This is a genomic window from Acinetobacter sp. YH12233, assembly GCF_013417725.1.
Taxonomy (GTDB): Bacteria; Pseudomonadota; Gammaproteobacteria; order Pseudomonadales; family Moraxellaceae; genus Acinetobacter.
In genome coordinates, this window is record NZ_VPDK01000009.1 from 1 (window position 1) to 57,671 (window position 57,671).

Sequence of the window (57,671 nt, forward strand, 5' to 3'; positions counted from 1 at the left end):
AGAATAACTTTCAACTTTTGCCAGTGTTGATCTGTCAGCATGGTACGAGGCATAGCGAATAGTAAAATTGGGTTTGGTGATTTGATTTTACTACTTCGCTATTTTTTTAAGCTAAAAGTGTCAACACGCCCTAAATAGAAGAAAATATTAAATTTTATATTTAAAGCGGAGTGCTTTATTTTTTATTAATTTTTTATAAGTTGTTTTAAACTAAAAGCTGTTCATAAAAAATCCCTGCACTAGTCAGGGATTTTTTATTAAGCATAATTCATGCTTGCTGAAACTTTAACTGTCTTAACTGACGTGCATGCTGCAAGGTGGTTTCATTAATTTCCACGCCACCCGTCATACGTGCAAGTTCCTGTACAATTTCACTTTCTTCCAAATTAATAATGGTACTGCTGGCCGGATCAGTCTGGCGTTTTTTCACTAATAAATGCTGGTCGGACTGTGCAGCCACCTGCGCCTGATGGGTAATACAAAGAATTTGTACATGCTGTGCCAGATCAGCCAATAAGCGACCCACGATTTCCGCAGTTCCGCCACTGATCCCGACGTCGATTTCATCAAAGACCAATACTTCAGCTTCGGTTTTTTCTGCATTCATCACCTGCATCACCAAGGCGATACGGGATAATTCACCGCCTGAAGCCACGCGTGCCAGAGGTTGTGCTGGTATGCCCTTGTTGGCAGTAAACAGAAGCTGAATAAAACTCAAACCTTCACTTGATGGATGTTCCAAAGGCTCAAATTTAAATTCAAAATGCGCTTCAGGTAGGGCAAGCTGTTTCACCTGTTCGGTCAGTTTTTTCGCCAGCGGTTCGGCTGCATCACGGCGAATCTGGTCCAGATGTTGAGCTTTGCTTAGAAACTCCTGATAAGAGACCTCGACCTGTTCAGCCAGAGTTTCTGGGTCTTCTAGCTGATGCAATTGTTCAAGTTCAGTCTGCCAGGCCTCATATTCTTCTTTCAGCAATTCTGGCTGGGTGCGGTATTTGCGTGCTAAACGGTGAAACACTTCCAGTTTGGAATTCAGTTCTTCCATACGTTCCGGATCAAAGCTTTGCCGATCCATAAACTGGCGTAAGGTCGCCGTCGCATCTTCGAGTTCGCTTTGGGCATTCAGTAAAGAGGTATAAATCTGGGAAAGCTGCTCGCTACGACCGGCATGCGATTCCATACGGCGTAAAATTGAAGCCAGTTCCTGCGAAATATTCTGTTCACCTTCATCCAGGCCATTCAGGCTATAGACACAATCCTGCATGATGGCTTCATGATGTGAAAGGCGGTCAAATTCCTGCTCAATTTCCTGATAATCCGTCTGGACGACTTCTTCCAGTTCTTCAAGTTGCAGCTCCAGAGTTTCCATACGTTGCTTACGGGTTGCTTGTGCATCCAGCGCGGCCTGATGCTGGCGAATATTTTTATGCCAGGTGCTATAAGCGTCACGTACTTCCTGAGCTGGTGCATAAAAATTGCTATAGCGATCCAGCCAGTGTTTGGGATAAGGTGGTTCTAGAAGTTGCTGCTGACTATGCTGGCTATAAAGCTGAACCAGTAGTCGGCCAATTTCTTTCAGTTCAGACAGACTACTGGGACGACCATTGATCCAGGCCTTACTGCGGCCAGTGGCAAAGATCACCCGGCGTAAATGAATCTCCCCCGACTCATCATCCAGTTCATGCTCTTTTAACCAGCTCGCTTCAGGGCTGTCTTCCTGATAACTAAAGGTTGCTGTTACATCCGCTTTTTCGGTGCCATAACGCACATAATTGGTATCGGTTCGCTCCCCCAGACAGGCAGACAGAGCATCCAGTAACAGGGATTTACCTGCACCGGTTTCACCAGTAAGAACGTTAAAACCTTTATCAATATCAATAGCAAGATGCTCGGCCAAAGCAAAATTGATCAGAGTTAAATGTGTCAGCATAAACGCATCCGGGCTGCGAAAAGTTTGAATGAAATAGCATGTCAGTTGCTTCAGTCTAGCAACGCGGCTGTTATTATAAATCAGGATAAATCGATTTCATTCTATCTTAAATTTCAGGGATTAATACACGCTTATTTGAATGTTGTGTCACAGGAACCAAGATCAGGCCACTGAAGTTACAAAAGATATTTTCATTTTTCTGACATGCTTGAAATTTAAATTAAATCAGGTCGGAATATATTTTGCTTATAAATGGCGGGAAAAATCACGGCATTTTCCAGGATCTGCCGAAATCATTCAAACAGGCTGGAATCAAGGCAAGCAGGGGCACCCAATAATTTCATTCAAGTCCGATAAACTTCGATTGATTAGTTGCGGGTGCACATTTAAACTACAGCAATCAAAATATTACAAAATGCTTTATCTGGAGAAATGGCATGTCAGCTCAGTTTGATCATGTATCAGTACTTAAAAAATCGAATGTGTATTTTGGCGGGTTATGCATCAGCCATGTGGTGCAATTTGAAGATGGCACTAAAAAAACCTTAGGGGTAATTTTACCTTCAGAAAATGCATTAACTTTTGAAACACATGTGCCTGAGCGTATGGAAATCATTTCAGGTGAATGCCGTGTGCAAATCGCTGACAGCGAAGAAAAAGAACTGTTCCGTGCTGGTCAGTCTTTCTATGTGCCAGGCAATAGCCGTTTCAAAATTGAAACTGATGATGTGCTGGACTATGTTTGCCATTTTGAAGGCTAAACAGACCTACAGATGAGCTGTAACCGATCAAGAAATTTTGTTCTGAATCGGTTAAACTAAGCTTAATACAGAATCCTGTGAAGTTGGCTTTGCAGGATTTTTCTTTTGCTGCCTATTTCCCAATTTATTTTCGAGGTCGTTCATGGCTAAACCTGAGTATTATTATGGCGTCCATTCAGTAGAATCACTGCTGGAGCTTGAGCCTGAACGTGTCTTGACTCTTTTTACCCTGAAAGGCCGTGATGATCAGCGCCTGAAACGTGTGCTGGAACTGGCTGAGCCTTTTGGCATTAGTGTCCAGCAGGCTAGTCGTGACAAGTTAGAAAAACTGGCAGGTTTGCCTTTTCACCAAGGCGTTGTGGCGGCAGTTCGTCCGCATCCAACCTTAAATGAAAAGGATCTGGAAGATCTATTGAAGCAAGATTCTCAAATACTTCTATTAGCACTCGATCAGGTAACTGATCCACATAACCTGGGTGCTTGTATTCGTACTGCCGCAGCGATGGGTGTAGCGGCTGTGATTGTGCCGCGTGACCGTTCAGCAAGCCTGACGCCAACTGCACGTAAAGTGGCAGCGGGTGGTGCAGAAAAAGTGAAGTTTATTCAGGTGACCAATCTGGCGCGTACTTTGGGTCAAATCAAAGATGAATTTAATGTACGTGTGGTTGGTACGATGCTGGATGAAAAAGCTTTACCTATCCAGAAATTTGATTTTACTGGTACAGGTGTATGCGTGGTGATGGGTGCGGAAGATACCGGTTTGCGTCCAATTACCCAAAGCCAATGTGATCAGACGGTTTATATTCCGATGGCAGGAAATCTGCAAAGTCTGAATGTGAGCGTGGCAACAGGGATGGCTCTTTATGAAGCCTGTCGTCAGCGTCAAGCTTAAGTCCTTTTTATTATTTACCTAAATACTGTTAAAGAAGAAGTCTATGTCTCCCCGAACGCAAGGTTATGCCTTTGTCTTAATTACCATGTGTATTTGGGGAGGTTTTACCTTAAGCACGCGCTTAAGTGCCCAGTGGGGGATTAGTGCCTGGGATCTGGTGGGATTACGTTTTCTATTGGCTTTTCTGATTCTGATGCCAGTCCTGATTTATAAAAAGGACACAGCCTTTTTGTGGAGTAAGGAATCCTTTCTCTTAGCCATGATTGGCGGGGTAGGGTATTGCCTGACTGCTTATACTGCTTTCCATTATGCACCTGCAGCTCATGCTGCCGTATTTCTAAATGGCTGTATTCCACTTTGTACCGCAGTGGCTGCTTTTGTGTTATTTAAACAGGGATTTGACCGACATACTTGGATCAGTATGGCGATTATGCTGCTTGCGATTGGCAGTATGAGTTGGCTGATGTTCCGAGAGTCCGGTGTGGCCTTGGGATTAGGCGATCTGCTATTTTTCATCAGTGCAATGTGGTGGGGTGTATTCACTGTACTGCTACGTCAATGGAAGCTATCTGCCTGGCATTCTATGGCCAGTGTAGCGATCTGGTCAGCCATCGTTTATGTGCCAATTTATCTGCTATTCTTCCCCAAACATCTGGATGCTGCTGAACCTTGGCAAATGGCTTCCCAGGTACTCTTTCACGGTGTTTTTGTGGTGATTGTAGCGACACTAACTTATGTGGAAGCGATTAAGCGTTTAGGTGCATTTAAAGCGGGTAGTATCGTGACTCTCGCACCATTTATTGCTGCCATACTGGCTGTGCCGCTTCTAGATGAACCTCTAAGTCTCGCGATTGTCTCTGGTTTAGTAGGTATGGCAATTGGTGCCATACAGCCTTGGCGTTGGTTGATGCATCAAGATAGCTTGAGTCAAAAACTGGAAGAACAAAAAAAGCAGTCCTAACAAGGCTGCTTTTTATTTTAGTTTTAAATAGGTTTGGATTAATTATTTTGAGCAGCCATTTGAAGATATTTTTCATGTAATGGCGTGAGATGGGCATAAAGATGTTCCAGCTCACCATCATTCAGTACAATATCATTAGCCATAGCACACTTTTGTTCACGTGGCATTTGTGCGGCAATGATCTTCTGAATTTGCTCCACATTTTGTCCATCACGCTGTGAAGCCCGTTGAATTTGCAGTTCAATAGCAGCATCAATTAATAACGTATGTTGTGTCAGTTCATGCTGATTTGTTTCAAACAATAAAGGAGAAACTAAAATCGCATAAGGACTTTGTGCTGCATGCAACTGTTGAATAATTGAAGTGCGAATAGCAGGGTGAGTGATATTTTCCAGCGTTTTGCGTGCTTCAGGAGACTGGAAAATATGTTCACGTAAAGCACGGCGATTCAATGAACCATCCTCAAGCAAAACCCAATCGCCGAAAGCTTGCTGAATCTGCTGTAGGGTTGGTTGACCGATATCAACGACTTCACGGGCGACAATATCCGCATCTACGACAGCAATCCCTTGAGCTTCAAACCATTGGCTGGCAGCAGACTTGCCACTACCAATTCCACCAGTTAAACCGAGTACAAATTTCACTTTACTGACCTAAATAGATTTTCATGATCTGCTCACCCCATAAAAAGGCAATCCAGCCGGCAATGGCAATATAAGGGCCAAAGGCAAAGGGCTGATTTTCTTTACGGACTTTAAGCAGGATAATCCCAATAATCGCGCCCACCAATGATGACAATAATACAATGAGTGGTAGGAGCATAGGCCCCATCCAGGCACCTAAGGCAGCTAGTAATTTGAAATCTCCATAGCCCATACCTTCCTTGCCGGTCACCAGCTTAAACAGATAGTACACCACCCATAAGCACAAGAAGCCAATGATATAGCCCCAGATGGCAGAATCAGGGGTAGTATAAATCGCATAACTATTAATGCCCAGGCCGAGTGCAGCCAGCGGCAGGGTATAGCGATCGGGTAATAACTGGGTATCGAAATCAATAAAGGTGAGGGCAATCAGGACATAGGTAAAAACCAGACCAAACAGCATCTGTATGGTAGGCCCAAATACTGCCACTACTATCAGCGCACAAGCAGCTGTGAGAAGTTCAATAAATGGATAGCGGATACTGATAGGATTTTGACAGTTACCACATTTACCACGTAATAAGATCCAGCTAATCACCGGAATATTCTGATACCAGCGAATAGGAGTCTGACATTTCGGGCAGGTGGAAACTGGTTTGCTTAAAGTAATTTTGCTTTCATCAATAATGGGCTGATCTGGATGCAAGAACAGCTGGCAATCTGTACGCCATTCCTGTTCCATCATTTTAGGGGTACGGTAAATGACAACGTTTAAAAAGCTACCAATACAGAGACTAAAAAGCCCAACTGCGAGATAAAGCGCAGTTGGGTTTTGACTGAAATATGAAATAAAATCTTGCATTAAACCACGGAGCCCATTTGGAAGATTGGAAGATACATGGCCACCACCAGGCCACCGACAAGGACACCGAGAATTGCCATAATCAAGGGTTCCATCATCGAGGTTAAACCGTCGACCGCATTGTCGACTTCGTTTTCATAATGGGTTGCAACTTTATCCAGCATGGCATCCAATGCACCAGATTCTTCACCAATTGCGACCATCTGTACGGCCATAGAAGGGAATTTATCGGTGACACGCATGGCAAATTGGAGCTGTTGACCGGTTGCTACGTCTTCCTTGATTCTTAATACTGCCTCTTCATAGACTACGTTATTGGTCGCACCAGCAGTCGATTCAAGCGCATCAATTAATGGCACACCGGCAGCAAAAGTGGTGGCGAGAGTGCGGCTATAACGGGCAATGATCGCTTTATAGACCAGATCACCAAAGATGGGTGCTTTGAGCGCGGCCTTATCCAGTAAATCACGGAATTTTTTGCTACGCTTTTTCGCTTCAAGGAAAGCAGTAATCACTACGCCAATTCCAATAATCAAAAGGAACCAATATTTTTGCATCCATTCGGACATATTGACTACCATTTTAGTAAATGCAGGTAAGTCTGCACCGAATGAAGAGAATAAGTCCTGGAATACAGGAACTACTTTCACCATCAGGATAATTGTGACGATCACAGCTACTACAATTACTGTGGCTGGGTATTTCATGGCTTTTTTAATTTTTTGCTTTAACAGCTCACTTTTTTCTTTATAAATCGCGACACGATCCAGCATGGTTTCCAGAGCACCAGATTGTTCGCCAGATTCAACTAAAGAACAGAATAGGTTGTCAAAATATTGTGGGTATTTTCGTAATGCTCCGGCAAAAGTATTCCCGCCTTCGACTTCACCTTTAATTCCAAGCACAACCTCGCGCATAGAAGGATTTTCCAAACCTTCCGCAACAATTTCAAAGCCCTGAACTAACGGTACCCCAGCTTTCATCATAGTGGCGAGCTGACGGGTGAAGATAGTGATATCCAGTGTAGAAACTTTTTTCTTCATCAAACCTTCGAGAATATTTTTTTTCTTTTCCCGGATGGTTTTGATCGTAATGCCTTGTTTGCGCAAGTTCACTTTTGCCAAGGCCATATTTCGTGCCGGCAATTCCCCCTTGATCTTGGCGCCTTTGCGATCAACCCCTTCATAACTGAAGATCGGTGTCATCTGGCCTTTTTTTACTGCTGCCATAGCTTTATCCTTATTTTATATTCAGCACGATCATTCGCTGGTTACACGATTGACTTCCTGTAAAGAAGTCACCCCCTGCATAACCTTCACTAACCCTGATCGGCGTAAATTGTTAAATCCTGCACGTGCGGAAGCTTCAGCAATTTCAATGGCATTGCCATCTTCCATAATAATTCTTGAAATCTCAGGTGTTACCTTCATAACTTCATAAATACCGACCCGGCCCTTATAACCTTCACGACATTCATTACAGCCGACTGGCTCATAAATCTGAAATTCAGGGCTTTGTAAATCTGCTTCGGTAAAGCCCATCTCCAGTAAGCTTTGCTTTGGAATGTCAGCCGGTTTTTTACATTGTGAACACAAGCGACGGGCCAGACGCTGCGCAATCACCAGATTGACTGAAGTCGCGATATTGAAAGAAGGTACGCCCATATTACGTAAACGGGTCAAAGTTTCCGGAGCACTGTTGGTGTGCAGAGTTGACATCACCATATGACCTGTTTGCGCTGCTTTGATTGCAATTTCAGCTGTTTCCAGATCACGGATCTCACCGACCATGACAATATCAGGATCCTGACGCAGAAAGGATTTTAAAGCAGCTGCAAACGTCAGGCCAACTTTATTATTGACGTTCACCTGATTAATCCCTTGCAGGTTAATCTCGACTGGGTCTTCCGCAGTAGAAATATTGGTATCTTCACGGTTTAAAATGTTTAAGCCCGTATAAAGGGATACTGTTTTACCGGAACCGGTAGGACCCGTAATCAGTAACATCCCTTGCGGTTTATCTAAGGCTTCCATGAATAACTCTTTCTGCTCAGGTTCATAACCTAAAGCATCAATTCCCAGCATGGCACTAGACGGATCTAAAATACGTAGAACCAGTTTTTCGCCAAACAGGGTAGGGAGCGAGTTAACACGGAAGTCGATAGCTTTGTTTTTTGAGAGCTTTAATTTAATACGACCGTCTTGAGGAACACGTTTCTCAGAAATGTCCATCTGCGACATAACTTTTAAACGTGACGCCAAACGGTTTGCTAGTTGTAGCGGCGGTGTTGCAATCTGACGTAAAACGCCATCGACACGATAGCGTACCCGATACATTTTTTCATAAGGTTCAAAATGTAAATCTGATGCCCCCATACGAATAGCATCAATCAGTAATTTATTAATATATTTAACAATCGGGGCTTCTTCACCCTTGTCTTTTTCATCTTCTTCTTTCGTTGGATCGGCTGTGTCGACATCAACATCCAGATCGAAATCATCATCAAAATCAAAAGTACTTTCTTCAGTAAAGTTTTGCTCGATCAGTTTCTCGAGTTTATTGTGTTCAACAATAACAGTTTCAATATTCAGTTTGGTTGCAAAGCGGATGGCATCCGTTGCTTCGATATTGGTCGGATTGCTCGTGGCGACATAAAGAATATTGGCGTTTTTATAAATTGGCAGAATTCGATGCTTGGTGATCAGCTTTTCATCAATATCTTCACGCAGGATTTGTCCCGGATCATAAGCACCAATATCAAATAGAGGCTCACCAAATTCTACTGAGATCGTTTCAGCAATGGTAGTAGGGGAAAGATTATGATGACTGACCAAATAGGCCACGATATCTGTTTTTTCCTGTTTGGCATTGGCTAAAGCAGTCCGCATATCTTCAGCTGATAATACCCCTTCATCGACCAGGCGACGAATAAACCCCGTAAATCTTGGTGACCCCTGCAATGCTGTCATGCTTCAAATGCCTATCAATTCAATTTTTTTAATTTGCTATTCTAAAATTATACGTTTGTTATACAAAAATACCATAGCTGAGAATGCTGCAATCTTCGTGATATTCAGTAAAAGCTTGATCTGGTCGGAAGAACCGGGCATTTTTTTCAGTGATAACAAAAAATAACCATTTTGAATAGTCTAAACTGAGAAATAGGATGAATAAAACTATTCTTTAAATTTTACAATTCCGTGTAGAATGTGCCCAATTCAAGATATGTCAGTGAAATAGGTTATTTATGTCGGTTTCGACGATTACCCCTTGGGTGGTGGGCAACTGGAAAATGAATCCAATGCAGGCAGATGCCCAAGCTTTGGTTCAGAATTTAAAAGACTTGCTTGAGTCTGCACCAGTTTCAACAGAGAAATGTCATTTGGGTGTGGCGCCGACAACCCTTGCCTTAACTCAAATTCAAACTGCATTTGCTTCAGCTAATCGTCCTGTATATACCGTAGCACAAGATGTATCACGTATTTCAGGGACAGGCGCTTATACTGGGGAAGTGAGTGCTGAATTATTGGCTGATAGCCAGATTCACTATGTATTGATTGGGCACTCTGAACGTCGTGAAATTTTTGCTGAAAGTTCACAGATTTTAAATACTAAAATCAAGAATGCCTTAAATGCCGGTTTAACCGTAATTTACTGTGTGGGCGAAAGTCTGGAACAGCGTGAAGCAGGGCAGGCAGAAGCGGTGGTTCTCCAACAGATTTGCGATATCGCGACTGTGGTAGAAGATGAACAGTGGAAAAATATTGTGATTGCTTATGAGCCAATCTGGGCCATTGGTACCGGTAAAACAGCTTCTCCAGAAGATGCGCAGGCCATGCATGCCCAGATCCGTCAGGGTTTGAGCCAGATTACAGGTTATGCTGCGACTATGGCGATTTTATATGGTGGTAGTGTAAAACCGGAAAATGCAGTAGAGTTAGCAGCCTGCCCTGACATTAACGGGGCATTGGTGGGTGGTGCATCACTCAATGCTGAGTCGTTCCATCAAATTGCTCAAGCATTTGCAAATACACAATAATTAGGAGTTCAGCATGCAAACTTTTGTGCTGGTAGTACATATTATCTTAGCGATTTTGATGATTGTCTTGATTTTAGTTCAGCATGGTAAAGGTGCGGATGCAGGTGCATCATTTGGCGGCGGCGGTGCGGCAACGATCTTTGGTGCCTCAGGTTCGGGTAATTTCATGACCCGTTTGACGGCAGTTTTTACCGCATTGTTCTTTGTGACCAGTATTACTTTGGCGATTCTTGCCAAGAAACAAACCACGAATGCGTACAGTTTATCGTCAATTCAATCAGCACCAACTGCGCCTGCGCAACCGGTTGAAACTTCACCAACTGCACCACAAACGACCGAATAATTTTAATTAAACCTTTCTTTTTTTCAGTGATGCGACTAGAATGCGTCACAGCTGCGGTGGTGGTGGAATTGGTAGACACGCTACCTTGAGGTGGTAGTGCTTTCGGGCGTGGGGGTTCAAGTCCCCCCTTCCGCACCAACTTATAATCCAGAATATAAGTTGGTGTATCCAGCTAAAAAAACTTCTGTTGATGCGGGATGGAGCAGTCTGGTAGCTCGTCGGGCTCATAACCCGAAGGTCGTTGGTTCAAATCCAGCTCCCGCTACCAATCAATCCTTTTTTAAAGACGCAAACTTTTAAAAGGCAGCTTAAATCTGATTTAAGTTGAGAAGAATTATTTGCATGTTGTTGCGGGGTGGAGCAGTCTGGTAGCTCGTCGGGCTCATAACCCGAAGGTCGTTGGTTCAAATCCAGCCCCCGCTACCAATCCTTTAAAGCTGCAAACTTTAAAGGCAGTTTAGTGTAAAATATTAAGCTGAATGTTATTTGTATGCTGATGCGGGATGGAGCAGTCTGGTAGCTCGTCGGGCTCATAACCCGAAGGTCGTTGGTTCAAATCCAGCTCCCGCTACCAATTTTTCAGTAACAGATAACAAATATGCAGAATGATGTGGTTGTGATTGAAAAGTTCGCATCTTTTGTATATAATTTTTGCACGTTGATGCGGGATGGAGCAGTCTGGTAGCTCGTCGGGCTCATAACCCGAAGGTCGTTGGTTCAAATCCAGCTCCCGCTACCAAGTTTCTTAAAAGAGGCTCACAACTATGGTGGGCCTTTTTGCACAGTGGGATTTGAAAAAAGTTCAAATTGTGCATTAATTGGGGCGATTTACGCCCTTTTTTATTGGCTATCGTGTAGTGTCGACAATATTTGGTCAAATCTCCATGTTTCACTACTACTATAGTTTGTATTGGTTTGTAGTGGTCAAATAGATCATAAAATCGCACCAGATGACGAGAGTAAATGAAGCTATCAAATAAAACTCAAGCACTTCAGGACTTGATTGCACCAGCAGTTGAAGCCTGTGATGTAAATCTGTGGGGGATTGAATTCCTGCCACAAGGCAAACGTTCATTATTACGGATCTATATCGACAAACCGGTCGATGAAAATGCAGCACCTGTTGTCAATGAAGATGGCGAAGAAGAGCAGGGTCGTGGTATTGGGGTTCAGGACTGTGTACGTGTCACACAGCAAGTCGGCGCGATCCTGGATGTACATGATCCAATCTCAGGTGAATATTCGCTTGAAGTGTCTTCACCAGGTTGGGATCGTCCATTCTTCCAGCTGGAGCAGATGGCTCATTATATCGGACAAACGGTTGCGCTGCGTTTGATCAGTGCCGTCGATAACCGTCGTAAATTCCAGGCAAAACTGGTTGCAGTCGACCTTGAAAATGAAATGATTCAAGTTGAAGTAGAAAAGCAACAGATTTTGGATATCGACAGTCACAATATCGATAAAGCAAACTTGGTCTATCAAGATTAATTCAATTAATAAGAATCTGAACGAATAGGTGACTTATGGCACGTGAAATTCTTACCGTCGTTGAAACGGTTAGTAACGAAAAAGGTGTAAGTCGTGAAGCAATTTTTGAAGCGCTAGAACAAGCTTTGGTTGCAGCGACTAAGAAGAAATTCTACGAGGGGACTCACTCGGAAGAAGCTCGTCTTCGTGTAGAAATTGACCGTAAAACTGGTGATTATCGTACTTTCCGTCAATGGGAAGTAGTGGCTGATGAAGATCATGAAATGCCTGCCTGTCAGGATGCGATCTCTGATGTTGATCCGGCACAATGGTCGATTGGCGATATCCGTGAACTGGAAGTAGAATCAATCGATTTCGGTCGTATTGCTGCCCAGATCGCGAAACAGGTGATTGTACAGAAGATCCGTGAAGCAGAACGTGCACTGGTTGCTGATGCTTATGAATCTAAAGTCGGTGAGCTGATCTATGGTGAAGTGAAAAAACAAACCAAAGATGGTTTTATCATTGACTTGGGTGACAACGCAGAAGCGTATCTGGCACGTGAAGAGATGATTCCGAAGGAAATCCTTCGTCCGAAACAACGCGTAAATGCGATTCTATATAGCGTTAACCGTGAAGGCCGTGGTGCACAATTGTTGTTGTCACGTGCTAAACCGGAAATGCTGATTGCATTGATGAAAAAAGAAATTCCTGAAATTTCTGAAGAAATCATTGAAATTAAGGCCGCAGCTCGTCAACCGGGTGTTCGTGCTAAAATTGCAGTGAAAACCAACGACCACCGTATTGACCCGGTGGGTGCTTGTATTGGTATGCGTGGTACACGTATCCAGGCTGTACAGCAAGAGCTCAATGGCGAGCGTATTGATGTGGTGGTTTGGTCGGATGATCCTGCGCAATATATCGCAAGTGCATTAGAACCAGCAGATGTATCTAGTATTGTCATCGATGAAGATGCACGTACTGCAGACATCATTTTCGCGACTAGTGATCAGCTAGCTCGCGCAATTGGTTCACAAGGTCAAAACGTTCGTCTGGCATCTGAACTGACTGGCTATAAGCTGGACATGATGCTGGAAGAAGAGTACTACGCACGTCAGCAAAGCGAAGCACAAAAATATCTGGACATGTTTGTTACACGTCTGGATATTGCTGAAGATTTGGCGATGGCGTTGGTAGAAATGGGCTTCACCTCGCTTGAAGAAATTGCTTACGTACCGCCAGAAACGTTTGATGAAATTGAACTGGATGCGGAACTGGTTGAACTACTGCAAAGCCGTGCGAAAGAAATTGCACTTGCTGATGCATTACAACAGCAAGAAAACGTACAAGCGCCAAGTGAAGAACTTGTTGCAATGGAAGGCATGACAGCAGAGATCGCGCAAGCTCTTGCAGCTCGTGGTGTGGTAACCGTAGATGACTTAGCTGACCAAGCGACTGATGATATCGAAGATATCGAAGGTCTCGGTGCTGAGAAGGCCGGTCAACTTATTATGAAAGCGCGCGAATCATGGTTTAACTAGGAGGTAGTATATGACGGACAAGTCGATTAAAGAGTTAGCACTCAGCGTGGGTCGCCATGTTGATAAGCTCCTAGAGCAGGTTCGTGAGGCAGGTTTACCACAGCGTAAAGCTGACGATATTATTACCACCGAACAACAAGATCGCTTAATGAATCATGTGAAAAAGACACAAGGTTCAGATGGCCATGCAGGACAAATCACGTTGAAACGTAAAACGACCAGTACTGCTAAAGTGGCAAGTACTTCAGGTAAGGCGAAAACGATTAATGTAGAAGTTCGCAAGAAACATACATTCGTTAAGCCAGACCCGGAACAAATTAAAGCAGAAGCTTTAGCGAAGGCTCAAGCTGAACAGCAAGCGAAAGCAGAAGCTGAACAGAAGCCAGCACCAGCTAAAAAACCTGCTGATGCACCTAAATCAGGTACAAACAATGCAAGCAAAGCCCTAGAAGCAATGCGTGCAGCTCAGAAACAAGAAACTGAGAAACAGGAAACACCTAAAGCAGCTGTTGTGGTAAAACGCAAATCAACTAACAAGCCGATTGTGAAAGCAGCGGTTAAACAAGTTGAAACAGCAGAACAGAAAAAAGCGCGTGAAGCTCAAGCCGCTCAATTAAAAGCAGCTGAAGAAGCAGCACGTCGTAAGGCAGCTGAAGAAGCACAACAACGTACCCTTGAGCAAATGCGCAAGATGGCATCGAAGTATTCTTCTGAAGATACCACTGCAACCATTCGTGTGATTGATGATTCTCCACTTGCTGCTGGTCTGGTTGGCCAGGCATATGAAGACTCATTTGCGAAAGAAGACCGCGAAATTAAACGTGGTACTAACACTTCAAATACACGTTCACCGAAGAAAGGTGGTCGTCGTGGTGAAGAGCAGTCTTTCCGTGATAACTCACACAAACGCGGTTTGAAATCTAGCCAAGCGAACAAGCATGGTTTTGAAAAACCAGTGAAAAAACAGGTTTATGACGTTGAAATCGGTGAAACGATTGTCGTTGCTGACCTGGCTGCGAAAATGGCAGTTAAGGTTCGTGAAGTCATCAAGTCACTGATGAAAATGGGTGAACTGGTTACTCAAAACCAGGCAATCGATCAGGAAATCGCGGCACTTGTGGTTGAAGAAATGGGCCATAACCCGGTACTGGTTTCTGAAACTGCAGTCGAAGATAACCTGCTTGAACAGGCTGAAGAAGCACGTGGTGCGCAAACTACTCGTGCGCCAGTTGTTACGATCATGGGTCACGTTGACCATGGTAAAACATCGCTTCTTGACCGTATCCGTCGTGCCAAAGTGGCGCAAGGCGAAGCAGGGGGTATTACCCAGCATATCGGTGCTTACCATGTAACCACGGATAAAGGTATTATCACATTCCTTGATACTCCGGGACACGCAGCGTTTACTGCAATGCGTTCACGTGGTGCCAAAGCGACTGATATCGTAGTTCTGGTTGTTGCAGCAGATGATGGCGTGATGCCACAAACTGCAGAAGCAATCGATCACGCACGTGCAGCGGGTACACCGATCATTGTTGCAATCAACAAGATGGATAAAGACTCAGCTGATCCAGATCGTGTATTGAACGAATTGACCACCAAAGAAATCGTACCTGAAGAATGGGGCGGCGACGTTCCTGTAGCGAAAGTATCTGCACATACTGGTGCCGGTATTGATGAACTTCTTGACCTGATTTTAATTCAGTCTGAATTGCTTGAATTGAAAGCGTCTGAAGAAGGTGCGGCACAAGGTGTTGTGATTGAAGCGCGTGTGGATAAAGGCCGCGGTGCAGTGACTTCTATTCTTGTACAAAACGGTACGCTGAAAGTGGGTGACCTGGTACTTGCTGGTTCATCTTATGGCCGCGTTCGTGCCATGACCGATGAAAACGGTAAGCGTATCAAGTCTGCAGGTCCTTCGATTCCAGTCGAAATTCTGGGTCTTCCAGAAGCACCGATGGCAGGTGACGAAGTTCTTGTTGTGAATGACGAGAAGAAAGCACGTGAAGTTGCCGATGCGCGTATGGATCGTGAACGTCAAAAACGTCTTGAACGTCAATCTGCAATGCGTCTTGAAAACATCATGGCGTCTATGGGCAAAAAAGATGTGCCAATCGTCAATGTGGTATTGAAAACTGATGTACGCGGTACATTGGAAGCACTGCATGTTGCATTGGCTGAGCTTTCAACGGATGAAGTAAAAGTACGTATCATCGGTTCGGGTGTCGGTGCGATCACTGAATCTGACGTGACACTGGCTGAATCTTCAGAAGCGGTTCTTCTTGGCTTTAACGTACGTGCCGACAATACTGCACGTCAGAAAGCAGATGCAGACAGTATCGACATTCGTTACTACTCAGTGATCTATCAATTGATTGATGACGTGAAAGCAGCGATGAGCGGTAAGCTTGCTCCTGAACACCGTGAAACCATCTTGGGTGTTGCTCAAGTGCGTGAAGTGTTCCACTCAAGCAAATTCGGTGCTGCAGCAGGCTGTATGGTGCTTGAAGGCGTATTACACCGTAACAAACCGATTCGCGTATTACGTGATGACGTGGTGATCTTCCAAGGCGAGCTAGAATCTCTTCGTCGCTATAAAGAAGTGGTGGAAGAAGTTCGTGCCGGTATGGAATGTGGTCTTGCGGTGAAAGGCTATAAAGACATCAAACCTCTCGACAAGATCGAAGTGTATGATGTGCAATTGATTAAACGGAGTCTTTAATGGCGGGTAGTCAACGTCTGAAGCGTATGGCGGATACGGTACAACGCGAGTTGTCCGAACTGATCCGTCAGGAGCTGAAAGATCCACGTCTGGGTGGTCTGGTGACCATCTCAGCCGTGAAGGTGAGCCCAGACTTAGGATATGCTGAAGTTTATGTCACAGTAATGGGTCGTGAACTTGGTGATGAGCAAAGTGAAGCCGCAAATAAAGAAACACTCGATGTCCTGAATAAGGCATCTGGGTTCCTGCGCCATGAACTGAGCCGTCGGATCAAGACACGTATTACACCTCGTCTACGTTTCCATTACGACAAAACCAATGCATATGGTAACTATATGTTTGGTCTGATTGCTGAAGCAGTGAAGGATTTACCTCCTGCTGAAGACAAGAAAGATGAAGAATAAGCTTTTATAAAGCGCAATAAAAAAGCCACCTTAGGGTGGCTTTTTTATTGTTGAACTTTTAAGTAGAACTGGCTAACTATTACTTTGAATCCTGGTCATTCATTTTCTTTTCATAAAATGCACGACGGCGGGTTTTCTGCCAAGGCAATGGACGTTCCAGTGTTTCTGGCACTTCACCACTCATCGAGCGCAAACGTAAATGCAAGGCCGCTTGCGCCATCAGGTTGGCAGATACCGGTGCAGTAATGAAGGCAAACAGGGTAATCAGTACTTCAGCAAAACCTAAACGACCATAGATAGCCGAAAAAATAATAGAAGCGATCAGAAAGCTTCCCAGGCCTAAGGTACTGGATTTAGTCGGTGCATGCAGACGCATAAAAAGGTCGGGTAGACGTATCATCCCAATGCCACCCACCAGCATAAAAAACGCGCCAATCAATAAAAAAATCGAAACTAGTATTTCTAAAATTAAAGGCATTTAAAAACTCCTAGTCGATGACATGGCCAGTGGTGAAATAGCGGGCAAGGGCAGCGGTAGAAACAAAGCCCAGCATGGCCACCAGTAAGGCACCTTCAAACATGAAAGTGCTGCTCCAGTAGATTCCCAGAATCACCACCAGACAGGTTGCATTTAAAAATAGGGTGTCCAGTGCCAGCAGACGGTCAACGATGGAAGGGCCCATAACCAGTCGGATCAGACACAGCAACATGGAGATCGTGACAGCACCCAGACAAATCAGCAATGCATAAGGCAGAATGGTCATGCTTCAGCTCCTGATTGTGCGCTAAAAATTTTAATCAATGGTTGTTCATAGCGCTGTTTGATGGTTTCAATTTCAGCCTCTTCATCATCCGTACTTAAGGCATGCACCAGAATATCGCCCCGGTCCTGATCAATCCCCGCAGAGACTGTACCTGGTGTCGTGGTAATAATCATTGCCAGTAAAGTATTTACTTCTTCATGCTCGGTATCTAGCGGTACCCGGAACCATTTGGGGTGCAGATTTTTAGTCGGTCCCAGAACCAGAATCGCAACTTTAATATTGGCGACAATGATGTCCCAAACAACGACCCAGAATAAGCGTATCGCCGGCACCCACCGGATATTCGGTGTGTAATCAATAAAAGGAGCGACCATTCTCGGAATCAAGATCGCCAGAAATATTGACATAAGGAGTGTGCCGGCTTCCATATTATGGGCCAGCATGATCCAGCTCATCGCCACAATGACCGAAACGAAAGGATGTGGGAACCAGCGTTGAAGTAATGATTCAGCCATTAAAGTCCCTCCGCCGGTTTAAGTTGATTGTCGTCGTATTTGTTCTGTTCAATATACTGCTTATCAATCTGACGCTGTTTAAATTCAGAAATATGATCGCCATTTAAGGTATTTTCTGAAATGACATAAGGAATCAGGTGCGCATTTGGATCAGGCGTTTCACCACCGTATTTGGTTTCTGGTAAATAACCCGGATCAAATGGCTGAACACTGATGAACTTGCCTTCAGCATCACGTTTTAACAGTGCTGCTTCATAAATCGGATTGGTTTTAATCTGTGCTGCGGTCTGATAATTATATTGATAAATCGGTGCAGCAAAAACAACATAGGCTGTCAGACTGAGCAATAATAGATAAATAACCCGGTCATTCCGTGCTGGTGCCTTGCTGGGCAAGGATTCATATTTGCTGAATTCTTCAGAATTTTCATCCTGTTCTGGTCGGCTTGAACGCCAGAACAGAATAAAACCGACCCGGGTAAAAGCCAGAATACTTAGTAAGCTGACCAGTAGAACCGTAAAGATAATCAGCATTTGATGTTCAGACTGTCCTGAAGCTTGCAGGATAAACACTTTACCGAAGAAGCCACTGAAAGGTGGCAAGCCGGCCATCATCAAGGCAATGATGAAATACACAATAGAAACCAGCTTATTCTGTTTCATCTGTGGGGCAATTTTAAAGTGATCTTTAAATTCACCGCGTTGTGAAGTAATCCAGCCACACAGGATATAAAAGGCTGCGCCAATCAGGGTACTGTGTACCATATAGTACAACGCACCTGCCCAAGCCTGAGTGCTGTTCATGGCAATCGCAATCAGAATGGTGCCGACCGAAGACAGAATCATAAAGCCGACGAAACGGCGTAAACGTTCAGTCCCAATGGCACCAAATGCGCCATACAGTGAAGTAATCACCCCAATGACCAGCAGACAGTTCATCAGGATCTGATGACTGTATTCATCATCAAATACAGTACCATTGACCCGGATAATCGCGTAGATCCCGACTTTGGTCATGATGGTAAACAGGGCAGCCACCGGAGTAGTTGCCACAGCATACGTTTTAGGAAGCCACAGGCCTACCGGTAACATGGCTGCCTTGATCCCGAACACCACAAATAGCATCAGTCCGCCTGCAACGGCCAGCTTATGCTCATCTCCTGCCAAAGTTGGCATTAGGCGGGCAACATCAGCCATATTCAGACTGCCGACACTGCCATAAATCATGCCGAGCCCGATCAGGAACATGGCAGAAGCGAGCAGGTTAATAGCCACATAATGTACACCGAGCTGGAAGCGTGCCTTGCCTTGCCCATGCAAAAGTAGAACATAGGATGCCATTAACAGGATCTCGAAGAACACGAACAGGTTAAACAAGTCACCGGTCAGAAAGGCACCACTAAGCCCCATTAATAGAAAATGGACCATGGCGTGGAAATAGCGCCCGCGAATATCCCATTCTTTGCTGGCATACCAAACGATTGGCAAAGCGAGTGTATAGGTCAGTACCAGCATCAAGGCAGAGAGCTGGTCCAGGACCAGCACAATACCAAAAGGGGCAGCCCATTCACTTAAAGTGTAGACATTAATTTGCCCTTGGCTGCTATTGATCAGGTAGCCAATCGCCATAATCAGACCCAATAGGGTCGAAATATGACTCACACCACGACGCCACGGCTGACGCCAGTCGGTAATCAGAGAACCGGAACCCGGGTTACCCAACAGTACTAGAATAAAGGCAGTAAAAGCCGGTAAAAGAATACTGAAAATAGGGGTGTGTTGATTCAAGAAGTTGAGAAGATCAGTCATTACGGCTCATCCTCACGTGGGTCATGTTGCGGTATCTCTTCTTTGGAATCAACGTGATCTGTTCCTGATTCATAACGGCTACGTAAGGCCAGCTGTACAATAAAGGCGGTGGTGGCAAAACCGATTACAATTGCGGTTAAAACCAAGGCCTGAGGTAAAGGATCGGTGACCTGCGTGGCTTCGGTGAGTACTGCAGGTGAATTCATCTGAATACGGCCCATGGCAAATAAAAACAGGTTCACTGCATAACCAATCATGGCCAGTCCGAGGACCACCGGAAAGGTACGTGCCCGCAGAATCAGATAGATCCCGGTGGCAGTGAGTAGGCCAATTGCTGAGGCTAATAAAAGTTCTAAACTAATCATTCTATTATCCTCTTGGTACTGGGCCAGTCATACTTGAGTGACGGGAGTCACCCAGAACGGAAATCATCAGCATGGTCGCCCCGACTACGGTGACATAGACACCGACATCAAATAGCGCGGCAGAAGCCAGATGCATATCGCCAAGTAATGGTGGATGAACATAAATATGGGCACTGGTCAGGAAAGGACGTGACCAGAACCAGGCTACGATGCCAGTCAGGCCTGCAATAGTCAGACCGATACCAATCCAGATTTCATAGAGACGTCCAGATTTAGCTCCCAGCATTTTTTCTGCATGATCCTGACCAATGGCAACGTATTGAATGATCAAGGCCAATGAGGTGACCAGACCGGCAATAAAACCGCCACCCGGAAGATTATGGCCGCGCATAAAGATATACAGACTCACCACCAGTGCTACCGGTAAAATCCATGATGCAGTAATTCGTAGCATCAAAGGGGAGGGGTTAAAACGGTAAGTCAGGCCTTGGGTAATAGTGGTGCCATGAGCACGCATACCGTCCATTAGACTCAGTACCCCAATGGCAGCAATCCCAAGTACGGTAATCTCGCCGAAGGTATCGAAACCACGGAAATCGACCAGAATTACGTTGACGACGTTTGTACCGCCACCAAGCGGAATCGATTGTTGGATGAAGAACCAGGAAATTGAATTATGGTCACGTGTCATAACTAGCCAAGCAACCGTTGCAATTCCTAGACCCCCGCAGACCGCAATCACTGCATCTCGCCAGCGTCGGGTCGGGCTGGATTCATAAGGCGTTAATTGTGGCAGGAGTGACAGGCTCATCAGTAGCAGAACAGTTGTTACTACATCGACTGTAATCTGGGTCAAAGCCAGATCGGGTGCCGAGAAACCAATGAAAACCATGGTGACGACCAGACCGACCGCACCGCTGATCAGGATGGCTTTAATCCGTTCATGATGGAACCACAGCATCATCCAGCAGGCTGAGAACAGCAGTAACCATAGAACGATGGCCAGAACTGGTGCATGGGTCAGTTCGCGGCTACCGGTGTCGATCCCATTGACGACGAGTGGATAGCCCACCAGACCAATGGTAAACAGCACCGTCCACAAAATATAACTTTGCAATTTGCCATTTTCAGTCGCACGGCGGAAACGTCTTGAATTCAGTAACAGATTTTTCAGGAACAGATCAAACAGTACACGGCCTTGCAGTTTGCCCAGTTTTGGATCCAGATCAATTTCCCGGATCGCACCGCCTTTGGCCAGTGCAAAATAGAAAATTGCACCGCCGAATATCGCGATGATACTCATCACCAAAGGCAGATTAATACCGTGCCAGAGGGCGAGGTGAGTTCCTTCAAAGGCGAAATTCTGGGTTGACGCTTGTGTGGTGCTATTTACAATCTTTTCGACCAGTAATCCTGGTAGCAGACCAACTGCAATACACAGAAAAGCCAGTAAGATAGCCGGTGCACGCATACCAAATGGCGGCTCATGCGCAGCTTTATTTGGGACTTGCTGGCCTAACGGACCATCAAAAAACACGCCATGTACCAGGCGAATCGAATAGGCGACAGCGAAAATCCCGGCCAGTGTTCCTGCAATAGCAGCACCGACCATGACTGGGCCACTTAAGTTTGCGACCAGTTCGGTAAAGAACATTTCCTTGGACAAGAAACCATTGGTTAATGGAATACCAGCCATGGAGGCGGCGGTGATCATGGTCAGTGTTGCGGTAAAAGGCAGCATTTGCCAAAGACCAGACAATTTTCGCAGATCACGAGTACCGGATTCATGGTCAATGATCCCGGCAATCATGAATAGGGCAGCTTTAAAGGTTGCATGGTTAATGATATGGAAAATTGCTGCTGCCACGGCCAGTGGTGAGCCAATACCCAGCAAACACATGATCAGGCCCAAGTGGCTAATAGTTGAATAGGCCAACAGACCTTTCAGATCTTCTTTAAAGATGGCAAAGAACGCTGCCACACACAGGGTAAATAACCCGATAAAAGTAACAATATTATGGAACAGTGCCGCGCCTGCAAAAATCGGCAATAAACGTGCGACTAAAAACAGGCCCGCTTTGACCATGGTGGCAGAGTGCAGATAGGCAGACACCGGCGTCGGTGCTGCCATGGCATTTGGTAACCAGAAGTGAAACGGGAACTGCGCACTTTTGGTAAAAGCACCGAGTAAAATTAATAATAATGTCGGTACAAATAGGGCATGTGCCTGAATCTGTTCGCCCATCATCAGGATCTGGTCAATCTGATAGGTACCCGTCATCTGTCCGAGCAGAATAAAACCACCCAGCATAGATAAGCCGCCCATGCCGGTAATGGTTAGAGCCATGCGTGAGCCGCGTTGGGCCGCTTCGTAATTGCTCCAGTAACCAACTAGCAGGAAGGAAGAAATACTGGTGAGTTCCCAGAAAATCAGGAGAATCAGAAGATTATTAGACAATGAAATACCGAGCATCGCTGCCATAAACAGCATCAGCAGGAAATAGAGTTTACTCAGGGAGTTTTTAGGACTGAGATAGTAATAGGCATAGATATAAATCAGGGTACCAATTCCACTAATCAGCAGAGCAAACAGCATGCCCAAAGCATCCAGCCGGAAACTGAAGTCGATTCCAAGCTGGGGTAGCCAGGACCAGGTCTGGGTAATTACCGTTCCATTAAATACAGCAGGCGCCTGACTCAACAGTAATAAGAAACTGCTGAGGCTGACGGCAATTGCTCCTAAAGCCGTTACCCCGCGTGAAAATTGCTTCAGCCACGAGACAAGGGTTGTGCCTAATACTAACGGTAACAATATAATAATTGGCAGCACACTCGTATCCATTGTCGTGATATAGGTTAAGGTCAACCTAGGGTGAATCTTTATCTTTCAAGGATTACAGGACCGCAAAGAGCGACCCAAAACTTCTCGATCTTGAAAGCCAGAATGATATTCAAACAGAATAAAACAGTTGTATTGCGCAACTTATAAACGATAGCAAATTCCGATTTTACAACGAAAATTGCAAGTAAAACCGATCATATTACAGGATAACCACAACATCAATGTTTTTATGTAGAACTTGTAGATTATACGTAAGCTTGGTTTTGATATGGGGTGCATGCTTGAACATCTCGTACAAATTTGACCGAAAATAAAGATCAAACTCCCTGCATTTATTGATAAAAATTTATAACTTCTTGATCAGGAATGCAGAAAATCAAAACCTATTCTTGCATCCTGATTTTAATTTTTAAATTGCATTATCGTTTCAGCACTAGTTAAGAAGATTGAGGCAGGCTTTGTGAATTATCCTGACTCAACAGTTGTAAAAGTTCTTGCTGCTGTTCTGTGCTTAGCTGTTCCTGAATCAGTTGCAAAACAGACTGAGCCGTCAAGTTGACTATTTCTGGTTCCTGAAGTGCATCTTCAACTTTTTCTATATCTGAATGATTTTGGCTCATCTCAAGCGGCAACTCTGCATAAAAATGATCATACTGAACCTGCATTGGATTTAGATGGATGGGATGCACCTGTTTATTTTCCAGTTTTAGACACTGAAAATCCTGAGCCTGCTCCAGCAATTCCGGCCGGTTTCCAGTCACAATAATCTGCAAGTTAGGAAACGCCTGATGCAGACGCGGTAAAATGACGGCGGCCATGTCCTGATCCAGTTGATGATCAATTTCATCAATCAGTAAAATGCCAGTACCTTCCTGACAGGGAAATAAGCTGTGCGGATTAAGCAGACAAAGGCGCCGTACAACATCTCCCACCAGTGCAATCCAGTTCCGGATACTGCTCGACAACTGCTGAAAGCTAAAGGTGTGATCCTGATAACGCACCATCAATTGCAGCTTGGGCTGGTAGTCTAGATAAATCTGGCTAAGTTCTGGTAGTACAATGGATAAAGCTTCACGCAAGGCAGTCAGGCTCGGTGTATGCATATGTGCTTTAGCTTTTTCAATTTGCTGGACCAGCTGATCTGCTTGTATATCATCCGATTGCTGTAGCGCCTGATCTAGAATCTGGTCAATGATCTTGGCACTTTGTGCATTTTCGATATCACTGATTTCACGAAACCATTCAAAGAAACGTGCAAAAGTCGTAAAGGGAATGGCGGTAATTTCATAGGCATGCGCAGTCTGAAAAATGGCCTGATTATTTTTGCTGAGTATATTGATTTCATTGACGAAGCGTTCAGCCGGATAATAGGCGACCATAGGCAGACCGAGCAAAGGGTCATGTTGTCTTGCCTTTTGATAGAGATTCACCATGGCATCGAGTTGCTGGGTTTCCGCTTTGGCAAAGCCAATGCCCTGACTATTTAAGGTTTTATATAACTGCCAGGAACAGGATTGGGCAGGGGCTGCTTCTCCCTGTGCTGATTCAGGCAATGATCCCAAATCATCAGGAAAACGCACCTGGATATCAATTTTGGATTGCAGGCGGTTTTGCAGGATATCCTGATCCAACATGCTTAAACCTGCGGTACGCAAGTCACGAAAACGTGCAGAAAACCAGGTCAAAGCCTGATAACTTAAGCGCAGCAAGGTGGTTTTACCCGAACCCTGATCACCCAGAATTAAAGTCACAGGTGATTTTTGCAGATCAAAATCGAGCTGGATATTAGAAAAGTGCAGAGCATGTTTGAGTTGTATTTTTTCGATGTGCATGGATCACCTGTAGCGTGATTTTTACATCTATGTTTTACCTTAGCCAACGGCTTGGCGCAGTGACTGTGGCATCCTGATTTTCAGTTGTTGAATGAGGTCATAAATGTGATGAATATTTAAGCTTACTTTAGCACGAGTACAGGCCACGTAAAGCAGACGTAACTCTTCGTCACTAATTTTATGGTCTTTCTCATTCAGCTTGAACTGGTAGTCATCTTCAATATGCACACGATCCCATTCCAGACCTTTGGCCTTATGCGCGGTAGAGATGATGTAGTCCGCTTGTCCGATTGGGGTGATTTTGGCGAGGGCAGTTTTCAGGGGATCAGTGCCATGTTCATCAACCAGTTTGACTAAAGGCTTGATATCACTGCCTTCATTGGTCTCACAGTATTCGTGTACATCATGCCATGAGTTAAACCAGGCCAGTTCAGGCACATCAACCACACGCTTGCCCTGTTTCAGCATCGCAGCGGCATCAACAAAACGGTTCAGTTTGACATGATCCGCTTGCAGGCTGACTTTATCGCCACGTACTAAACCGGCAAGTAATAGTTCCATAGCACGCGCATTGGTCCGGCATAGAATCGCATCGCGTAGTTTAGTGTGCGGTTTATTGACCACTTTGGAATTTAAGTGCGGATTGCCGAGTAGGGGCACGGTTTCATTCAATGCTCCTAAAATCGCATTAGCATTCAGCGCAATTTCAGGCCCGAAACGGAAGGAAGTGGTCAGACGAGATTCGGGTAGCGGCAGCTGCTGCATGGCATTCACTGCGCCACGCCAGGCATAAATTTGCTGGTGCGCATCGCCGACATAGATGACCTGAGTGCTACGCTGTTTTAGCAAAATTCCAAGCATTAGCGGATCGGCATCCTGTGCTTCATCAAACAGCACATAGTCGGCAGGAATATTGGGCTCAGACAATGCCCAAAGTTTCAGGTAAATATCATGCCCAATCCCGGCCTGATGATTGGGATCAATTGACTCTAACCAACGCCGTTCAACTGCTGGATAAAGTTTCTTTTGCAATGCTTCAATATCATCTGGGTGTAGCCAGCTCGGTGCCTGAATATGTCGCGGGGCGGGATATTGCGAACTGGTCGAGCAGAAATAGCCGACTGCGTTCGCAACCAGACTGGCCAGACGCGAAGGCATCAGCACATATTTTTCATAACGTCCGCCCATCATCCGGCGCAAGGTCATCGGTTCAAGGCGATATTCTTTGGCAATAAAGCTTGGACTTAAACGCGGTAGGCGTAGTTTATCCGTGACTCCACGTGGAACACTGCGAAAAGCCAGGGAGTGGAAAGTACGGCAGTCGACACCACGATGAAACTTGTTTTGTGCTTCTGAGGCAATGGATTTATTAAACGCCAGATACATGCCGCGCCGTTCCGGCATGGCATCACTGATCATTTGCAGGGTCGTAGTTTTACCTGTGCCCGCATAGGCAATGACTTTAAAAGATTTTCCCAGACGTGCGTTATCAATAGCAGTTGCCTGCTCATAGGTCGCTTTGGGTTTTTGCAGATCAGACACAGGTAGATTCATTCACGATTTAATGTTGGCGATTGGCTTTTTCAACCAGACCGGATAGACCCTGACGGCGTGCCAGTTCATTCAGGACCAGTTGCGGATCCAGGTCGAAGTAACCGAGCATCACAATGGTATGGAACCATAGATCAGCCACTTCATAGATCAGGTCATTCTTGTTGTCTTCAGAGGCTTCAGTTTTGAAATCTTTAGCCGCGATCACGGTCTCAAAGCTTTCTTCACCGACTTTTTCCAGAATCTTGTTGAGGCCTTTATGGTACAGCTTGGCCACATAAGAGGATTCCGGATCGGCTTTCTTACGCTCTGCCATCATCTCGCCCAAGTATGACAATACTTCAACCTGTTCAGACTGAGCGGTTGAGGCATTCATAGCAAGGGTATGTGGATTTGTTGATTTTTCACCATAGATTGCTGCTGGATCTTTGATTTGTGCATCCACAATTTCCCAGCCATTTGGGGTTAATTTACGGTAGAAACATGATTCACGGCCGGTATGGCAGGCAATACCACCATGCTGTTCAATCTGTAAAATAATTACGTCCGCATCACAGTCCAGACGGATTTCATGCACAGTTTGGAAATGGCCAGATTCTTCGCCCTTATGCCATAACTTGTTACGTGAGCGGGAGAAATATACTGCCTGATTTTTTTCGGCAGTTAAAGCCAGCGCTTCACGGTTCATCCAGGCGACCATCAATACACGACCAGTTTGATGGTGCTGGGCAATGGCAGGAATCAGACCTTGTTCGTTAAATTTTACTTCATCGAGCCATTGCACGTTGTTCATAAGGGTTTCCATTAATTGAATCAGAATATAAAAAGATGGATAGGAAATATCCGTCCATAGTGTACGTGATCTCGTCGCATTTGCGGCAAAAATCTGTGCCTGAAAAGACAGGATGTGTCGTTGGGCGCATTCAGATTATAAACCTGAGCGGCTGAATCGCTAAAGTACAGAAATAAAATAGCCGCCAGTAGGCGGCCGGAATATTCTTGAAGAAATTACCAGTGCTCGCCCGGGAAGATCCGTGCATAGGCCTTTTGCACCCAGTTCAGTTTTTGTGGCTGACCCACTGATGCTGAAGAGCTTGGGAACAGGTTATAACCGATCGACATCAGGACATTGTTGATGTCTGGTGCAATCGCATAGGTAATCGAAGCCAGACGTCCCAGATTGGTCGCCACTTTCTTCGGACGTTTCACAATCGCATAAGCAACCAGTTCGGCTGCCTGTTCCGGAGACAAGGTAGGCACATATTTATAAATCTTGGTCGGTGCGATCATTGGTGTACGAACCAAAGGCATATAAATTGAAGTGATTGCAACTTTATGTGAATGGACTTCTGCAGACAGACAGCGGCTGAAAGCATCCAGTGCCGCTTTAGATGCGACATAAGCCGAGAAGCGGGTGGCGTTCGCCAATACACCAATCGAGCTGATATTGATGATATGACCTGCACGGCGAATCATCATTTGCGGCAGGATATTCATCACCAGGCGCACTGCACCAAAATAATTTAGCTGCATGGTACGTTCAAAATCATGAAAACGATCTACTGATTCATGCACCGCACGGCGAATCGAGCGGCCCGCATTGTTAATCAGGATATCGATATGGTCGACTGAAGCAATAATCTGTTTGGACACTTCATCAATGGATTCCATATTGTTGAGATCACATGGAAATACTGAAGCTTTACCGCCTTTGGATTCAATTTCTTTTTTTACTTGTTCTAGGGTGTCTTTGGTACGCGCGACCAGTAAAACATGTGCGCCAGCATCTGCCAGCTGATGTGCCGTCGTTAAACCTATACCACTGGATGCGCCTGTAATGAGAACAGTTTTACCTGCAATACGTTTTTCCAATTGTTTCTGTAGTCTAGTTTTCACGTTTGTTATCCCTAATTTGAAGACTGCGTTCAAATTATTTTTATTAAAAAATCAAAGATGGCTCTAAAGAGATAAGAGCGAAGATGAGTACTAATATAATAACTAATTATTTAAGAAAATCTATACATTAAACTATTGAAAATAAAATAAAAATTAGAGTAATTGCTCTAATTGTGTTCGCCGTTTCAATTGATTTTTATCATGAAAATAAATCACAAAGCAAGTGATTGTATTCAAAAAATAAATAAAAAAACTCCAGCATTTTTGCTGGAGTTTTCTGCTTTAAAATGGCGCTTAAACTGCTGCAAGAGATTGTTCCAGATCCGCAATCAGGTCATCAATGTGTTCAATTCCAATCGATAAGCGAACCATATCTTCACTCACACCTGCTGATTTGAGCTCTTCAGGATTGAGCTGGCGGTGGGTGGTGGTTGCAGGATGACAGGCGAGACTCTTAGCATCCCCAATATTGACCAGACGGGTGAACAGTTGCAGGGCATCGATAAAACGGGCACCGCCTTCACGGCCACCTTCTACACCAAAAGTCAGAATGGCAGACGGTTTACCTTTCACATATTTTTGTGCCAAAGCATGCTGCGGGTGATCTTTCAGACCGGCATAATTGACCCATTTTACTTTTGGATGTTGTTGCAAATATTCTGCAACCTTCAGCGCATTTTCGGTATGACGTTCCATACGCAGGCTCAAAGTTTCCAAGCCTTGCAGAATTAAAAATACATTTTGCGGGCTGATCGCTGCCCCGGTATTACGCAGAGGTACGACACGAGCACGCGCGATATAGGCAGCTTCACCTAAAGCTTCGACATAATTGACACCGTGATAGCTTGGATCAGGTGTATTCAGAGCAGGGAAACGCTCGGCATGTTGCCCCCATGGGAACTTGCCACTATCCACGATAATACCGCCGATCGAATTACCATGACCGCCAATGTATTTGGTGAGTGAATGCACCACGATGTCGGCACCGAAATCAAAAGATTTTTGTAGGACTGGGGTGGCAACCGTATTATCAACGATGACTGGTACGCCATATTCATGGGCAATCTTGGAAATCGCTTCGAGGTCAATAATATTGCCCAGTGGGTTTCCAATTGATTCCACAAAAACCAGTTTGGTCTTGTCATCAATTAGGCCACGTAATGCTTCCGGGTCTTGATAATCAAAGAAGCGAACTTCGATCCCTTGTTTAGGCAGGGTATGTGCAAACAGGTTATAGGTGCCACCATATAAAGTGGACACCGAAGCAATATTGTCACCCGCTTCAGCAATGGTCTGAATCGCATAGGTAATCGCAGCCATACCCGAAGCTAAAGCCAGCGCACCAATACCACCTTCCAGAGCTGCAATACGTTGTTCTAGCACCGCTGTGGTAGGGTTCATAATGCGGGTATAAATATTGCCCTGAACTTTCAGGTCAAACAGATCGGCACCGTGCTGAGTATTGTCAAAGGCATATGAGGTGGTTTGATAAATTGGCACTGCCACAGCTTTAGTAGTAGGTTCCGGGCTATAGCCTGCGTGAATCGCTAAAGTTTCTGCTTTATGAGTCATGATCGTTGGTCTTCTTGTGTTTTTAGCTGTAATGAAACTGCTCAAATATTAGCACTTGAAATATGAAGAAAAGTGCATATTTATTCAAATGAATATCTTAATTAACGATATAGCATCAATAAAATAATGCAAGTTTAGGTGTCAGAAATGCTGTTTGAAAAATAAACAGGATTAAACTTGTAACAAGGCATTAACTTCACGTGAATGGCTTATGTTTTGAAGACTTTCTGCGTATAATAGCCGATTATTTTTTCGCTCATGATTGAGCAGGGGGAGTTTGTTTCTTCCCCCATTTGGTTTTTCAATTGAGGAGTCCTACGTGGCCCAATATATTTATACGATGAACCGAGTGTCCAAGATGGTTCCGCCAAAGCGCGAAATCCTCAAGGATATCTCCTTATCATTTTTCCCAGGCGCAAAAATTGGTGTGCTTGGTCTGAACGGTGCAGGTAAATCTACTTTGCTTCGTATTATGGCGGGCGTAGATAAAGATTTCTCTGGTGAAGCACGTGCGCAACCGGGTATCAAAATTGGTTACCTCGAGCAAGAACCACCACTTGATCCAACCAAAGACGTTCGTGGCAACGTTGAAGACGGCGTACGTGAAGCACTTGATGCATTAGAGCGCCTTGATCAGGTATTTGCAGACTATGCAGATCCAGATGCAGACTTCGATGCACTAGCAAAAGAGCAGGAAAAACTGGAAGCAATTATCCAGACTTGGGATGCGCATAACCTGAATAACCAGCTGGAACAGGCTGCAGCAGCATTAAATCTGCCTGCATGGGATGCAGATGTAACCATGCTTTCAGGTGGTGAACGCCGTCGTGTTGCATTGTGCCGTTTACTGCTGTCTAAACCAGACATGCTGCTTCTCGACGAACCAACTAACCACTTGGATGCAGAGTCTGTATCTTGGCTGGAACGCTTCCTGAAAGACTTCCCGGGCACCATCGTAGCGATTACGCACGACCGTTACTTCCTTGATAACGTGGCCGAGTGGATTCTGGAGCTTGACCGTGGACATGGTATTCCTTACCAAGGTAACTATTCTTCTTGGCTGGAACAGAAAAATGCGCGTTTAGAACAAGAGAACAAGCAGGAAGAATCGTTTGCTAAAGCATTGAAAAAAGAACTTGAATGGGTTCGTTCAAATGCGAAAGGCCAGCAGAAGAAAAACAAAGCACGTATGGAGCGTTTCGAAGAGCTTAACTCTCGTGAATTCCAGCAACGTAACGAAACATCTGAAATCTATATTCCACCTGGTCCGCGTCTGGGCAACAAGGTGGTTGAAGTTGAAGGGATTAGCAAATCGTTTGGTGACAAACTGCTGTATAAAGACTTGTCTTTCACAGTACCACCAACAGCGATTGTCGGTATCGTAGGTCCAAACGGTGCAGGTAAAACTACATTGTTCCGTATGATGACGGGCGAACAGCAACCCGATACTGGTACAGTGACTTTGGGTGATTCTGTAAAAGTTGCTTATGTGGGTCAGATTCGTGACACCCTGGATGACAATAAAACCGTTTGGGAAGAAGTGTCTGGCGGTCTGGATATCCTGAAAGTGGGTGATTACGAAATTGCATCTCGTGCTTATATTGGGCGCTTTAACTTTAAAGGCCAAGATCAGCAAAAACGTGTAGGTGAATTGTCAGGTGGTGAGCGTAACCGTTTACAACTTGCGAAAATCCTGCAACAAGGTGCGAACGTAATCCTGCTCGATGAACCATCAAACGACTTGGACGTAGAAACTTTACGTGCGTTAGAAGATGCGATTTTGGTCTTCCCGGGCTGTGTGATGGTGGTATCGCATGACCGTTGGTTCCTGGACCGTATTGCGACTCACATCTTGTCATTTGAAGATGAGACTCCAGAATTCTTCACCGGTAACTATACCGAGTTTGAAGAGTATCGCCGTAAGAAATATGGCGATGATCTGGCAGCGAAGCGTCAGAAATATCGCAAAATTGGTGCTTAATCAAAGCGCATAAAAAAACCAGCTTTCGGGCTGGTTTTTTTCTTTAATATTGGACACTCATTTGGCTATAAGTATTTGATAACAGTTGTGCAGCTTTTAAATGACCTTGCTGTTTAGCCTTATTCAGCCATTCCTCAGCATGAAAATAATTCTGATCTAAACCTAGACTACCTTTAAGAAAGTGTTTACCCAGTCTATATTGCGCTTCGGCGTGACCACGTGTTGCTGCACTTAAGTAGTTCCAGAAAGCATTGCGTTGATAATTTTCTTGCTGCTCTAGCTGCGTAATTTGAAATTGTTCAGCTTGGCGTTGCTTTAAAATATGGCAAAGCTTTTCAAACTGTACAGCTTCCAGATAATAGGTGTCTGCTTCAGAAATATAATTTTCCATTTCTGAACCTGTTGGCTCATCATGAGAAAACAGAAAATGTATGACTTTTTTAAGTTTAAGCATTTTTATTCCTCACCTTTGCCATTATTAACAATTAATTAAACTATCCACTAAAGACTACAATATAAAGCGGTTTTATTTCGGTAATGAATTACATGCTTTTAGTCTCATGTTGATATTTTTGTGTATTTAATGAGCAAAAACAAGCAGTAGAAATAAAAAAACTTCATTTTAAAAGTGAAGCAAATTGGAAGAAATATGAATTTGTTGTTCTAGTCGACATTTTGATATTAGGGGTTAGAAGATTTAGTTTTACTAATAAAAAAATCTTGCATAAACATGCAAGATTTTTCGGCTTTGAAAATGAGTGAACTCTAGAAATCAGATTTCCCACTCATGATTGCATTCACGGCATTTCCATTTCTTTTGGCTTTGCATGAAAGCCTGCATGGAAATTTTAAAATCAGGCAAATCTTTATAGAACATGAAGCCTGCGATCAGACAGATAATAAACACGATCACAGTAGCGGTCTGTAAAGTCGTACCTGCACCATCTCCAAAAATCCACATCGCGATGCTAATGATGACCAGCAGCAATAATACAAACAGGGCAGGCACCAGCATGATCAGGCTTTTAGGCACGACTGGGCGCGCCGCCGGTTGACCTGGCTGAGCAACGGGCATGATTTTTGGGCTTTGACATTTAGGGCAACGATATTGCATTACTACTCCAAAATTCTAAATTACTGATTATTTTATCGGAAGATACGCAAAAACCGAAATACCGCCAATATAAAACAGACAGACAATAAAAAACCCAAGTCACAATGCTTGGGTTTTTTATTAAGATGTTGCCATCTTGAATATGGCGTCCCTACGGGGATTCGAACCCCGGTTACCGCCGTGAAAGGGCGATGTCCTAGGCCTCTAGACGATAGGGACAAATGAGGCAAATACATAGGTAAAGCAAGACTTATTTGGTGGAGTCAAGGAGGATCGAACTCCTGACCTCTACAATGCCATTGTAGCGCTCTACCAACTGAGCTATGACCCCAGTCTGTGTGAGCGCTATATTATGGATATAACGCTTAGACGTCAACTAAAAAATAAATTAAGCTTGATCAACTGCTTCATTTTTCGGCAGTTTCAGACTCTCATTCAGTTTTTCCCAAGCTTTTACTTCTTTCTTGCTAGGAGCACCGACCACTTCCAGCGCGTGGCGCAGACGGGCAAAAGTTAGATCCGGACCAATAGTGACCATGGTCTGCATGACTGGGGTAGAAGCGGTTGAACCGGCAATCGCAATAAAGAACGCTGGCATAAAGTCACGTAATTTAATGCTCATCTGATTCGCCAGATCCATCAACGTTTGGCTAACAGTGTCATTGTTCCAGGTGAACAGGCTTTCTAGACGCCAGATCGCAAATTGCAGGCTTTGACGCACTTGTTCTTCAGAAAGTTTTTTGCTTTCGAACTGTTCTTTAGTCAAAGTCGGGAAATGGTTGAAATAGTGCGCTGACCAGTTCACTGCTTCAGACAGCAGATTGATCCGTGGTTGAATTGCAGCAGCGATTTCTTCCAGTTTGGCACGGTCTGCTTTCCAAGCCAGTAAGGTATCTAACAGTTCAGCAGGAGAGAGAGCTTTAATCCATTGGCCATTTAACCAGTTGAGTTTCTCAATATCGAAGATAGGACCACCCAGAGAGACACGGTTAATGTCAAAGTGTTCAATCATTTCAGCCAAAGTGAATTTTTCACGCTCATCTGGCATTGACCAGCCCATACGGCCTAGATAGTTCAGCAATGCTTCTGGCAATACGCCGATATCTTTGTAGTAGTTAATTGAGGTCGGGTTCTTACGTTTAGACAGTTTTGATTTGTCTGGGTTACGCAGTAGAGGCATGTGGCACAGGACTGGCATGTCCCAACCAAAGTATTTGTACAGCAACTGATGTTTCGGTGCAGATGGAATCCATTCTTCACCACGAATCACATGCGTAATTTGCATCAGGTGATCATCAACCACGTTTGCCAAATGGTAAGTTGGCAGACCATCCGTTTTTAGCAGAATTTGCATGTCGACTTGCGCCCATGGAATTTCTACTTCACCACGGAGCATGTCATTAAAGGTACATACCCCTTCAGTCGGCACTTTCATACGGATCACGTGCGGTTCACCAGCTGCCAGACGACGTGCCACTTCTTCTTTAGACAGTTTTAGACCGCGGCCATCATAGCGTGGAGTTTCGCCACGAGCCTGCTGTTCAGCACGCATTTCATCCAGTTCTTGCGCTGTTGCGAAGCAGTAGAAGGCATGACCTTTATCTACCAGTTCTTCTGCGTATTTTTTATAGATGCTCATGCGTTCTGACTGACGGTACGGTGCATGTGGACCACTGACATCTGGACCTTCTGACCAGTTCAGGCCTAACCAGCGTAGGGAGTCCAGAATCATTTTTTCAGATTCAGGAGTAGAACGCAGCTGATCCGTATCTTCAATACGAAGAATGAATTCGCCACCGTGCTGTTTGGCAAAACACAGGTTGAACAGGGCAATATAGGCAGTTCCCACATGCGGGAAACCGGTAGGAGAAGGTGCAATACGAGTACGAACAGTCATAACCGGATCTAATCTTAAATATAAAATTGCAGCTATTATAACGAAAAAGCCACATCACTTAATGCTTTATTCAACATTGAATGATGCGGCTTTTCAGGATGAGCAAAATATAACGAATGTGGAGAACTAAAACTAAGTCTTATGAATTGCTCGGAGAAAAGATACTTTGCACAAAGCGGGTAAAGCGCAAGTTTTGAGCTGCAAAAAAGCTTTGAGTCGGATTTGATTTGAACGCAGTCAGCGCTTTAAGTTCATCCTCAGTATGAAAAGCATTTTTATCAGCTTTATGTTGCTGAATTGCTTTTTCAATTGGTGAGGTTTTCACTTCAATTGCACTTACAGAGGCTTTAGGTAGCTCTGTTTTCACAACTACGGCATGGCCAAGTTGAATCGAGAACAGCGTGATAAGACTTAGGATGCTGGCTGTAAATATTTTAAATTTCATATCCAAACTTCCTCCTTGGCTTTGGTTAATCTTGTTTTGTTAAAAATGTTGTTATAATACTGGCTACAATCTAATCACATTCAGATATGAAAAAGTAGAACCAAGTCACATTTTTTACAAAAAACTAATATTTCTCTGTGGAAAATTACTAAATCTCAGGATTTCCACATTTAAGTTGCCTATTTGTAACAGATAACTGTGTAGAGATCGTGAAGAACTGTCTTATATTGTAGCAGGATATTAAATTTTTAGGGGAAAATGTATCCGAAATGAATTGTGAGCATATATATCAAAAATAGAATATGATTGGATAAAATATTATAAACACATGATTGTTAAGTAATTTTTTTGTTTATATAGTGCTGAGTAAATTAGCAATGAGTGCCCATCATGAAAAAGATAATAACTTCTACTATCTCCAAGTGAAAGAGGACTCCACCCGTCAGTCAGGGTGGAGGTGAATTTCACAAATTTCAACCTTGTTGATTCTGAATATATTGTTTGATTATTTCCAAAGGCGCACCACCACAAGACCCTGCAAAATATGATCTTGACCATAAAACAGGTTTTGTATAATTCCCTCTCAAGTCTAAAAACTCATTTCGCATTCTTCTACTTGTTACAGACTTTAAATTATTAACCAATTTGCTTAACTGTACCGTTGGTGGATACTGAATAAGCATGTGAACATGGTCGGATTCACCATTACATTCCTTTAATTCAGCATCAAAATCTTTACATATTTCAGTTGCACACTCATTGAAATATTTATGATGCAACTCACCTAGTATTTTTTTTCGATATTTCGTTATAAAAACTAAATGAACATGAAGATTAAAGGCTGAATGTCGGTTTTTATATATCTCACTCATTGAAAAAATATACCTAAAATGTTAGAATCAGCACCATATTACCAGATACACACTCATTAATGAAAATCAATAAAGCGTATAAATTTAGGCTTGAGCCTAATGTCGAGCAAGAGGTTATTTTAAATAATCTCGTTGGCTCTGCACGCTTTGTTTGGAATCAAATATTAGCAATTTCATTTGAAATGTTTGCTCAAAATAAACACATTAATGCGGTGAATCTAGTAAAAAAGATAACAGCACTGAAAAAGAATCCTCAGTTTAGCTTTTTAGATGGAAATTCAAATGCTGTGTCACTTCAACAAAAAGTTCGTGATCTTGCATCAGCATGGGGGAAGTTTTTCAACCCTAAAGAACATGCTCGACTAAAAGAAAAAAAGCGCAAACCTAAGAAACCTAAATTTTTTAAATTGGCTGATGGTACTGAGGTTCAGTTGCGCCCACTTATGCCTAGATTTAAGAAAAAATCAGACGGTTATGATTCCATTCGCCTTGTACAATTCGATAAATACTGTTGGGTTAAAGGAAATAAACTCAAACTCCCTAATGGCGTAGGTGTTATTAAATTCAGGAAGTCGCAAGAGATTCTAGGCACAATAAAAAATGTGACGATCAGTAAGGTGTCAGGACGTTGGTACGTTTCATTCTGTACTGAAACAGAACTTACTGAAATGCCGATCCACCCATCAAAATCAGCGATTGGTGTTGATCTTGGTGTTAAGAAATTAATCACTACCTCAAATGGTCAGGTCTTTGACCCGATCAATAGCTTTAAAACCAATCAGATTAAATTAGCTAGACTTCAACGGAAGCAGAGAAAGAAAGTTAAATTTAGTCAAAATTGGAAAAAACTGAATTTTAAAATCAATAAACTACATCATCACATTGCCAATATTCGTCATGACTACTTGCAAAAAATCACTACAACGCTCAGCAAAAACCACGCAATGATTGCTGTTGAGGATTTAAAAGTAGCAAATATGTCGAAGTCAGCAAGTGGCACAATCGAAAATCAAGGAAAGAATGTAAAAGCTAAGTCAGGCTTAAACAAATCAATCCTAGATCAAGGTTGGGGCATGCTCGTTAGTATGTTGGAATATAAGCAACAATGGCGAGGTGGATTACTTGTAAAAGTTGATCCGAAGTACACAAGTCAAACCTGCTGTGAATGTGGTCATGTAGCAAAAGAAAACCGACAAACTCAAGCTAAATTTGAGTGTGTCGGATGCGGTTATGTTGCGAATGCGGATTTAAACGCATCTCGTAATATATTGTCGGCAGGACATGCCGTTTTGTCTGTGGAGGGTGGATGCGGTAAAGGTCGCCCTAAGAAGCAGAAAGCAAGCGAAATCCGTGAGGAAGTCGCCTAAGAGCTTTGCTTTTAGAATCCCCCACTTGAGTGAAAACGAAAGTGGTGGGAGTATGTCAATTATATTCACCAAAAGGGCAGGAGCTGGCAGCGAAATATTACTTCCGTCCACGTGATGCTAAAGCAGCAGCAAAATATGCGGCGCAATTCCCAAAAATCCAGACTTTTACCATTGATAAAGTCTTTGGCGGCTGGGCAAAAGCGCAGAAAACCCATTTTGTGAATGGAGCCATCTACGATCAAATCTCTGCGGAAAACCGTAAATAATTCTAATTACTGAACCATAAGTAGAAAGCGGATAATTTATTATCCGTTTTTTTTATATCTAAAGCATAAAATGCTATAAAAATAGAATAAGCCTTTAATTTAGATATTTTTATTATATAAAACATGAAATTAAAACAAAAAATAACTAAATATTACCCTGTATGCACTTTGTTTGCTCAATTGCGAAAAATAATTTTATTTCATATAGTTATATCTAATGAAGATAATCTCCCGATGCTCTTATGAAAACTCAATTAAAATCACTGGTTAGTGCTGCCTTATTGGCAACAGGTCTGACATATACTGCAACTGCGAGCCAAGCCGCGGATCGTGAATTCCTGAACGTTTCTTATGATGCGACCCGTGAATTCTATGACGAATTCAACAAATCTTTTGGTGCCTACTGGAAAAAACGAACCGGTATTGATGTGAACTTTAAACAGTCTCACGGCGGTTCAGGTAAACAGGCCCGTTCTGTGGTTGACGGTTTAAAAGGTGATGTGGTGACCTTGGCATTGGCAAACGATATTGAAGAGATCGTAAGATCTGGTCAGATCCAGCCAGGCTGGCAAAAAGAGTTCCCGCACAATTCTGCACCTTATACTTCAACGATTGTCTTCATGGTACGTAAGGATAACCCCAAAGGAATTAAAGACTGGAAAGATCTGACTAAACCGGGTGTAGAAATTATTACACCAAATCCGAAAACTGGTGGCTTGCCACGTTGGGTTTATCTGTCAGCTTGGGGTTATGCAGAGAAACAGCCGGGTGGTAGCAAAGCCAAAGCCCAAGAATTTGTCGGCAAGCTTTATAAAAACGTCAAAGTGATGGACTCTGCTGCACGTGCATCGATGACCACATTTGCTGAACGTAATATTGGTGATGTGTTGTTAACTTGGGAAAATGAAGCCCTAGTAACACAAAAAACTCTCGGTAAAAATAAGTTTGATATCGTTTATCCATCTTTGACCATTCTGACTGAACCCTCTGTAGCCATCGTAGATCGTACCGTAGATAAAAATGGCAATAAATGGTTAGCTAAAGGTTATATCAACTATCTTTACTCTCCACTTGGTCAGGACATGGCAGCACGACATTTCTACCGTCCACGTAATGAGAAAGTATTAGCCAAATATTCATCACAGTTCCCAAAAATTAAAACCTTTACCATTGATGAAGTATTCGGTGGCTGGGCCAATGCACAGAAAACTCACTTTGTGAATGGCGCAATCTTCGACCAGATCTATAACTCGAAGCGTTAATCTGTTGATTAGAAAATAAATTTAAAATATAAAAAAGCTTCCTCGATGGAGGCTTTTTTATCGGCTGTCGAAAAATAAAAACGGTTTTCTCTATAGAAATTAATATTTATCTACAAAAAGTCGTTTGGAGCTTTAGCTAAACAGAGTGATAATGTGCAGTTAAATTTTTCGCCCTATTGATTGAGTTTTTATGTCACATATTTCTGTATTACTTCACGAAACGATTGATGCCTTACTGGCTGGTCGCAATACGGGAATTTATGTGGATGGAACCTTTGGTCGCGGTGGGCATACACGTTTATTACTTTCCAAATTAGATGAAAATGCACGCGTCTATGCTTTCGATAAAGACCCGCAAGCATTGGCTGTTGCCGCAGAACTGGAACAGGGAGATTCACGTTTTAAAATTATCCATGCCAGCTTCGCTGATTTAAAACAGGCATTAGCTGAGCAGGGTATTGAAAGTGTAGATGGTGTGATGGCTGACTTAGGGGTGTCTTCACCGCAGCTGGATCAGGCAGAACGCGGTTTCAGCTTTATGAAAGATGGCCCGCTGGATATGCGTATGGACAACTCGCAAGGTCCGACTGCAGCAGAATGGCTGGTGGATATTGAAGAAGAAGCACTGGCCAATGTGATTTTTCAGTATGGGGAAGAGCGTTATAGTCGTCGTATAGCCAAAGCGATCAAGGCTGCCGGATATATTGATACCACAGCCAAACTGGCGGAAATTGTGAAAGTTGCCCATCCAAAATGGGAAAAAAATAAACATGCTGCCACCCGAACTTTCCAGGCAATTCGTATTGCTATTAATAAAGAATTAGAAGATATTGAAACTTTCCTCCCTCAAGCGGTTGAAATTTTAAAACCAGAGGGACGTTTGGCTGTGATCAGCTTTCATTCATTAGAAGACCGGTTGATTAAACAGTTTATTCAAAAAGAATCAACGCTTGAAGAAGATTCAGGCTGGGGAATGCCGCAACAACAAAAGGATACGCGACGTTTAAAGAAAATCGCCCGGGTCAAGGCAAGTGATGAGGAAGTTAAAGCCAATCCTCGTTCACGTAGCGCATGGCTGCGCGTGGCAGAACGTTTAGCTTAATAGGCACATCATGAAAACTGAAGTGGTTGATAAAAAAACAGAAAAGTTATGGCTGAAAAAAGTCATTATTTACCTCATATTGATATTGATGGTCTTCATCAGTGCGGTATTTGTCGTCTTCCAAGTCTTTGAATACCGTCAGGATAACCGCAAACTAAGTACCTATCTGCGCGAACGGGATGACCTGAATGCAGAGTGGGGACGTTTGCTGATTGAACAGCAGACTTTCGGTGCGACCGCGCAGATTGGTACCCGTGCAGTGACCCAGTTAAGGATGTATTCACCTCCGATTTCACAGAGTGTCGTGATTTCCTTACCACAACCTTCAGATGAGAAAAAATAAGGCTAGCGCTCGAACATGGTAGACAAGAGAAAGAAGCAACCGGTACGTAAAAAGCAGTCCGTCACCGAGAAAAATGCCTTAAATGTTTATATCAACCGTTTTTACATCATGTGGGCCGTGGTGCTGCTGTGTTTTGTGACACTAATCGGCCGAGCTTTCTATGTGCAGATTATTAATAAGGATTTTCTGCAAAATAAAGCCAATGCCAATATTTTACGAACCAATACCATCAAGGCCATGCGTGGCGTAATTTATGATCGTAATGGTATTCCACTGGCGATCAGTACGCCGATTATGAAAATCGTGATTGACCCACGTGACTATTTTGATAATAAAAGACTCTATGATGAAACCATGCTGGCGCTACAGAAAGAGCCGAATAGCCGTAAACTAAAACGCCAGCTCCCAGATAAAAACCTGAATCTGGATGAGCTGGCTGATGCAGTGGGCATGGATCGTGCTGAATTGCGCAAAAAGATGGAAGAGCGTCCACGTTCACGTTATCTGATCCTGAAAAAAGAAGTGCCGCCACAACAGGCGGAACTGATCATGAAGCGTAATTTCCAAGGTGTGTATACCGAGAAAAACTATAAGCGCTATTATCCTCAGCCCCAGCCAAACTCCCAGATTATTGGTCTGACCAATAGTGAGGGAATTGGGATCGAAGGTCTGGAGATGCAGCTGAATACCCGTCTTGCCGGTCAGGATGGTGAACAGCAGATTATCCGTGACAAAAAAGGCAACCGGGTTAAAGAACCGGAAGTGATTAAAGAAGTTGAGCCAGGTGAAAACATTACCCTGAGTATCGACTCACGTTTACAGTACATTATGTATCGTGAACTGACTGCAGCAGGCGTCGCCAATAATGCCCGCTCCGCAACAGCGATTGCAGTCGACGTCAAAACCGGTGAAATTCTGGCAATGTCTTCTTGGCCCTCTTATAACCCGAATGACAAGAATGGCTTATTAAATAAAGACGCAATGCGTAATCGTGGCGCTGTCGATTCCTTCGAGCCGGGTTCAACCATGAAGCCGCTAACTGTGGCGATGGCTCTAGAGAGCGGGAAATATACGGCCAATTCGGTCATCAATACGAGTCCAGGTAGTATGCGGGTCGGAAACCACACTATTCGTGATACGCATAACTATGGTCAGTTGACGTTGGGTGGGATTATCCAGAAATCATCAAACGTCGGGGTAGCTAAATTAGCTCTGTCACTGCCGTATGAAACTTTACCGACTTTCTATAAACGTCTTGGTTTTGGTCAGCGTTCCGCAGTGAAATTTCCGGGTGAAAGTTCCGGTTTGATTCTGCCGCCAAGTAAATGGAATGTATCTGAAGTAGCAACTATGGCCTATGGTTATGGTCTGAATGCGACTGTGCTGCAACTGGCTGATGCCTATGCCATGCTGGCGAACAAAGGTGTGAAAGTGCCTTTAAGCCTGTATAAATTAGAAGAACAGCCACAGGGCGAGCAGATGATTGATCCACAAATCGCAGAACAGGTTCTGCTGATGATGGAAACAGCAACTCTGCCTGGTGGTACAGCAACCCGTGCAACCGTACCTGGTTATCGTGTTGCAGGTAAAACCGGTACTGCGCATAAATTGCGTGCCGACCGTAAAGGCTATTCAACCAGTGAATACCGTGCTTTATTTGCTGGTGTAGCACCCGTGAGTGATCCGCGTATTGCTATGGTGGTGGTCGTGGAAAATCCGCAAGGGTCTTATTATGGTGGTACGGTATCTGCACCTGTCTTTGCCCGTGTGATGCAGGAATCTTTACGCCTGCTAAATGTCCCGTTGGACAAACCTTTAGAATCTCCCAAAGTCCAGTAAATAGGTGATCAATGTCCATTACATTTCAAGATCTCTACGCCGTTCAAGAACCTGCTGAGTGGATGCGACAATCCTTTCAGGGTTTCGAACTGGACAGCCGCAAAGTTAAACTGGGGCAAATTTTTATTGCTCTGACCAGCTTGTCTCAACCTGAAAAAACCGCAGAATATGCCAAAAAAGCCCTGTCATTGGGTGCACTGGCCGTAATTTCAGAACAAGAGCTAGGTGTTACTCCAGCTTTGGTAGTACCCAATGTCCGTCACTTGATGGGCGAGTGGCAAAAGCGCTATCTGCAAGCGACTCAGCCAGTCAAGGCTGCCCGTATTCTGGCCGTAACTGGTACCAATGGTAAAACCACAATTTCCCGTCTGGTTGCTGAGTTGCTGATGCTGCAAGGCAAAGCTTGTGCAGTTATGGGGACTACTGGGAATGGTATTTTGCCGAATCTGGAAGCCTCTTCTCATACCACCCTTGATGCCCTGCAATTGCAAAATGCCTTGCATGCTTATGCACAGGCAGGTGCGGAATTTGCTTCAATTGAGGCGAGTTCGCATGGTCTGGAGCAGGGCCGTCTGAATGGGTGTGCGATTGAAATTGCGGCTTATAGCAATTTAAGCCGTGACCATCTCGACTATCACGGTACGTTGGAAGCTTATGCAGAAGCAAAATCGCGTTTATTCAGTTTTGAATCTCTGAAAGTTGCAGTTATCAATATTGATGACGCACATGCAAAAGTGATGCTGAATGCTGCAAAAGCCAATCCGAATCAGCCGAAAATTCTGACTTATTCTTTGTCACAAGCAGCTGATTATCAGGTTCAGGATATCCAATACAGTATTTCCGGTGCTGAATTTAAATTGATCACTGCACAAGATACATTTACTGTGCATAGTCCTTTGCTGGGTCATTTCAATATCGAAAATCTGGTTGCGAGCCTGGTTGTGGCAGAGCAAGCCGGTTTTGCATTAGCCGATTTAATTGCAACTGTGCCCGAGCTGAAAGGTGCTCCAGGCCGTATGCAGGTCATTCGTGATGATGAGCGTTTATTTGTTGTGGATTATGCACATACTCCAGATGCCCTCACTCAGGTCTTGCTTACGCTGAAGCGCCATGTCAGTCAAAAACTCTGGGTTGCTTTTGGTTGTGGCGGTGATCGTGATCGTGGCAAACGTCCGTTGATGACTCAAGCGGCCCTCGAAGGTGCTGATATTGCAGTGCTGACTTCGGACAATCCACGTACTGAAGATCCAAACCAGATTTTCGCTGACATGAAGCAGGGTATCGATTTTTCAGACAAAACCTATCATGAAATTCATGACCGTCGTGAAGCAATCCGCTTTGTAGTCGACCAGGCACAGCCAGGTGACATTGTGGTGATTGCCGGTAAGGGACACGAAAATTATCAGGAGATTGATGGGGTGCGACATTGGTTTGATGATGTGGTCGAGGTACAGGCCGCGATTGATGCCCAGCATCACAACCGTGATTTAGCATTTCCAGCGCATTAGGATTTCACATGCATACTTCAACAACAAGTACCGTGCCTCTAGAGCCATGGACAATTGAACAGTTACAGCAAGCCACTCAGGGTTATTGGCTGAATGATAAAAAACCTGAAGGTCAGATTAAGCGGATTTTAACTGATTCCCGTTATGCCGAAGCAGGTGATGTTTTTTTGGCACTTAAAGGTGAGCGTTTTGATGCGCATGACTTTATCGCCCAAGTGGCTGAGAAGGGCTGTGGAGTCGCAATTGTCAGTCGACCTGTTGATGCAGAGATTTGCCAGCTAGTAGTTGAAGACACTCGTCTGGCACTGGGTCATCTTGGCGCTTATCGTCGTCAGCAAAACTCACAGCTTAAAGTCATTGCTTTGACAGGCAGTAGCGGTAAAACCACGACCAAGGAAATGCTGGGCAGTATCTTGTCACGTCTGGCACCGACTTTAGTCACTCGCGGTAACCTGAATAATGATTTGGGTGTCCCAATGATGTTGCTGGAACTGCGTGCTGAACATCAGTATGCGGTGATGGAGCTGGGTGCGAGCCATCAGGGTGAAATTGATTACACTTCCAATCTGGTACAGCCGCATGTGGCCGGTATCATTAATATCGGTACCGCACATTTGGGTGAGTTTGGTGGTCGTGATGGGATTTGTCGCGCCAAGTCTGAAATCTATTCGCATATTTCTGAAACTTCGATTGTGCCCGCAGCAGATGATTACGCCGAGCAGATCCGTGCAGCCGTCAAAACAGAGAAGACCCTAAGTTTTGGTCAGGGTGGTGACGTCTACGCGACTGACGTAGAACTACATCCGCAATCTGTGACTTTCACGCTAAATACACCGCAAGGCAGTAAAACCGTAAATCTGCCATTTGCTGGTGAACACAATGTGCAAAACGCAACTGCAGCAGTGGCTTTTTCTTTGGCGATTGGTATCAGTCTGAATGATATCGTGGCTGGCCTTGAACAGGCCGTTGGTGCCAAAGGTCGTTTGAACTTTATTCCGCACAAAGAATTTTTATTTATTGATGATACCTACAATGCCAATCCAAGCTCGATGCGTGCAGCGGCTGAAGTTTTAGCGCAGCAGCAGGGTATTCGAGTGATGGTGACCGGTGATATCGGTGAACTGGGTTCATCTGCCGCGATCGAGCATTATAAACTTGGTCGGGATCTGGTATCGGTCAAAGGCATTAATTTTGTGGTGGCTGTGGGTGAATTTGCTCCAGCTGCACAAGAAGGTGCACGTAGTACGCAATATGGTAAGAAGATGCAGGCTTTCCTCAATCAGGAGCAGGCTTTACCATTTTTAATTGATTTGATTGAAACACATCATCCCCAGCCAATGTCTTTTCTATTTAAAGGGTCGCGTTTTACCCATATGGAAACATTAATGGCTGCATTGATGGAGAAACTCTAAATGCTGTTATGGCTATTTGACCAGCTGGCGGGCTTTGATAGCACGTTTCAGGTGGTTCGTTATCTAACTTTACGTGCTTTGCTCAGCGTCTTGACCGCAATGACTATCGGTTTGGTCTTGGGTCCGATCATGATCCGCAAATTGCAGGCACTAAAATATGGTCAGGCAGTAAGTTCGTTTGCTCCTGAGAATCATGCCAAGAAAATGGGTACACCGACCATGGGTGGGGTATTAATCCTGCTCTCGATCGGGATCTCCACCTTACTGTGGGCGGACCTGACGAATCCTTATGTCTGGATTGTGCTCTCGGTAATGGTGATTTTCGGCGCCGTTGGCTGGGCGGATGACTGGATTAAAATCCGTTATAAGGACAATGCCGGTTTACCTGCACGCAAGAAATTCTTTTGGACGTCTGTAGGTTCAATCGGTGCTGGTATTGCACTGTATGTGATCGCACAGCAGCAACCGAATCCAGTTGTGACTGCCAACATGCTGGATGTGTTGATTCCATTCTTTAAGGATCACACCATTCCATTGTCTGTGATTCCGCTGGGAATTGGCTTCATTATTTTCACTTACTTCGTGATTAATGGTGCATCCAATGCCGTAAACCTGACCGATGGTCTGGATGGTCTGGCAATTATGCCAATTGTCCTGGTTGCGGCAGGTTTAGGGGTATTTGCTTATTTGGCAGGCGATGTACGTTTCGCTAACTACTTACATATTCCTTATGTGAAATATTCTTCTGAACTGGTGGTGATCTGTGCTGCGATGATCGGTGCCGGTCTGGCATTCCTCTGGTATAACGCTCATCCAGCTCAAGTGTTTATGGGTGATGTGGGTGCGTTATCTTTAGGTGCGATGCTGGGTACGATTGCCGTGATGGTGCGTCAGGAAATCGTGTTTGCGATTATGGCAGGTGTATTCCTGGTGGAAGCAATTTCAGTCTTCCTGCAAATCGGTTCATTAAGAATGCGTAATAAACGGGTATTCCTGATGGCACCTTTGCATCACCATTATGAAAAGAAAGGTTGGCGTGAAACTCAAGTCGTCATCCGTTTCTGGATTATTACAATTATGCTGGTAGTTTTTGGCCTAATGACCTTAAAATTACGCTAAGAAATGCATTTGAAAAAGTCGGCGCATGCCGGCTTTTTTGTTTTGGAGAAATTTAAAAATGAACCTACTGATGTGTCCTGTTTGTCGTGAGCAGTTACGCTTAAATGAACGTACATGGCGCTGTGACAATCAGCATAGCTATGATGTAGCCAAGCAGGGTTATGTGAACCTGCATGTGGTGCAGCATAAACATAGTAAAAATCCGGGCGATACGCCTGAATCTGTGCAGGCACGCCGTGCATTTCTGAGTGCAGGCCATTATGCGCCTTTGCAACAGGCTGTGGTCAAGAAAATCCGTGAGCTGCGGATTGAAAATCTGCTCGATATTGGTTGTGGCGAAGGCTATTACACCAATGCCATGCAGGCTGAAGTCATGCAATGTGTCGGCGTAGATATTGCCAAAAATGCAGTTCAGGTTGCAGCTAAACTGAATAAAGAAATTACCTGGGTGGTAGGGACAGGGGCAACCTTGCCGGTATTGGATCAATCCATTGATCTCTGTACCAGCTTATTTAGCCCGATTCCGAAACAGGAAATCTTGCGGGTATTAAAGCCAAAATCTTATTTGATGGTAGTGACGCCTGCACCACAACATTTGTACGCGATGCGGGAAGCCTTATTTGAGGAAGTGAAAGCACACGAGCCACAGAAATTTGTTGAGCAGTTGCAGGATGTATTTAATCTGGTAAGTGAACAGGTGATTGATGCGCCAATGACTTTGCCTCAAGCGGATTTAAAAAACCTGATTGCTATGACTCCCTATGCTTATAAAGCCAAACCTGAACGCCGTTTGGCACTTGAGCAGCAGGATCAATTCGATTTAATGGCCCAATTCCAGATTTATGTATTTCAGAAGAAGTAAATCGGTTATTTAGAAATAAAAAATCCCTCATTATTGAGGGATTTTTTATTGGTTCAGATTATTCAAGTTCTTCAATCAAGTTTTCCAAAGGATCCACCACCCGATTTGGCTGTGGTGGCTGGTCTCTTGGGGCCACTCTTTCATCATCCGGTATGCGAATTTCCTGATCAGGCAAATCTTCAAAATCATTGCTTTGTCGTTTAGGTGCTACAACCGGGGCAGGGCGATACAGAGGCGTCGCTAAAGGTGGAGAAGACGGATCATGCTGTTCCTGCTCACCTTGCACTACTTTATTACGGTTAATAGGTGCTTTAGCATTACGATCCAGGCGAACCCAAGCTTCTGGTGTACCTTTTAAGGCATTACCCATAAAGTCGGTCCAGATTGGTAAGGCTGCCACGCCACCGTATTCACGGCGACCTAAAGTTTTTGGCTGGTCGAAACCGACCCAGGTAACGGTGACCAGCTTGCCATTAAAACCTGCAAACCAGGCATCTTTGGCATCATTGGTGGTACCGGTTTTACCCCCAATATCGCTACGACCAATTCTTAAAGCAGCACGTCCTGTACCATGCTGAATCACATCACGCAGGATATTGGCCATATCATAAGCAGAACTAGATTTTAAAATACGTTCTGCCTGACGGTAATTACTGTCTTCAGCCGAGATTTTTGGTGTCTCTGGTTTTTGCGCTAGGGTCTTGTTATTGATTTCAATTGCTTCATCATCAGGAGTGAGTGCGGCTGTTGGTTGAGGACTTTCTTCCTGAGCATTAATACACGAGATGCAGGCATATTCAGGCTTAGCCTCAAAAATGGTCTTGCCATAGGCATCTTCGATCCGCGTAATAAAATGTGGCTGAATCCGATAACCGCCATTGGCGAACGTAGCATAACCAGTAGCCATCTGGATTGGTAAAACCTGAGGTGTACCTAGAGCAATGGTATAGTTCCGTGGAATCTGGTTATCCTGCAAGCCAAAATCCATAAATAACTGACGTGTACGCTCAATACCAACAGTTTGTAATAGGCGTACTGAAACCGTGTTACGTGACAGATATAAAGCACGACGTAAAGGAATCATCCCTAAATAACGGCCATCCGAATTACGCGGACTCCATTTACCAATAGTAATCGGTGCATCATTGACCATGGTGTGTGGAGTCATACCACGTTCTAAAGCCAGAGCGTAAACGAAGGGTTTAATAGTTGAACCCGGCTGACGCCAGCCTTGAGTCGCACGGTTAAATTTGGATTGATAAAAATTATAACCACCCACAATGGCTTCAATCGCACCATTATTCGGGTTCAATGCAATTAATTGGCCCTGTACCTGAGGCGTTTGTACCAGTGCCCAGGAACTTTTATTCTCGTTAGGCCTTAAACGAACAATATCTTTAACTTTGACAATCTGTGATGCTCTGCTTGGTGCAGCACCTACACTATCTGCACTACGATAAGGACGGGCCCAGGACATGCCTGACCAAGGCACAGTTACGGTTGTACCATCCTGCATCAACGCTTCAAAGCTATTATTATTGACCTTGGTCACTTCAGCAGGATAAGTATTGGCATAGACACGGAAATTTTGCAGGGGCTGATCATGAGCTTCGGCACCTCGCCAGCCATGACGACGATCATAAGCTTCTAAACCGTCCTGTACCGCCTGTTCAGCATAAGCCTGACGTTCACTATGGATCGTTGTGTAGACTTTATAACCTGAATCTATGGCCTGTTCACCAAAATTTTCTACCAGTTCAGAGCGAACCATTTCACCGACGTAGGGAAATTTGTTACGCGTACTGCGGTCAGGCATATCCAGGTTAATCGGTTCAGCAATGGCTTCCTGATATTGGCTTTGATTCAGATACCCCAATTGCAGCATGCGACCTAAAATCCAGTTACGGCGTTCTAATGCACGTTTAGGGTTGGCCACCGGATTATAACGAGAAGGTGCTTTAGGTAGGCCAGCAATCATTGCCATTTGCGCAATCGAAAGCTCATCTAAACTTTTGTTGTAATAGATTTTCGCTGCTGCCGCAATGCCGTAAGCATTTTTCCCCAAGAAAATTTTATTGACATATAAAGTCAGAATTTCTTCTTTACTTAAATTCTGTTCTATTTTACGTGCCAGGAAAATTTCAGTCAGCTTACGCTTTAAAGTACGTTCGGGACTTAAATAGTAGTTTTTAGCGACCTGCATGGTAATGGTCGAACCACCAGTCTGTACATCAGAGCCGGTAATGGTTTCACTGACTGCACGTCCTAAGCCTTTAAAACTGATCCCGCTGTGTTCGAAGAAACTGGAATCTTCTGCAGCGAGGAAGGCGTGAATAAATTCTTTCGGAATCTGTTCATAATTCACAGGAACAGAAAGCTTGCCACCATACTCTGCAATGAGCTCATTATCTGAGCTAAAAACTTGTAAAGGCTTTAATAAAGGTGCCTTTTTAAGCGTAGACATTTCAGGCAAAGATGGGGCAATATAGAGATACATGCCATAGAAACCCATCGGAATTGAGATCAAAATAATGATAATGATCAAAAAAAATGGATGAACAAGGCCTGAACAAGATAGCTTTTTCATAACAAGTAAGTTTTAATAAGAGCTAATGGCAAACTAATTACCGGTCAGTATATCCTTTAGATATACATATTGTTAGATGAGTTATTGTATCTGTATAAAATTATAGGCCGGCACAGATTGGTGAGTTTGTTTTTATTGGGGATAAAAAAATAATAGGAATTGTATTGTGCGCAGGTTATATCGTAAGCCAAATAAGGGGTTAATAGGAGTCGATATTAGTTCGACTTCTGTTAAAGTTTTAGAGCTCTCTGTAAAGAACGGTCGGTACTGGGTAGAAAGTTATGCTTTAGTCCCATTACCAGAAAGTAGTGTCGTTGAAAAAAATATTTTAAATCCAGAAGCGGTGGGTGATGCGTTGGGGCGTGCGATTAATTTGGCCAATACCCAGTCCAGTCAGTCAGCCTTTGCGATTCCAACTTCTATGGTCATCACCAAGATCATCGAAATGGATGCCGATATGTCGGATGATGAACGTGAAGTTCAGATTCGTGAAGATGCCGAACAATATATTCCTTTCCCACTTGATGAAGCCAGTCTGGACTTTGAAGTTCTGCCAGACCGTTTAACCAATCCGAACCGGGTTAATGTCCTGTTGGTAGCGACCCGAATCGAAAATGTTGAAGCGCGTTCTGAAGTACTGCAAATTGCCAATCTCAATCCAAAAATTGCAGATGTCGAAAGTTTTGCATTAGAAAATGCATTCAAGGTGTTTTCGGATACCTTGCCGATGGGGGTAAATACTGTCGGGATCCTGGATATTGGTCATAGTATGACGACCTTATCCGTCATGCAGAATAACAAGATCATTTATACTCGTGAGCAGGTTTTTGGTGGTAAGCAGCTGACTCAGGAAATCCAGAACCGTTATGGGTTATCTTTTGAGGAAGCAGGGCGTGCTAAAAAAACCCGTGCCTTACCGGATGATTATGACATCGAAGTGCTGGAACCTTTCCTGGATGCAGTCGTGCAGCAGGCAGCGCGTTCATTACAGTTCTTCTTCTCTTCATCTCAGTTTAACGAGATTGACCATATTTTATTGGCAGGGGGGAATGCCAATATTCCAGGTCTGGCAAAACTATTACAGCAAAAACTCGGCTACCGGGTCACGATTGCCAATCCATTCCTGCAAATGGGCTTTTCTCCTCAAATTGATATTAAAAAAATTGAAAATGACGCGTCCTCACTCATGGTTGCATGTGGTTTGGCATTGAGGAGTTTTGATTAATGGCAAAGATTAACTTACTCCCTTGGCGCGATGAGCTAAGAATTAAAAGAAATAATGAATTTGTAGCGATTTGCGCAGGGGCACTTTTTCTAGGATTGGCAGCAGCAGGTTCAACCTGGTTCTATTACGATCAAAAACTTCAGGATCAGGAACAGGCCAACCAGCTGGTGGTCAGTACTAACCAGAATCTGGATGTACAGCTGAAAGCATTGGATGGTTTACAAGACCAGCGTAATGCAATTGTTGAACGTATGAAGCTGATTCAGGGTTTACAGACTCAACGGCCGATTGCAGTTCACCTGATTGATGAAATTGTACGGGTCACACCAGGCAATATGTACATTACAAAATTTCAGCGTACCGGCGATAAATTCACCATTGAAGGTAAGGCAGAAAGTCCGAATACAGTGGCTGAATTGCTACGTAATCTGGAAGCTTCCACCTGGTATCGTAATGCATTTATGAATGCTTTCCTGGTTGCTGAAGAGCCAAAAGATAAAGCGCCATCCTCAGTGATTCCTCGAGTAGAAGAATCTTATGGCAGCTTTACGGTCACGGTTGATCTGGATCAAATCGCTGAGCCAACACTTAAAGAAGGACAAACACCAGCCACAACTACAGCGGAGGCATCATCATGAGTAATGACGGATTCGATGAATTAAGCCAAGACGTAGTGGCTGTTCCTAGAAAAAAAATGACAGTTGAAAAGTTCTTTCAACAATTCAATACACTAGATCCAAATAATTATGGTAGCTGGCCATTATCAGTCAAAATCACCTGCTGGATCTTTATTGTTATTCTGGTTTTTGTGCTGGGGTATTTCGGGTTTATTCGCGGCAAGATAGAAGCGATTTCACAAGCCAGTGCTCAAGAGCAAAACCTGTTAAATGAATTCCGGGAAAAGGAATCCAAGCTGCGTAATTTACAGCAGTACCAGATTCAGTTGCAGGAGATGGAAGCACGTTTTAATCAGCAATTGGAACAATTGCCGAAAGAAACTGAAATTCCTGGTCTCGTTGAAGATATTAACCTGAGTGGAGTGAACTCCGGACTGAAATTCAAGAATATTCGTCTTGAACCTGAAATCAAGCAGGAATTCTTTATTGAACAGCCAATCGCGATTGAAGCCACTGGGGATTATCATGCATTTGGTTCTTTTGTGAGCAGTATTGCAGGGCTTTCGCGCATCGTTACACTGCATGACTTCACGATTACGGGAACTGAAAATAAAGAAAAGAAATCTGAAATTCCTGTCATTGATTATGTGGTAAAAGCAAAAACCTATCGGTATGTAGGTAATGCAGATGCTTCATCTACTCCGGCTACAACTGATATGCAGGGAGCTCAGTAATGAATATCATTAAAATTACTTCAGCTTTAACGCTCGGATTTTTATTGGTGGGCTGCGAATCAAGAATTGATGCAGTCAATCAGGAAATGGCCAATATTCGCAATCAACCGCCATTACCGATTGAGCCGGCACCAGATTTTATTCCGACAGAAATGTTTAATTATGCAGCTCATCAGCTGAAAAGTCCTTTTCTGCCGAGCTCTTTAGCGGCTGAATTGAAAATTATGGCAGGTAAGCGAGTTTATCCGAACTTGTCACGCCAATTACAGCCTTTAGAGAGTTATCCACTAGAGACCTTAAGCATGAAAGGCAGTATGCGGAATCAGGCGGGGCAGATTCTGGCTCTAATTCAAACGCCTGATGGGGAAATTGAACGGATACAACGTGGCAGCTATATGGGACTTAATCATGGTCGTGTAACGAGAATTACGCCGACACAGATTGACTTGATTGAGATTATTCCAGATGGCCGTGAGGGATATGTGGAACGACCACGAAGTCTGGTTTTGATTGGGCCAGCGCCATAAGTTTTAAGGAATAAAAATGAATAAGAGTATTAAAGAATTTATTTTTGGGGATGCTAATACAATGAATCATGTGTTTCGTCAGTTTTCTATGGGGGCTGTCGCGATTGCTGTGATGCAAGCAGCGAGTGCGCAGGTTTCAATGACCAATGTAGTGCCAATGCAAATTCCTGGACAGGGAACTGAAATCCGGGTGATGTTTAATGGCTTGCCACCTCAGCCTCAAGCTTATCAGCTTGAATCTCCATCACGCCTGATTCTGGATTTTAATGAGGCCCAACAAAATCTAAAACAGTCTAGTATTCCAGTCGCAACTGCTGAAGCCAGTTCAGTGGATGTTAGCTCAGATGCACAGCGTTCTCGACTGACGGTGAATCTCGCTAATGCAGGTGCATTTACGACGCGTGTGGAAGGCAATACCTTTATTTTAAAAATTAATTCTGCTACTCCAGTCGCTATTGCTCAGCCTGTACAACAACAGGTCGCTCAGGGGATTACTAATATTGGTTTCCAGCGGGGTGCGCAAGGTGAAGGACTGGTGGTAATTGATCTGGCAGGTCAGAACACACCAGTCGATGTACAGCAGCAGGGAACCAAAGTGATTGTGCGGACTCTGGGCTCCAAGATTCCGGCACATTTGACCCGTCGCTTAAATGTGAATGATTTTGCTACACCAGTTTCGAGTGTAGACGCAGTCAATCAGAATGGCTCAGGTGTAATTACCATTCAATCTGCGGAAAGCTATGAATATATGGCTTTTCAAACTGATAATAAGCTGACGATTAGTTTGAAGCGTCCAGAAGTTAAAGGGCCTTTACGTCCTAAATCAGTCGCTTATACAGGCAAGAAAATTTCCCTCGATTTCCAAGATATTGAAGTCCGTCGTGTTTTACAGCTATTAGCTGATTTTACCGATATTAATATGGTTGCTGCAGATAGCGTACAGGGTAATATTACCTTACGCCTCAAGGAAGTACCTTGGGATCAGGCTTTAGATATCGTGTTAAAAACCAAAAATCTGGATAAACGCCGTAATGGTAATGTGATCTGGATTGCACCAGTGGCAGAACTAATTAAGGCCGAAGAAGAAGAAGCTAAGGCTTTAAAACAAAGCGTTGCACTTGCACCGATTCAAACTGAATATATGCAGCTCAGTTATGCAAAAGCAGCAGATATTGAAAAACTGATTACTCAAAATAAAAGTGCATCAGGATCAGGTAATTCAAGTAATAGTACTAATAACGATGATAAAGAAAGTTTATTAAGTTCACGTGGCTCTATCTCTATTGATGCTCGTACCAATACCATTATTGTGAATGATACCCAGCCATTTATTGATAAAATTCGCAATATGGTCGATCTACTTGATGTGCAAGTGAAGCAGGTGATGGTAGAGGCGCGTATTGTCCGTGCAACCACTGACTTTACTAAAGAAATGGGGGTGAAGTGGGGAATCCTATCTCAAGGGATTACCAATAATAATCACCTTCTTGTAGGGGGGAGTGACACTACTCTATGGGATTTGAGAGATCCTCAAGAAAGTGATTTAGGGGGATTTACCTATGATATTCAACGCCCGGATAACCTAAATGTAGACTTAGGGGTAACCAGTCAAGGAGCAAGCCGTATTGCTTTTGGCTTAATCAGCCTTTCAGATTTTATGCTGGATCTTGAACTTTCTGCACTACAGGCAGACGGTTATGGTGAAGTGATTTCTACGCCGAAAGTGCTCACTGCTGATAAGCAAAAAGCAACTGTGGCTTCTGGTTCGCAAATTCCATATCAGTCCGCAGAAGGTGGTGGTGCTAATGCAGTTTCAACTACTGAATTTATTGATGCAACTTTAAGTCTGGACGTTACACCAAGTATTACCCCAGATGGCAAGGTACAGATGGAGTTGAATATTACCAGTGACTCACCAGGAAATCCGACACCCACTGGACAGTTAACGATAAATAAAAACCAGATCAATACTAATGTACTGGTTGATAATGGTGAAACAGTAGTGTTAGGGGGTATTTTTGAGCAAGAAACTCGAAATGCACAAACTAAGGTGCCTTTCCTGGGCGATCTACCTTATTTAGGCCGTTTATTCCGTAAAGATGTAAAATCAGATAACAAGCGTGAGTTACTGATTTTTGTTACGCCTCGAATTGTTAATGACAGTGTTTCAAGAAATCATTAATATATTTTGAATTTAACAAAATGAATAGGTGACTCCTTGCCAAGCAAAGAGTTTGAAACCCTGCCAAATATCTATTTGGTAGGGCCGATGGGGGCCGGTAAAACAACAGTAGGACGACATTTAGCAGAACTGTTAGGACGAGAATTTCTGGACAGCGATCATGAAATTGAGCGGAAAACAGGAGCTACAATTCCCTGGATCTTCGAAAAAGAGGGTGAAAAGGGTTTTCGTCATCGTGAAACTGTTGTCATTGATGAGTTAACCTCACGTCCACAGCTGGTGCTTGCGACTGGTGGTGGCGCAATTACTCAGGCTCCTAATCGGGATTATTTAAAGCAGCGAGGCATCGTTGTTTATCTTTACACTCCAGTTGAAATTCAGCTTCAGCGAACCTATCGCGACAAAAACCGTCCCTTGTTACAAGTTGAAAATCCTGAACAGAAACTTAGAGATCTGCTTGCAGTGCGGGATCCGTTGTACCGGGAAGTCGCACATTACATTATTGAGACCAATCAGGGAGCTGCACGAGATCTGGCGCAGCGTATTCTGAATCTCATCCTTCCAAAAAAATAAGTTCAGTTGAAAAAGTGGTCATTCCCTCATGAAAACCTTATATGTCGAACTCGGTGAACGTCGTTACCCTATTTTTATTGGCAGTAACTTGAATCCTCAGGAATTGCTTGAGCCCTATATTCATGGCAAGCAGGTGATGATTGTCAGTAATGATACGGTGGCACCACTCTATCTGGATCGCTATAAGGCTGCATTGGAAAATCTGGGTAAAACTGTGGCGACCTGTATTTTACCGGATGGCGAGAAATACAAAAATATTGAGCATCTAAACCTGATTTTTGATGCATTGCTTGAGGCGGGTTTTAACCGCGATTGTACAGTTCTGGCACTCGGTGGTGGTGTTATTGGAGATATGGCCGGCTTTGCTTCTGCCTGTTTCCAGCGTGGTGTCTATTTTATTCAGGTGCCAACGACGTTACTCTCTCAAGTGGATTCCAGTGTGGGGGGTAAAACCGGCATTAATCATCCACTGGGTAAAAATATGATTGGTGCTTTCCAGCAGCCACAAGTGGTGCTGGCAGATATGTCACAACTTGCAACTTTGCCGGATCGTGAACTGTCTGCGGGTCTGGCTGAAGTGATCAAATATGCCTTACTCGGAGATGAAGATTTTCTGGTCTGGTTAGAAGCCAATATGGAAGGTCTTATTGCCCGTGATGAGCAATTGCTGGCCGAAGCGGTTTATCGTTCTTGTGCACATAAAGCTCGTATTGTAGCCAATGATGAAAAAGAGCAGGGTGAGCGTGCTTTACTTAATCTCGGTCATACATTCGGTCATGCGATTGAGTCTTATCTGGGTTATGGTGAATGGCTGCACGGAGAAGCGGTAGCAACCGGTATGGTGATGGCAGCAGATTTATCCCATCGCATGGGCTGGATTTCATTAGAAGACCTTGAGCGTACAAAAAAAATCATTTCTCGTGCGCAATTACCTATTGTTTGTCCTAAAATCCCACTTGACGATTTCTTGGCTTATATGGCTCACGACAAGAAAGTTTTAAATGGGCAGCTTCGTCTTGTATTATTGCAGCAACTTGGAAAAGCAGTCATTACTCGAGACTTTGATGTCGAGTTGATGCAACAGGCGATTTTAGCTCATCAGGCATAGGTTTAAATTTTTATGACAGCATTACGTACCCCTTGGCAAAAGATTCAGCATTATTTCTGGCTGGTCTGTGGCGTATGCTGTCTATTTGCTGCCTTGGTTTTTTGGGCTATTACCGATACAGATGAAGTGGTAGAAGTAGAGAAGAAGCCGGAAACGGAAGTTGAATTACAGATTCAACCAGAAAAAGTGGCCTCAATGACCCATCTTGGTGCACTTTCTGATGAGGTTAAGCCTCTTGCTCTCAATACTCGGATTGTTGTCAATGTTAGTCATGAGCCTGAATTCCGCGGAACCAAATATATTGGTGAAGTAAAGAAACAGCATGCGATTGAGCTATTTCGTGTAGGTAATGAAGCCATTCTAAAAACCTTCCTGAAAAAGCAGCAGGATCGTAAGCCTTTTGTTTATTTAAGGCTTTCGGGTGAGAACCAGCCTGAACAATATGTATTGTTATATGGTCTGTATAAAACCGCAGCAGAAGCTCAACAGGCTTTATCAGTGCTCAATCTGAATCTGCCTAAATCCGTCCAGCCTAAAGTTGTGGCCATGCAACAATATGCCAGTCTAGTCAACAGTATGGGTTCGGAAGAACTGGCAAGTAATCAAAAACTTTATGAAATTCAGTTGAAAAATGTACCTTTACCGAAAGTCGATGAATCCGTACAGATAAGACCGAAAGCTCAACCTTCAGCACCTGTGGTCACCCCTAAAGAAAGCACCACGAGTACCACGATTGTTCGACGTGATCAGGAAGGTAATGTAGTAGATGTACAGAAATCTCAAAGTCATGTCGAAGGAAGTCCGCGCTCATCAAATGGCAATTCTCGACCTCAAGAAAACGAGATTAGTGATCCATTTAACTAGGCCGGTCTAAAATAGCGCACGGACACTTTATCTTTATTATAAATGTGCGCTTTTGGTGCAAAAAATACGCACCATAAATAATCATAATTTTCCTTTTGTAGGCTAAATCTTTGTCATTTGTGTTGTTTTGATTTTTGCTCCTTAAGTTGGCATG

49 protein-coding genes, 7 tRNA genes and 1 pseudogene are annotated in these 57,671 nt (G+C 43.9%); 33 read left to right on the plus strand and 24 right to left on the minus strand.

Annotation, left to right across the window (positions count from 1 at the left end; all coding sequences use genetic code 11):
* Positions 1-268: 268 nt before the first annotated feature.
* Positions 269-1,930: a DNA repair protein RecN gene (gene recN / locus FTV12_RS05750; RefSeq protein WP_180002783.1), complete on the minus strand. Its 1,662-nt coding sequence runs from the start codon at positions 1,928-1,930 to the stop codon at positions 269-271.
* A 437-nt stretch (positions 1,931-2,367) separates the two neighbouring features.
* Between recN and FTV12_RS05755 the strand changes: the two genes are divergently transcribed.
* From FTV12_RS05755 to FTV12_RS05765, 3 genes are all read left to right on the plus strand, one after another.
* Positions 2,368-2,691, plus strand: coding sequence for a pyrimidine/purine nucleoside phosphorylase (locus FTV12_RS05755; RefSeq protein ID WP_004787221.1), 324 nt, complete (start codon positions 2,368-2,370; stop codon positions 2,689-2,691).
* A 142-nt stretch (positions 2,692-2,833) separates the two neighbouring features.
* Positions 2,834-3,583: a 23S rRNA (guanosine(2251)-2'-O)-methyltransferase RlmB gene (gene rlmB, locus FTV12_RS05760; protein ID WP_180033700.1), complete on the plus strand. Its 750-nt coding sequence runs from the start codon at positions 2,834-2,836 to the stop codon at positions 3,581-3,583.
* A gap of 43 nt (positions 3,584-3,626) precedes the next feature.
* Entirely contained in the window at positions 3,627-4,544 is a 918-nt protein-coding gene (locus FTV12_RS05765; protein ID WP_180033702.1) for a DMT family transporter, read from the plus strand.
* A 38-nt stretch (positions 4,545-4,582) separates the two neighbouring features.
* On the opposite strand, the gene coaE is transcribed toward FTV12_RS05765, so the two are convergent.
* From coaE to pilB, 4 genes are read right to left on the minus strand one after another with little or no spacing between them, the layout of a single operon-like run.
* Positions 4,583-5,188, minus strand: a complete 606-nt coding sequence (coaE, locus tag FTV12_RS05770; RefSeq protein ID WP_180033704.1) for a dephospho-CoA kinase — start codon at positions 5,186-5,188, stop codon at positions 4,583-4,585.
* 1 nt (position 5,189) lies between these two features.
* Positions 5,190-6,050: an A24 family peptidase gene (locus FTV12_RS05775; protein ID WP_180033706.1), complete on the minus strand. Its 861-nt coding sequence runs from the start codon at positions 6,048-6,050 to the stop codon at positions 5,190-5,192.
* A complete protein-coding gene (locus FTV12_RS05780) occupies positions 6,050-7,279 on the minus strand; it encodes a type II secretion system F family protein (RefSeq protein ID WP_180033708.1) in 1,230 nt (409 codons plus the stop codon). The genes FTV12_RS05775 and FTV12_RS05780 overlap by 1 nt, the downstream gene beginning before the upstream one ends.
* A 30-nt stretch (positions 7,280-7,309) precedes the next feature.
* On the minus strand, positions 7,310-9,019 hold the full coding sequence (gene pilB, locus FTV12_RS05785; protein ID WP_180016612.1) for a type IV-A pilus assembly ATPase PilB: 1,710 nt from the start codon (positions 9,017-9,019) through the stop codon (positions 7,310-7,312).
* A gap of 278 nt (positions 9,020-9,297) precedes the next feature.
* Between pilB and tpiA the strand changes: the two genes are divergently transcribed.
* The 11 genes from tpiA to FTV12_RS05840 all read left to right on the plus strand — a co-directional run bounded on the left by tpiA (position 9,298) and on the right by FTV12_RS05840 (position 16,566).
* The gene (tpiA, locus tag FTV12_RS05790; RefSeq protein WP_180033709.1) at positions 9,298-10,089 is read left to right on the plus strand and encodes a triose-phosphate isomerase; all 792 of its coding nucleotides are present in this window, start codon (positions 9,298-9,300) and stop codon (positions 10,087-10,089) included.
* A gap of 13 nt (positions 10,090-10,102) precedes the next feature.
* Positions 10,103-10,432: a preprotein translocase subunit SecG gene (secG, locus tag FTV12_RS05795; RefSeq protein WP_159122712.1), complete on the plus strand. Its 330-nt coding sequence runs from the start codon at positions 10,103-10,105 to the stop codon at positions 10,430-10,432.
* Between the two features lie 53 nt (positions 10,433-10,485).
* Positions 10,486-10,570 (plus strand) — tRNA-Leu (locus FTV12_RS05800).
* A 53-nt stretch (positions 10,571-10,623) separates the two neighbouring features.
* Positions 10,624-10,700: transfer RNA gene (locus tag FTV12_RS05805), tRNA-Met, on the plus strand.
* Between the two features lie 81 nt (positions 10,701-10,781).
* Positions 10,782-10,858: transfer RNA gene (locus FTV12_RS05810), tRNA-Met, on the plus strand.
* Between the two features lie 71 nt (positions 10,859-10,929).
* Positions 10,930-11,006 (plus strand) — tRNA-Met (locus tag FTV12_RS05815).
* An 88-nt stretch (positions 11,007-11,094) separates the two neighbouring features.
* Positions 11,095-11,171, plus strand: a tRNA-Met gene (locus FTV12_RS05820).
* Positions 11,172-11,395: 224 nt separating this feature from the next.
* On the plus strand, positions 11,396-11,920 hold the full coding sequence (gene rimP / locus FTV12_RS05825; protein WP_179992192.1) for a ribosome maturation factor RimP: 525 nt from the start codon (positions 11,396-11,398) through the stop codon (positions 11,918-11,920).
* Between the two features lie 35 nt (positions 11,921-11,955).
* Complete coding sequence (gene nusA / locus FTV12_RS05830; RefSeq protein WP_004787201.1) at positions 11,956-13,440, plus strand: transcription termination factor NusA; 1,485 nt, start codon at positions 11,956-11,958, stop codon at positions 13,438-13,440.
* 10 nt (positions 13,441-13,450) lie between these two features.
* Entirely contained in the window at positions 13,451-16,162 is a 2,712-nt protein-coding gene (gene infB, locus FTV12_RS05835) for a translation initiation factor IF-2 (RefSeq protein WP_159122710.1), read from the plus strand.
* Complete coding sequence (locus FTV12_RS05840; RefSeq protein WP_004810065.1) at positions 16,162-16,566, plus strand: ribosome-binding factor A; 405 nt, start codon at positions 16,162-16,164, stop codon at positions 16,564-16,566. Before infB ends, FTV12_RS05840 begins: the two co-directional genes overlap by 1 nt.
* 79 nt (positions 16,567-16,645) lie before the next feature.
* On the opposite strand, the gene FTV12_RS05845 is transcribed toward FTV12_RS05840, so the two are convergent.
* The 11 genes from FTV12_RS05845 to FTV12_RS05895 form a co-directional block, all read right to left on the minus strand.
* Positions 16,646-17,044, minus strand: coding sequence for a Na+/H+ antiporter subunit G (locus FTV12_RS05845; RefSeq protein WP_005233541.1), 399 nt, complete (start codon positions 17,042-17,044; stop codon positions 16,646-16,648).
* Positions 17,045-17,054: 10 nt separating this feature from the next.
* A complete protein-coding gene (locus FTV12_RS05850; RefSeq protein ID WP_004787192.1) occupies positions 17,055-17,330 on the minus strand; it encodes a monovalent cation/H+ antiporter subunit F in 276 nt (91 codons plus the stop codon).
* Positions 17,327-17,845, minus strand: a complete 519-nt coding sequence (locus FTV12_RS05855) for a Na+/H+ antiporter subunit E (protein ID WP_180033710.1) — start codon at positions 17,843-17,845, stop codon at positions 17,327-17,329. The genes FTV12_RS05850 and FTV12_RS05855 overlap by 4 nt, the downstream gene beginning before the upstream one ends.
* Positions 17,845-19,653 (minus strand): monovalent cation/H+ antiporter subunit D, encoded by a 1,809-nt coding sequence (locus tag FTV12_RS05860; protein ID WP_180033711.1) that lies wholly within the window; start codon positions 19,651-19,653, stop codon positions 17,845-17,847. Before FTV12_RS05860 ends, FTV12_RS05855 begins: the two co-directional genes overlap by 1 nt.
* Entirely contained in the window at positions 19,653-20,018 is a 366-nt protein-coding gene (locus FTV12_RS05865; protein ID WP_004787185.1) for a Na+/H+ antiporter subunit C, read from the minus strand. Before FTV12_RS05865 ends, FTV12_RS05860 begins: the two co-directional genes overlap by 1 nt.
* A gap of 4 nt (positions 20,019-20,022) precedes the next feature.
* On the minus strand, positions 20,023-22,860 hold the full coding sequence (locus FTV12_RS05870; RefSeq protein ID WP_180033713.1) for a monovalent cation/H+ antiporter subunit A: 2,838 nt from the start codon (positions 22,858-22,860) through the stop codon (positions 20,023-20,025).
* Positions 22,861-23,297: 437 nt separating this feature from the next.
* The gene (locus FTV12_RS05875; protein WP_180033715.1) at positions 23,298-24,692 is read right to left on the minus strand and encodes an AAA family ATPase; all 1,395 of its coding nucleotides are present in this window, start codon (positions 24,690-24,692) and stop codon (positions 23,298-23,300) included.
* A 39-nt stretch (positions 24,693-24,731) separates the two neighbouring features.
* On the minus strand, positions 24,732-26,234 hold the full coding sequence (locus FTV12_RS05880; RefSeq protein ID WP_034590271.1) for an AAA family ATPase: 1,503 nt from the start codon (positions 26,232-26,234) through the stop codon (positions 24,732-24,734).
* A gap of 19 nt (positions 26,235-26,253) precedes the next feature.
* Positions 26,254-27,036 (minus strand): bifunctional phosphoribosyl-AMP cyclohydrolase/phosphoribosyl-ATP diphosphatase HisIE, encoded by a 783-nt coding sequence (gene hisIE / locus FTV12_RS05885; RefSeq protein WP_159122705.1) that lies wholly within the window; start codon positions 27,034-27,036, stop codon positions 26,254-26,256.
* A gap of 215 nt (positions 27,037-27,251) precedes the next feature.
* The gene (locus tag FTV12_RS05890) at positions 27,252-28,139 is read right to left on the minus strand and encodes an SDR family NAD(P)-dependent oxidoreductase (protein WP_034169744.1); all 888 of its coding nucleotides are present in this window, start codon (positions 28,137-28,139) and stop codon (positions 27,252-27,254) included.
* A 294-nt stretch (positions 28,140-28,433) separates the two neighbouring features.
* Entirely contained in the window at positions 28,434-29,711 is a 1,278-nt protein-coding gene (locus FTV12_RS05895) for a bifunctional O-acetylhomoserine aminocarboxypropyltransferase/cysteine synthase (protein WP_180016608.1), read from the minus strand.
* 319 nt (positions 29,712-30,030) lie between these two features.
* Between FTV12_RS05895 and ettA the strand changes: the two genes are divergently transcribed.
* On the plus strand, positions 30,031-31,692 hold the full coding sequence (gene ettA / locus FTV12_RS05900) for an energy-dependent translational throttle protein EttA (RefSeq protein ID WP_005233568.1): 1,662 nt from the start codon (positions 30,031-30,033) through the stop codon (positions 31,690-31,692).
* A 43-nt stretch (positions 31,693-31,735) separates the two neighbouring features.
* Here ettA and FTV12_RS05905 read toward each other — a convergent pair whose 3' ends face one another.
* From FTV12_RS05905 to tnpA, 7 genes are all read right to left on the minus strand, one after another.
* Positions 31,736-32,146: an SEL1-like repeat protein gene (locus FTV12_RS05905; protein ID WP_159122703.1), complete on the minus strand. Its 411-nt coding sequence runs from the start codon at positions 32,144-32,146 to the stop codon at positions 31,736-31,738.
* A 318-nt stretch (positions 32,147-32,464) separates the two neighbouring features.
* Positions 32,465-32,806, minus strand: a complete 342-nt coding sequence (locus FTV12_RS05910) for a hypothetical protein (RefSeq protein WP_004787163.1) — start codon at positions 32,804-32,806, stop codon at positions 32,465-32,467.
* Positions 32,807-32,949: 143 nt separating this feature from the next.
* Positions 32,950-33,025: transfer RNA gene (locus tag FTV12_RS05915), tRNA-Glu, on the minus strand.
* A 36-nt stretch (positions 33,026-33,061) separates the two neighbouring features.
* Positions 33,062-33,137: transfer RNA gene (locus FTV12_RS05920), tRNA-Ala, on the minus strand.
* A 57-nt stretch (positions 33,138-33,194) separates the two neighbouring features.
* A complete protein-coding gene (gltX, locus tag FTV12_RS05925; RefSeq protein ID WP_159122702.1) occupies positions 33,195-34,703 on the minus strand; it encodes a glutamate--tRNA ligase in 1,509 nt (502 codons plus the stop codon).
* Between the two features lie 139 nt (positions 34,704-34,842).
* Positions 34,843-35,148: a hypothetical protein gene (locus tag FTV12_RS05930; protein ID WP_159122701.1), complete on the minus strand. Its 306-nt coding sequence runs from the start codon at positions 35,146-35,148 to the stop codon at positions 34,843-34,845.
* Between the two features lie 473 nt (positions 35,149-35,621).
* Complete coding sequence (gene tnpA, locus FTV12_RS05935; protein ID WP_004970281.1) at positions 35,622-36,020, minus strand: IS200/IS605 family transposase; 399 nt, start codon at positions 36,018-36,020, stop codon at positions 35,622-35,624.
* A gap of 59 nt (positions 36,021-36,079) precedes the next feature.
* Between tnpA and FTV12_RS05940 the strand changes: the two genes are divergently transcribed.
* The 10 genes and pseudogenes from FTV12_RS05940 to FTV12_RS05985 all read left to right on the plus strand — a co-directional run bounded on the left by FTV12_RS05940 (position 36,080) and on the right by FTV12_RS05985 (position 47,100).
* Positions 36,080-37,387 carry an RNA-guided endonuclease TnpB family protein gene (locus tag FTV12_RS05940; RefSeq protein WP_131260640.1) on the plus strand — a complete coding sequence of 436 codons (1,308 nt, stop codon included), beginning with the start codon at positions 36,080-36,082 and terminating at the stop codon, positions 37,385-37,387.
* A 59-nt stretch (positions 37,388-37,446) separates the two neighbouring features.
* Positions 37,447-37,653, plus strand: a pseudogene (locus FTV12_RS05945) (sulfate ABC transporter substrate-binding protein); the annotation flags it as partial.
* Positions 37,654-37,895: 242 nt separating this feature from the next.
* Complete coding sequence (locus FTV12_RS05950; protein WP_180033717.1) at positions 37,896-38,915, plus strand: sulfate ABC transporter substrate-binding protein; 1,020 nt, start codon at positions 37,896-37,898, stop codon at positions 38,913-38,915.
* A gap of 190 nt (positions 38,916-39,105) precedes the next feature.
* The gene (rsmH, locus tag FTV12_RS05955; RefSeq protein WP_034702209.1) at positions 39,106-40,017 is read left to right on the plus strand and encodes a 16S rRNA (cytosine(1402)-N(4))-methyltransferase RsmH; all 912 of its coding nucleotides are present in this window, start codon (positions 39,106-39,108) and stop codon (positions 40,015-40,017) included.
* Positions 40,018-40,027: 10 nt separating this feature from the next.
* The gene (gene ftsL, locus FTV12_RS05960; protein ID WP_159122699.1) at positions 40,028-40,360 is read left to right on the plus strand and encodes a cell division protein FtsL; all 333 of its coding nucleotides are present in this window, start codon (positions 40,028-40,030) and stop codon (positions 40,358-40,360) included.
* A 15-nt stretch (positions 40,361-40,375) separates the two neighbouring features.
* Positions 40,376-42,199, plus strand: coding sequence for a penicillin-binding protein PBP3 (ftsI, locus tag FTV12_RS05965; protein ID WP_180033719.1), 1,824 nt, complete (start codon positions 40,376-40,378; stop codon positions 42,197-42,199).
* Positions 42,200-42,210: 11 nt separating this feature from the next.
* Complete coding sequence (locus tag FTV12_RS05970) at positions 42,211-43,707, plus strand: UDP-N-acetylmuramoyl-L-alanyl-D-glutamate--2,6-diaminopimelate ligase (protein WP_180033720.1); 1,497 nt, start codon at positions 42,211-42,213, stop codon at positions 43,705-43,707.
* An 8-nt stretch (positions 43,708-43,715) separates the two neighbouring features.
* Positions 43,716-45,119, plus strand: coding sequence for a UDP-N-acetylmuramoyl-tripeptide--D-alanyl-D-alanine ligase (murF, locus tag FTV12_RS05975; RefSeq protein ID WP_180033722.1), 1,404 nt, complete (start codon positions 43,716-43,718; stop codon positions 45,117-45,119).
* Positions 45,120-46,238: a phospho-N-acetylmuramoyl-pentapeptide-transferase gene (mraY, locus tag FTV12_RS05980; protein ID WP_180025537.1), complete on the plus strand. Its 1,119-nt coding sequence runs from the start codon at positions 45,120-45,122 to the stop codon at positions 46,236-46,238.
* 58 nt (positions 46,239-46,296) lie between these two features.
* A complete protein-coding gene (locus tag FTV12_RS05985) occupies positions 46,297-47,100 on the plus strand; it encodes a putative RNA methyltransferase (protein WP_180016597.1) in 804 nt (267 codons plus the stop codon).
* A 58-nt stretch (positions 47,101-47,158) separates the two neighbouring features.
* Here FTV12_RS05985 and ponA read toward each other — a convergent pair whose 3' ends face one another.
* On the minus strand, positions 47,159-49,687 hold the full coding sequence (gene ponA / locus FTV12_RS05990) for a penicillin-binding protein PBP1a (RefSeq protein WP_180033724.1): 2,529 nt from the start codon (positions 49,685-49,687) through the stop codon (positions 47,159-47,161).
* 166 nt (positions 49,688-49,853) lie between these two features.
* Here ponA and FTV12_RS05995 point away from each other — a divergent pair, with 166 nt between their 5' ends.
* Genes FTV12_RS05995 through FTV12_RS06030 form a run of 8 tightly spaced genes read left to right on the plus strand, consistent with a single transcriptional unit; the run spans position 49,854 to position 57,517 of the window.
* Positions 49,854-50,912 carry a pilus assembly protein PilM gene (locus tag FTV12_RS05995; RefSeq protein WP_004787132.1) on the plus strand — a complete coding sequence of 353 codons (1,059 nt, stop codon included), beginning with the start codon at positions 49,854-49,856 and terminating at the stop codon, positions 50,910-50,912.
* The gene (locus FTV12_RS06000; protein ID WP_179992180.1) at positions 50,912-51,550 is read left to right on the plus strand and encodes a PilN domain-containing protein; all 639 of its coding nucleotides are present in this window, start codon (positions 50,912-50,914) and stop codon (positions 51,548-51,550) included. The genes FTV12_RS05995 and FTV12_RS06000 overlap by 1 nt, the downstream gene beginning before the upstream one ends.
* Positions 51,547-52,263 (plus strand): type 4a pilus biogenesis protein PilO, encoded by a 717-nt coding sequence (locus tag FTV12_RS06005; RefSeq protein WP_180033726.1) that lies wholly within the window; start codon positions 51,547-51,549, stop codon positions 52,261-52,263. Before FTV12_RS06000 ends, FTV12_RS06005 begins: the two co-directional genes overlap by 4 nt.
* Positions 52,263-52,790: a pilus assembly protein PilP gene (locus FTV12_RS06010; protein WP_034169727.1), complete on the plus strand. Its 528-nt coding sequence runs from the start codon at positions 52,263-52,265 to the stop codon at positions 52,788-52,790. Before FTV12_RS06005 ends, FTV12_RS06010 begins: the two co-directional genes overlap by 1 nt.
* 16 nt (positions 52,791-52,806) lie before the next feature.
* Positions 52,807-54,972 carry a type IV pilus secretin PilQ family protein gene (pilQ, locus tag FTV12_RS06015; protein ID WP_180033727.1) on the plus strand — a complete coding sequence of 722 codons (2,166 nt, stop codon included), beginning with the start codon at positions 52,807-52,809 and terminating at the stop codon, positions 54,970-54,972.
* A gap of 36 nt (positions 54,973-55,008) precedes the next feature.
* Complete coding sequence (gene aroK / locus FTV12_RS06020; RefSeq protein ID WP_005233593.1) at positions 55,009-55,545, plus strand: shikimate kinase AroK; 537 nt, start codon at positions 55,009-55,011, stop codon at positions 55,543-55,545.
* Positions 55,546-55,573: 28 nt separating this feature from the next.
* Positions 55,574-56,653: a 3-dehydroquinate synthase gene (gene aroB / locus FTV12_RS06025; RefSeq protein WP_180033729.1), complete on the plus strand. Its 1,080-nt coding sequence runs from the start codon at positions 55,574-55,576 to the stop codon at positions 56,651-56,653.
* Positions 56,654-56,665: 12 nt separating this feature from the next.
* Positions 56,666-57,517 carry a hypothetical protein gene (locus FTV12_RS06030; protein ID WP_179992175.1) on the plus strand — a complete coding sequence of 284 codons (852 nt, stop codon included), beginning with the start codon at positions 56,666-56,668 and terminating at the stop codon, positions 57,515-57,517.
* The last annotated feature ends 154 nt before the right edge of the window (positions 57,518-57,671 follow it).

What these genes read in the sequence shown, in the direction of transcription:
- tpiA (WP_180033709.1), top strand. Translation starts at nt 9,298, where the DNA reads ATGTCGGTTTCGACGATTACCCCTTGGGTGGTGGGCAACTGGAAAATG.
- FTV12_RS05765 (WP_180033702.1), top strand. Translation starts at nt 3,627, where the DNA reads ATGTCTCCCCGAACGCAAGGTTATGCCTTTGTCTTAATTACCATGTGT.
- rsmH (WP_034702209.1), top strand. Translation starts at nt 39,106, where the DNA reads ATGTCACATATTTCTGTATTACTTCACGAAACGATTGATGCCTTACTG.
- FTV12_RS05910 (WP_004787163.1), bottom strand. Translation starts at nt 32,806, where the DNA reads ATGCAATATCGTTGCCCTAAATGTCAAAGCCCAAAAATCATGCCCGTT.
- mraY (WP_180025537.1), top strand. Translation starts at nt 45,120, where the DNA reads ATGCTGTTATGGCTATTTGACCAGCTGGCGGGCTTTGATAGCACGTTT.
- FTV12_RS05940 (WP_131260640.1), top strand. Translation starts at nt 36,080, where the DNA reads ATGAAAATCAATAAAGCGTATAAATTTAGGCTTGAGCCTAATGTCGAG.
- FTV12_RS05860 (WP_180033711.1), bottom strand. Translation starts at nt 19,653, where the DNA reads ATGACTGATCTTCTCAACTTCTTGAATCAACACACCCCTATTTTCAGT.
- rlmB (WP_180033700.1), top strand. Translation starts at nt 2,834, where the DNA reads ATGGCTAAACCTGAGTATTATTATGGCGTCCATTCAGTAGAATCACTG.
- gltX (WP_159122702.1), bottom strand. Translation starts at nt 34,703, where the DNA reads ATGACTGTTCGTACTCGTATTGCACCTTCTCCTACCGGTTTCCCGCAT.
- FTV12_RS06000 (WP_179992180.1), top strand. Translation starts at nt 50,912, where the DNA reads ATGGCAAAGATTAACTTACTCCCTTGGCGCGATGAGCTAAGAATTAAA.
- FTV12_RS05970 (WP_180033720.1), top strand. Translation starts at nt 42,211, where the DNA reads ATGTCCATTACATTTCAAGATCTCTACGCCGTTCAAGAACCTGCTGAG.
- FTV12_RS05985 (WP_180016597.1), top strand. Translation starts at nt 46,297, where the DNA reads ATGAACCTACTGATGTGTCCTGTTTGTCGTGAGCAGTTACGCTTAAAT.
- pilQ (WP_180033727.1), top strand. Translation starts at nt 52,807, where the DNA reads ATGAATAAGAGTATTAAAGAATTTATTTTTGGGGATGCTAATACAATG.
- FTV12_RS05840 (WP_004810065.1), top strand. Translation starts at nt 16,162, where the DNA reads ATGGCGGGTAGTCAACGTCTGAAGCGTATGGCGGATACGGTACAACGC.
- FTV12_RS05950 (WP_180033717.1), top strand. Translation starts at nt 37,896, where the DNA reads ATGAAAACTCAATTAAAATCACTGGTTAGTGCTGCCTTATTGGCAACA.
- FTV12_RS05895 (WP_180016608.1), bottom strand. Translation starts at nt 29,711, where the DNA reads ATGACTCATAAAGCAGAAACTTTAGCGATTCACGCAGGCTATAGCCCG.
- hisIE (WP_159122705.1), bottom strand. Translation starts at nt 27,036, where the DNA reads ATGAACAACGTGCAATGGCTCGATGAAGTAAAATTTAACGAACAAGGT.
- FTV12_RS05930 (WP_159122701.1), bottom strand. Translation starts at nt 35,148, where the DNA reads ATGAAATTTAAAATATTTACAGCCAGCATCCTAAGTCTTATCACGCTG.
- FTV12_RS05755 (WP_004787221.1), top strand. Translation starts at nt 2,368, where the DNA reads ATGTCAGCTCAGTTTGATCATGTATCAGTACTTAAAAAATCGAATGTG.
- murF (WP_180033722.1), top strand. Translation starts at nt 43,716, where the DNA reads ATGCATACTTCAACAACAAGTACCGTGCCTCTAGAGCCATGGACAATT.
- tnpA (WP_004970281.1), bottom strand. Translation starts at nt 36,020, where the DNA reads ATGAGTGAGATATATAAAAACCGACATTCAGCCTTTAATCTTCATGTT.
- ftsI (WP_180033719.1), top strand. Translation starts at nt 40,376, where the DNA reads ATGGTAGACAAGAGAAAGAAGCAACCGGTACGTAAAAAGCAGTCCGTC.
- FTV12_RS05870 (WP_180033713.1), bottom strand. Translation starts at nt 22,860, where the DNA reads ATGGATACGAGTGTGCTGCCAATTATTATATTGTTACCGTTAGTATTA.
- aroB (WP_180033729.1), top strand. Translation starts at nt 55,574, where the DNA reads ATGAAAACCTTATATGTCGAACTCGGTGAACGTCGTTACCCTATTTTT.
- recN (WP_180002783.1), bottom strand. Translation starts at nt 1,930, where the DNA reads ATGCTGACACATTTAACTCTGATCAATTTTGCTTTGGCCGAGCATCTT.
- FTV12_RS05865 (WP_004787185.1), bottom strand. Translation starts at nt 20,018, where the DNA reads ATGATTAGTTTAGAACTTTTATTAGCCTCAGCAATTGGCCTACTCACT.
- pilB (WP_180016612.1), bottom strand. Translation starts at nt 9,019, where the DNA reads ATGACAGCATTGCAGGGGTCACCAAGATTTACGGGGTTTATTCGTCGC.
- infB (WP_159122710.1), top strand. Translation starts at nt 13,451, where the DNA reads ATGACGGACAAGTCGATTAAAGAGTTAGCACTCAGCGTGGGTCGCCAT.
- ftsL (WP_159122699.1), top strand. Translation starts at nt 40,028, where the DNA reads ATGAAAACTGAAGTGGTTGATAAAAAAACAGAAAAGTTATGGCTGAAA.
- FTV12_RS05780 (WP_180033708.1), bottom strand. Translation starts at nt 7,279, where the DNA reads ATGGCAGCAGTAAAAAAAGGCCAGATGACACCGATCTTCAGTTATGAA.
- FTV12_RS05850 (WP_004787192.1), bottom strand. Translation starts at nt 17,330, where the DNA reads ATGACCATTCTGCCTTATGCATTGCTGATTTGTCTGGGTGCTGTCACG.
- FTV12_RS06005 (WP_180033726.1), top strand. Translation starts at nt 51,547, where the DNA reads ATGAGTAATGACGGATTCGATGAATTAAGCCAAGACGTAGTGGCTGTT.
- FTV12_RS06010 (WP_034169727.1), top strand. Translation starts at nt 52,263, where the DNA reads ATGAATATCATTAAAATTACTTCAGCTTTAACGCTCGGATTTTTATTG.
- FTV12_RS05775 (WP_180033706.1), bottom strand. Translation starts at nt 6,050, where the DNA reads ATGCAAGATTTTATTTCATATTTCAGTCAAAACCCAACTGCGCTTTAT.
- FTV12_RS05845 (WP_005233541.1), bottom strand. Translation starts at nt 17,044, where the DNA reads ATGCCTTTAATTTTAGAAATACTAGTTTCGATTTTTTTATTGATTGGC.
- secG (WP_159122712.1), top strand. Translation starts at nt 10,103, where the DNA reads ATGCAAACTTTTGTGCTGGTAGTACATATTATCTTAGCGATTTTGATG.
- FTV12_RS05855 (WP_180033710.1), bottom strand. Translation starts at nt 17,845, where the DNA reads ATGGCTGAATCATTACTTCAACGCTGGTTCCCACATCCTTTCGTTTCG.
- rimP (WP_179992192.1), top strand. Translation starts at nt 11,396, where the DNA reads ATGAAGCTATCAAATAAAACTCAAGCACTTCAGGACTTGATTGCACCA.
- nusA (WP_004787201.1), top strand. Translation starts at nt 11,956, where the DNA reads ATGGCACGTGAAATTCTTACCGTCGTTGAAACGGTTAGTAACGAAAAA.
- ponA (WP_180033724.1), bottom strand. Translation starts at nt 49,687, where the DNA reads ATGAAAAAGCTATCTTGTTCAGGCCTTGTTCATCCATTTTTTTTGATC.
- FTV12_RS06030 (WP_179992175.1), top strand. Translation starts at nt 56,666, where the DNA reads ATGACAGCATTACGTACCCCTTGGCAAAAGATTCAGCATTATTTCTGG.
- FTV12_RS05875 (WP_180033715.1), bottom strand. Translation starts at nt 24,692, where the DNA reads ATGCACATCGAAAAAATACAACTCAAACATGCTCTGCACTTTTCTAAT.
- FTV12_RS05905 (WP_159122703.1), bottom strand. Translation starts at nt 32,146, where the DNA reads ATGCTTAAACTTAAAAAAGTCATACATTTTCTGTTTTCTCATGATGAG.